The sequence below is a fragment of the Mixta mediterraneensis genome (assembly GCF_014946725.1).
Taxonomy (GTDB): Bacteria; Pseudomonadota; Gammaproteobacteria; order Enterobacterales; family Enterobacteriaceae; genus Pantoea; species Pantoea mediterraneensis.
The window spans coordinates 57,672-114,934 of record NZ_JACFXY010000006.1; the positions used below are offsets into that span (position 1 = coordinate 57,672).

A 57,263-nucleotide genomic window follows, 5' to 3' on the forward strand; every position below is an offset into this window, starting at 1 on the left:
AGATACAGCAGCACGACAGCTCTGCTGTATACCGGGTAATAAAGAGTTCGATTTGGCGTGAAATACGTTTGAAGGGATGGAGTTCAAGGGGAAAAATCCCCTCGCAACGGCTTGCGATAAGGTGACTAAATTTAACTGTCCGTATAAGGTTCGACTCATGCGCGAACTCCAGTGTGATACATCAACACGTCTGATTACGCTTAAGGATTAAATTGCATCATCTTCGTGTGGGTTTGCAACTCTAATTTTACCTGACGCCAAAGAATTTGCGTAATCCGGCATTAAAGTTACATCCGCTTACTCTCAAATATCCAGTTATTTCAACCAGTTAATTTATTAGAATTGACTGAAAAAGATTCAGAGAAGCCGCAACAAGCTATTTGGCTACTGTCTGACAACGGTAAAAAAAAGCGCAACCTTCGTTTGATAGTACCACCGAAGGTTTGGATGAAATTTAATCAGGCTTCGAGTAACGATTGCGCTAAATAATGTTTTTCATCGGCAACGCCGGGCAAAACATAGAAATATCCACCGCCAATAGGACGAATATATTCTTCCAGCGCTTCGCCATTCAGACGTTTCTGCACCGTAATAAAACCTTTTTCTAAATCATGCTGATAGCAAACGAATAGCAAGCCCATTTCTAACTGGCCGGAAGCAGAAATGCCCGCTGAATAGCTGTAACCGCGACGCAGCATCAAACTGCTGGCCGTTTCGGCAGTGCGTGGGTTCGCCAGACGAATATGTGCATCCAGCGCGATAATTTCGCCGTCCGGATCGCGCCTGTAATCCGGCACATCGCGTTCGTGTTTCATGCCCAGCGGCGCCCCGCTCAACTTCTCACGTCCAAAAATCATTTGCTGCTCACCCAGCGGCGTGCGATCCCACATTTCAACGTGAAAACGGATAATGCGCACCGCCTGATAGCTGCCATTATGCGCCCATGCCGGTTCATCCTGATCGCCGGTGACCCACAGCACCTGCTTCATTAATGCCTCATTATGGGTATCAGGGTTGGCGGTGCCATCTTTGAAACCGAGCAGATTAATCGGTGTTTCCTGGCCGAGGCTGCGCGCGGCATGTTCGGAAATAAAACCTTCACGCCGCCAGCGTACGCCTAATAAATCGGGCATATGCTTGATAATATCGCGCAACGCATGGATCACCGTGCCTTGTGTATTGGCGCAAATCTGTAACAGCAGGTCGCCGTGACAAAAACTGGCATCAAGCGAATCATTAGGAAAACGTTGCATCGGTTGCAGCTTTTTCGGCTTGTGGGGCGCTAAACCGTAACGCTCATCAAACAGCGAGGCGCCAACCGACACGGTAATGGTGAGATTATCGGGGGCAATTTCTGCGCCGAGAATGCCTGAATCCATCGGTGGGAGCTGTGGATTGGTTACCCGTGGCGCGGATCCGCCCCTGGTCAGAAAGGCAATGCGCTGAGTCAGCAGTCTGAACAGGCGCTCAACATCGGCTTTATCGCTGGCTAACAGGTCAAACGCCACCAGCATCATTGACGCCTGCTGCGGAGTGATAATGCCCGCCTGATGTGTGCCGTAAAAAGGCTGCCTCTGCTGACGCGCATCGGGTGTAACCGTGCCGGGTGAAAAGTTGTCAGCCGCAGCCTGAAATGGACAGCCGCCACTCAGGGCAGCCGCGCCGCCCAGTAGTCCTAACCCTTTAAGTAAACGACGACGCGCGGGTTGCGCGTCATCCTGCTGCTGGCTCATGTTTAATTAAGACCTAACGTTCCGCGTAATAAAGAGAGATCTTCTGCCAACGCGGTAACAGGACCTTTCAGCGCATTACGGTCAGCTGTGGTTAATTTTTCATAGGATTCAAAACCGTCTTTGGTGCGGTATTTGCTAAGAATCGTATCAACTTTTTTGAAGTTAGCCTCCACTTTGGTCAGTAGCTGTGGATTGGCTTGTTGCACCCTGGGGCGCAGTAGCTCAACAATTTTCTGCGCACCATCAACATTGGCCTGGAAATCCCACAAATCGGTACGGCTGTAACGATCTTCTTCACCAGAAATTTTACCTGAAGCCACTTCTTCAATCAGCCCTGCCGCACCGCCAACCACTTTTGCCGGTGGGAAAGCCAGTTCGCTGATGCGGGTTTGCAACTCCAGAACGTCTTTATTAAGTTGATCTGCATAGCCTTCCATACCTTTGGTGCTGTTGTCAGCAAACAGCGCTTTTTCGAGGCGGTGGAAGCCAGTGAATTTAGGATCGTCCGCTTTCTTTTCATAGTCATCTTCACGGGCATCAATACTACCATCAAGGTCAGAGAACAACTCTGCAATCGGTTCGATGCGTTCATAATGTTGACGCGTCGGCGCAAACAGCGCTCTGGCTTTGTCGATGTCGCCTGCTTTCACCGCAGCGGTAAAGGCCTGCGTACCACTGACCAGTTGTGCGACTTCATGAGTGACGTACGCTTTGTATTCGCCAATGGGGCCGACTAACTGCATCAGCTCACCCTTACCGTTCTTCGCGTCCGCCGCTCCGCTCGCTTCAACAATTAACTTGCCTTTAGGATTGCTCAACAGGCCGCAGGTCATATCATATTCACCCGCTTCCAGGTTAGCGTTGAGTTTCTGGCTGAAGCCCGGCGCAATATTCTCGCGTTCTTCTACTACCATCACGCCTTTAAGGATTTCCCACTCCAGCGCTTTCTGACTGTTGTTCTTAATCAGGAACTGAGTTTTACCGGTTTTTACCGTCAGCGACATGGGCTCACACTGTTTGTCATTCACGCTCACGGTGACCTGGGGTATCGCAGCCGCCGCAGCGGAACCGGAGATGGTCAGCAGCGATGCCAGCAGCGCCTTACGGCGAAAACGCATTATCATGATTCTGTCCCTTTAATGGTCATGGTGAGCGCGACGTGCGCGCCCTGTAAATGGCTTAGCGCACGGCGGCTGAAGATGTCGGACGCGTGGGCGTAAAAAAAAGCAATAAAAACGGTATCAGATAAAGGAAATAGACCGCGACTTCGCTTACGCCTGGCGCTTCCTGATAACCCAACATGCCTTCCAGTAGGGTGCCGAACAGGGAGTGCGTCGATAAGACATTGCTCAAATCAAAGGCCACGTTCTGAAAGTAATTCCATATGCCGGCCTCATGGAAAGCACGAATGGCACCCGCCGCCAGGCCAGCAGCGACAAACAAAATAAACACGCTGGTCCAGCGAAAGAAATACGCCAGGTTGAGGCGAATGCCGCCCCAGTACAACAACATGCCAGACACCACCGCGGTTACGAGACCAGGCACCGCGCCAGCCGGGGGTGCGTAACCGACGTCCTGCGTAAAAGCGGCCAGCAGAAAGAACACCGATTCAAGACCTTCGCGTGCCACGGCAAGAAACACCATCATGACCAGCGCAAAGCCGCCTCCGCCAGATTTTGTCAGCGCCTGATCGACCGCCTGCTCCAGCTCGCCTTTGATATTGCGCGCCACTTTGCGCATCCAAAAAACCATGGTCGTCAGGATCACAACGGCAACCAGCGCGACGATGCCTTCAAATAGCTCTTGCTGCTTCTGCGGGAATTCACCGGTGGTTTCATTAATGAAAATACCCAGCGCCAGACACAGCGCGCCGGCAATCACCACGCCTGCCCACATGGCCGGAAACCATTGCGTACGCTGCGTGCGTTTCAGGTAGCTGGCGATCAGGCTAACAATCAAGGCCGCTTCTAAACCTTCACGCAGCATGATGAGAAAAGGAACAAACATCAGCAACCTCTTGAATGTTAACCAGCGTCAATAACAGGTAAATTTTCGTAAATATAAACGATACCGATTATCATTATCGCCGAACAAAAAACAAGTTGCCGGAAGAGATTATTTCATCTTTGTGGTGAGAGGCCTGGTAACAGGGCACAAAAAAGCCCGCCTTGCGATAAGGCGGGCTGAATAAATTCTGTTCAGGCTTATTTCGTCTGAAATTCCGCTTCAGCAGCCTCAAAGCGCTGGATGGCTTCGCCTGAAGGCGCACGGCCCATCAGGCTGAATACCACGATTGCGATGCTGGCAAACAGGAAGCCAGGGATGATTTCATACAGATCCAGCCAACCATACTGTTTCCATACCAGCACGGTGACAGCGCCAGTGACCATACCCGCCAGCGCACCATTGCGGTTCATCCGTTTCCAGCACACACCAAACAGCACGACCGGACCAAAGGCCGCCCCGAACCCTGCCCAGGCGTAGCTTACCAGGCCAAGCACGCGGTTGTCCGGGTTCGCCGCCAGTGCGATAGCGATCAATGCAATCAGCAGCACCATCAAGCGTCCCACCCATACCAACTCTTTCTGACTGGCATTTTTGCGTAGGAAACCTTTATAAAGATCTTCGGTCAGGGCGCTGGAGCATACCAACAGCTGGCAGCTCAGCGTTGACATCACCGCCGCTAAAATCGCTGACAGCAAAATACCGGCAATCCAGGGGTTAAACAGAATACGCGCCAGTTCAATGAAAATACGTTCGCCATTCTCTCTTACACCTCCCGCTTGCGCAGGATTGTTCTGGAAATAAGCGATGCCGAAGAAACCAACCGCAACCGCGCCCCCCAGGCACAGGATCATCCATGCCATACCGATGCGACGCGCGGTACGGATTGAGCGATGTGAATCTGCTGCCATGAAGCGCGCCAGAATATGTGGCTGCCCAAAATAGCCTAAACCCCAACCCAGCAGTGAAATAACGGCAACAAAATTCAGCCCTTTCAGCATATCGAGATTCTCTGTGCTTCTGGCCTGAATCACCGCCAGTGAGTCAGAGAAGCCACCAACAGAGATAATCACGATTAACGGCGTCAGAATCAGAGCAAAGAACATCAGGCTGGCCTGCACGGTGTCGGTCCAGCTCACCGCAAGGAAACCGCCCACCAGCGTATAGAGGATCGTCGCGGCCGCACCGGCCCACAGTGCGGTTTCATAATTCATACCGAAGGTACTTTCAAACAGTCGCGCGCCGGCAACAATGCCCGATGCGCAATAAATCGTGAAGAACACCAGGATAACAATCGCAGAGATGACGCGCAGAATTTTGCTGTGATCTTCAAAACGACTGGAGAAAAAGTCCGGTAGGGTCAGCGCATTGTTGTGGTGTTCCGTTTGCACGCGCAGGCGACCTGCAACAATCTTCCAGTTTAGCCATGCCCCAATGGTCAGTCCAATAGCGATCCAGCTTTCAGAGATACCCGAAATGAAAATAGCGCCCGGTAAGCCCATTAACAGCCAGCCGCTCATGTCCGAGGCACCGGCTGACAACGCCGTGACTACGCTGCCAAGACTACGACCACCAAGGATATAATCATCAAAATTTTTGGTTGAACGGTAAGCAATAAAGCCTATCAGCACCATGCCAAGAATATAAATTACAAAGGTCACCAACAGGGGTGTACTTAGACTCATCTGTCTCTCCAGTTATTTTAATTTCCCCAGAGAAGCCGTTTTAACTGTTGTTGCCGGAACGGGGCAGCAAAGCAGCGTCTTCTCGTCAGGGGGATAGCCATTTCCCCGAAGCGCGGTATCCTGCCGGAAAGGTGTAGCGCGCACAATGGATTTAACACAGCCGTTACTATGATTTCACTAACCGTTTGCGAGAAAGTCCTCAGAGGTTGCACCCGCTCACATATTTTGAGTTGCACCCAACATTATTCTCTGCGCCCTGGGCAGTAGCGGGCCTGTAACATTGGCGAGATCTTTGCAGCAAAATGCATGCCGTAACGCAAAATTTAACGTTCGGGCACATCAGAATCCTGTTAACTGCCTCACAGATAACACGGTTGCACAAAGTTGCAACATAAGTGATAGTGCAGGCGATGCTATACCAGACCACTTTTAAGGAGCGCTGAAGTCATGGGTACAACCACCATGGGTGTAAAACTGGATGATGCCACTCGCGAGCGCATTAAGCTGGCGGCACAACGTATTGATCGCACGCCACACTGGCTAATCAAGCAGGCCATTTTTAATTATCTCGGCCAGCTTGAAGCGGGCAATTCGCCGACAGAAATTCCGCTGTCGACTCTGTCAGCCCCAGAAAGTGAAGACGCTGCGCCAGACGAGGCGCATCAGCCATTCCTTGACTTTGCAGAGCAGATTTTGCCGCAGTCGGTGACGCGTTCCAGCGTGACCGCTGCCTGGCGACGTCCAGAGACTGACGCGGTGCCGATGCTATTAGAACAAGCCCGTCTTCCTGCCGCGCTGGCTGAAAAAACGTACCAGCTGGCCAGTCAGCTTGCAGAAAAGCTTCGGCACCAAAAAGGTGCAACCGGACGTGCCGGAATGGTGCAGAGTCTGTTGCAGGAGTTCTCCTTATCGTCGCAGGAAGGTGTCGCATTAATGTGCCTGGCAGAAGCGTTACTGCGTATTCCTGACAAGCCAACCCGCGATGCGTTAATTCGCGACAAAATCAGCAATGGCAACTGGCAGTCGCATCTGGGTCGCAGCCCTTCCCTTTTCGTCAACGCAGCCACCTGGGGTTTACTGTTTACCGGCCGTCTGGTGTCTACCCATAACGAAGCCAATCTGTCGCGTTCACTCAACCGCATCATCGGTAAGAGCGGCGAACCGCTGATCCGTAAAGGTGTCGATATGGCCATGCGCTTAATGGGCGAACAGTTTGTTACCGGCGAAACTATCGCCGAAGCCCTGGCTAATGCACGCAAAATGGAAGAGAAAGGGTTCCGCTACTCCTACGATATGCTGGGTGAAGCTGCGCTAACGGCCAGTGATGCTAAAGCTTATCTGGTTTCCTATCAGCAGGCGATTCATGCCATTGGTAAAGCGTCGAACGGTCGCGGCATTTATGAAGGACCGGGTATCTCAATCAAGCTTTCTGCACTGCATCCTCGCTACAGCCGTGCGCAATATGAACGCGTAATGGAAGAGCTGTACCCCATTCTTAAATCTCTGACGTTACTGGCGCGTTCTTATGACGTCGGTATCAATATTGATGCAGAGGAAGCCGATCGTCTGGAAATCTCCCTCGATCTGCTGGAAAAACTGTGTTTCGAGCCGGAGCTGGAAGGCTGGAACGGTATCGGCTTTGTCATTCAGGCTTATATGAAGCGTTGCCCGTTCGTTATCGACGAACTGATCGATCTGGCGCAACGCAGCCGCCGTCGTCTGATGATTCGCCTGGTGAAAGGCGCTTACTGGGACAGCGAAATCAAGCGCGCCCAGATGGAAGGCCTGGAAGGCTACCCGGTTTACACGCGTAAGGTCTATACCGACATCTCGTACCTGGCGTGCGCCCGCAAACTTTTGTCGGTGCCGAACCTGCTCTATCCACAATTTGCGACGCATAATGCACATACGCTGGCGGCCATTTATCAGCTGGCAGGGAATAACTATTACCCCGGCCAGTATGAATTCCAGTGCCTGCATGGCATGGGCGAACCGCTGTACGAGCAGGTCGTAGGCAAAGTGGCGGAGGGGAAACTCAACCGCCCCTGCCGCATTTATGCGCCGGTGGGAACCCATGAAACGTTACTGGCGTATCTGGTGCGTCGTCTGCTGGAAAACGGGGCGAATACCTCTTTTGTTAATCGCATTGCGGATACATCGCTGCCGATTGATGAACTGGTTGCCGATCCGGTAAGCGCTGTCGAAAAAATGGGGGCGCGTGAAGGCGCAATGGGTCTGCCGCATCCGAAAATTCCGTTACCGCGCGATCTGTACGGGGCGAAGCGTGTGAACTCCGCAGGTCTGGACATGGCCAACGAACATCGTCTGGCTTCTTTATCCAGCGCCCTGCTGAGCAGCGCAGCGCATCCTTGTCTGGCGCAACCGATGATTGATGGCGAACTGATGGCCGGTGACAGCCGCGCTGTGGTGAATCCCGCTGTACCAGGCGATATTGTCGGTCAGGTACGTGAGGCCAGCGAGCAGGAAGTTTCGCTGGCGCTGGCGGCTTCCGTTAACGCTGGCCCGATCTGGTTTGCTACTCCCCCCGGGGAGCGCGCCGCAATTCTGGAACGCGCCGCACAAATCATGGAAAGCCAGATGCAGCAGCTCATTGGCATTCTGGTCCGTGAAGCGGGCAAAACTTACAACAACGCCATCGCAGAAGTGCGCGAAGTGATAGATTTCCTTTACTACTATGCCGGCATGGTGCGGGATGATTTCGATAATGAAAGCCATCGCCCGTTAGGCCCGGTGGTATGCATCAGCCCATGGAACTTCCCGCTGGCGATTTTTACCGGTCAAATTGCCGCCGCTCTGGCAGCAGGCAACAGCGTACTGGCAAAACCAGCGGAGCAGACTCCGTTGATTGCCGCCCAGGCGGTGCAAATCCTGTTGGATGCAGGCGTACCTGCTGGCGTATTGCAGCTGCTGCCTGGGCAGGGTGAAACCGTTGGCGCACAGCTGACCGGCGACGAGCGCGTGCGCGGTGTGATGTTTACCGGGTCAACGGCTGTCGCCACGCTGTTGCAGCGTAATCTTGCGGGACGCCTCGATCCGCAAGGCCGACCGACTCCGCTTATTGCAGAAACCGGCGGTATCAATGCCATGATTGTTGATTCTTCTGCGCTGACAGAGCAGGTCGTCATTGACATCATGGCCTCGGCATTTGACAGCGCCGGTCAGCGTTGTTCTGCCCTGCGTTTGCTGTGTATCCAGGCGGATGTGGCCGATCACACCATCAAAATGTTGCGTGGCGCGATGGCTGAGTGTCGTATGGGTAATCCTGAACGCTTCTCAACCGATATTGGTCCGGTGATTGATGCCGAAGCCAAAGCCAATATTGAGCGTCATATTCAGGAGATGCGCAATAAAGGCTTCAGTGTTTACCAGGCGGTGCAGGACAATCCGCAGGACAGCAAAGAGTGGGCAACCGGCACCTTTATTAAGCCAGCGCTGATTGAGCTGGATCAGGTGAGCGATCTGGACCAGGAAGTATTTGGTCCGGTTCTGCACGTGGTGCGCTTCACCCGTAACACCCTGCCGCAGCTCATTGAGCAGATTAACGCTTCCGGTTATGGCTTGACGCTGGGTGTTCATACTCGCATTGATGAAACCATCGCTCAGGTTACGGCCAATGCTAAAGTCGGTAACTTGTATGTAAACCGAAATATGGTCGGTGCTGTAGTGGGTGTGCAGCCGTTTGGTGGCGAAGGCTTGTCAGGAACCGGTCCGAAAGCCGGTGGCCCGCTTTATCTCTATCGCCTGCTGTCTCACCGCCCGGATGGCGCGCTGCGCCTGACTTTTGATCGTCAGGATGCTGAACGTCCGGCAGACAATACGCTGCGCCAGACACTGCTGGCTCCTCATCAGGCATTAACCGACTGGGCGAAAGACAAACCGGCCCTGGCGGCGCTTTGTTCGCAGTATGCCGATCAGGCACAGGCCGGAACCGTGCGGTTGTTGCCTGGCCCAACAGGTGAGCGCAATACTTTCTCGCTGTTACCACGCGAGCAGGTACTGTGTCTGGCAGATAATGCTGAGGATGCCTTAATCCAGCTTGCTGGCGTGACCAGTGTGGGTAGTAAGGCGCTGTGGCAGGATGACGAGCTGCACCGCGCCTTGCTGGCAAGCCTGCCGCCGAGAGTGAAAGCACGCGTTAGTCTGGCAAAAGATCCTCTGGCAGAAGAGTTTGATGCGGTGATTCACCACGGCGATGCCGACCAGCTACGCACCCTATGCGAGCAGATCGCAGCACGTAACGGCGCGATTGTTTCAGTGCAGGGCTTTACCCGCGGCGAAACCAACCTGCTGCTGGAACGTTTACTGATTGAGCGCTCGTTGAGTGTGAATACTGCGGCGGCTGGAGGGAATGCGAGTCTGATGACCATTGGATAAAGGCGAGGACAGGCTGCGAGCCGTCGGACGTTTTGCAGGCAACACAAGGAAGGTGAGTTAAGGGGGCTACGGCCCCCTTAATCTGTCTGTCGGCGAAAACGCCTTCATGCGTGACGGACAGAACTTTCGCGAAATGAGCAGTCATCACCTGGTGAATCTTCCTGCCAGCGACAAAGTACTCTCCTAATCCAGCGTTGAGCCGGCATCTGACTCCGCTATACCGTCGGACTACGACGCCGCTTTATCCCTATTAACGTTGGGAACACAAACAGCGATTTCCCCAATCCGCGATTGGTTAACGACCATACAGCCACTGAGCACAGGGAACAGAGACCCACGATGAACAATGGATAGAAACATGCCCAGATAACCGAGAACCACGCCTGTTCGAACAGATGATGTCTTTGTGCAAACAGAATTGCAGACATGCCGAAAAACTCAATAAAAATTCGATGGATAACATAAATTTGTAATGTGTTGCGCCCAATCCAGTTCATGTACGACATGTTGAAATGCTGATTAAGAACCTATCCCAAAAGGATTTTATTCCAGACAATGATGCTGCAAGCAAAATGCAGCATCGCCTCGTAGTTTTCGACTTTCTTCTCCCATCGCGTCAGTATGCGGCGAAAGCGATTCATCCAGCTATGCGTTCTTTCCACAACCCAACGATGAGCCCTGAACTCGCTGTTTTTAATTGCCTCAGACTCCTCTTTCCCCGACTGGATATGAGGTTCATAACGACGAGCTTTCAAACAAATTTCCACCCATTCAGCCTCATAGCCTTTGTCCATACACAGATGCAGCCTGCGACCCGGCCTGCCGGTCTGTAGCGCGTCCAGCGTATCTTCAACCAGTTTTATGTCGTGGGTATTTGCCCCTGCGACAGCCAGCGAGAGCGGAAGCCCGTTCCCGTCGGTCATCAGGCTCCGCTTTACTCCCTGCTTCCCCCTGTCAGTCGGGTTGCGACCTGTTTTTTTGAGCCTGCAAGGGGCGATTTTGTCATGCAGCCATCCATCGACAACCATGACCAGTCAATGGCATCCCGCTTCTCGCAGGCAAGCAGCCCGTTTTGCCAGAAGCGTTCAAATACTCCAGCATCCCGCCATTCCTGAAAGCGGCGGTGGGCTGAGCTGGATGAGCAAATATCCGTGGCATTCAGGGCATTCCATTGGCAACCGGTTCTGAGCACAAAGAAAATGGCGTTCATTGCGGCACGATTATCAACACGTCTACGATGCGTGCCCAGCGGATGGTGGGTTTTATGTTCCGGGAGAAGTGGAGCCATTTTCTCCCAGAGTTCATCGCTGATCTGCCACTTGTTGCCCGCCATACTTCGCCCTCAAAAATTGCCATTATTTACGATCTGACAATTCCTTTTGGGATAGGTTCTTAATCGCGGTCCGGGGCCTAGGCTATTTATTTATTCCCGTTTGCCTCATAAGGCTATTAAACCAGAAAAATATCAACACAGCCTTAACGTTAATCAGGGCCAGCTATTCGTTTTTTAAAATTAAAATAGCGGAAATTATTTTCCACCTAGCACATCATTTATATATGCGTTAAACCTTTTGACGCATCTGACAAAACTTTTCTCTTCATCAATATTATTCTGGTTTTTAAGTGGTTAGGTTTGTCTTATTTTAATGCTTGCTGAATAAAGGGAGTGAAGATTTAATTGATCTGCTTAGTGTTTAAATTTAGGTGGAAAGGGTGGCGTGAGGCTTGTTCGTAAAGAAAAATATCATGATGTAAATAACTGTTTATTCCAGGGCCACCTAAATACTTTTAAGATTTTTGCTACATTCACGCCATTATCAATGGCGAATAATCGTTGAATAAACAGAAAAGCCAAAATCATTTTCTCCCGTCCCTCTTAATTCTGACCTACACAGCAGGAGTAAAAGAATGAACAACACCAAGAACCTATCCCAAAAGGAATTGTCAGATCGTAAATATTGGCAATTTTTGAGGGCGAAGTATGGCGGGCAACAAGTGGCAGATCAGCGATGAACTCTGGGAGAAAATGGCTCCACTTCTCCCGGAACATAAAACCCACCATCCGCTGGGCACGCATCGTAGACGTGTTGATAATCGTGCCGCAATGAACGCCATTTTCTTTGTGCTCAGAACCGGTTGCCAATGGAATGCCCTGAATGCCACGGATATTTGCTCATCCAGCTCAGCCCACCGCCGCTTTCAGGAATGGCGGGATGCTGGAGTATTTGAACGCTTCTGGCAAAACGGGCTGCTTGCCTGCGAGAAGCGGGATGCCATTGACTGGTCATGGTTGTCGATGGATGGCTGCATGACAAAATCGCCCCTTGCAGGCTCAAAAAAACAGGTCGCAACCCGACTGACAGGGGGAAGCAGGGAGTAAAGCGGAGCCTGATGACCGACGGGAACGGGCTTCCGCTCTCGCTGGCTGTCGCAGGGGCAAATACCCACGACATAAAACTGGTTGAAGATACGCTGGACGCGCTACAGACCGGCAGGCCGGGTCGCAGGCTGCATCTGTGTATGGACAAAGGCTATGAGGCTGAATGGGTGGAAATTTGTTTGAAAGCTCGTCGTTATGAACCTCATATCCAGTCGGGGAAAGAGGAGTCTGAGGCAATTAAAAACAGCGAGTTCAGGGCTCATCGTTGGGTTGTGGAAAGAACGCATAGCTGGATGAATCGCTTTCGCCGCATACTGACGCGATGGGAGAAGAAAGTCGAAAACTACGAGGCGATGCTGCATTTTGCTTGCAGCATCATTGTCTGGAATAAAATCCTTTTGGGATAGGTTCCAAGTCAGATGAAATATTGTGGGTGAATACCCTTAAAGGCACCTGTATATTGCTGGTGGTCCTGTATCATACCGTCCTGCCGGGGTTTGAAGGGACGTTGAAATATCTCTCTGCTGGGTGGATCCCTGCCGAAATATGGGTGCAGTTTAATACCGTTCTTTCACCTTTAAGAATGCCAGCCTTTTTCTTTGTATCGGGACTATTAGCAACTAACGGCATTATAAACCGGCCATGGAAGCAAATCTTTACCAGCCGCATTACAAATCTGTTTTATCTCTATATTTTATGGGGGTTTATTCAGTGGTGGTCGATCGTGGGCATTTCCACCGAAATTACTGGGCAGCGTATTTCACAAAACTTAAATGCTGCTTATGCTGGATCTTTATTTGAATTTTTAAAATTAACTTTTATGGCGATGAGTACGTCCTGGTACTTGTACGGGCTGGCGATTTACTTCTTATGCGCGAAGATTTTTCGACAATATAAAATGGCGCTGATTATCGCAGCCGTAATACTTAATTACCTTGCTGTCGAGAAGATTATTCCGTATTGGGGGCCACAAAGCGTTGCACAATATTTCCTGTTCTTTCTGCTGGGCACGTTTTGCAGTACGGCGATGTTGCGACTCAGCGAATGGCGTCGTGAGAATATTATTCCCTGGGCAATACTGGCTGCACTGGCCGGTATTCATGTCATTTTTGGCCTCGATAAAAGCTTATTTATGTGCATTATTGCGGTGCTGTTTAGCGTTGCCGCCTGCCGCTGGCTTAGAACCTATCCCAAAAGGAATTGTCAGATCGTAAATAATGGCAATTTTTGAGGGCGAAGTATGGCGGGCAACAAGTGGCAGATCAGCGATGAACTCTGGGAGAAAATGGCTCCACTTCTCCCGGAACATAAAACCCACCATCCGCTGGGGACGCATCGTAGACGTGTTGATAATCGTGCCGCAATGAACGCCATTTTCTTTGTGCTCAGAACCGGTTGCCAATGGAATGCCCTGAATGCCACGGATATTTGCTCATCCAGCTCAGCCCACCGCCGCTTTCAGGAATGGCGGGATGCTGGAGTATTTGAACGCTTCTGGCAAAACGGGCTGCTTGCCTGCGAGAAGCGGGATGCCATTGACTGGTCATGGTTGTCGATGGATGGCTGCATGACAAAATCGCCCCTTGCAGGCTCAAAAAAACAGGTCGCAACCCGACTGACAGGGGGAAGCAGGGAGTAAAGCGGAGCCTGATGACCGACGGGAACGGGCTTCCGCTCTCGCTGGCTGTCGCAGGGGCAAATACCCACGACATAAAACTGGTTGAAGATACGCTGGACGCGCTACAGACCGGCAGGCCGGGTCGCAGGCTGCATCTGTGTATGGACAAAGGCTATGAGGCTGAATGGGTGGAAATTTGTTTGAAAGCTCGTCGTTATGAACCTCATATCCAGTCGGGGAAAGAGGAGTCTGAGGCAATTAAAAACAGCGAGTTCAGGGCTCATCGTTGGGTTGTGGAAAGAACGCATAGCTGGATGAATCGCTTTCGCCGCATACTGACGCGATGGGAGAAGAAAGTCGAAAACTACGAGGCGATGCTGCATTTTGCTTGCAGCATCATTGTCTGGAATAAAATCCTTTTGGGATAGGTTCTAAGTATGGTTTACATCGCTAACGGCACCAGCCTATAAAACGTCACGCTACAGTTCGACATAACGCGCTTTATGCGTCTGATGTAGCTGTAACGCGCTTACGGTGGCAGTAAATATGAAGGGATTTGGCAAAGCTAATTCGCCTTCCTGCTGGAAGGCGTAACGTTTATTGAGCGAGGAATTTTTCCAGAAACTGTTGGGTACGTGCCTGCTGTGGCTGGCTAAATAATTCTTTAGCTGCGCCCTGTTCAACAATCCGGCCTTGATCCATAAAGATAGCGCGATCGGCCACATCACGGGCAAAGCTCATCTCATGTGTGACAATCACCATGGTTCGCTTCTCTTCTGCCAGGGCGCGAATAGTATTCAAAACTTCGCCGACCAGCTCAGGATCGAGCGCCGACGTCGGTTCATCAAACAGAATAACTTCCGGCCGCATCGCCAGGGCACACGCAATCGCGACACGCTGCTGTTGTCCCCCTGAAAGGCGGCGTGGGAAACTCTCTTCCCTGCCCTGTAATCCGACTTTCTCTAACAACGAACGTGCTCGTGCTATCGCTTCGGCTTTCGGTTCACCTTTGACGATCACCGGCCCTTCAATGATGTTTTCCAGCACCGAACGGTGCGGAAACAGATTGAAATTCTGGAACACAAAACCAACCTGCTGACGTAGTCGCCGCACCTCCTCTTTCTGCCTGGTCTGTGCCAGCGTAGCTTCAATAGTAATATCACCGACGGTGATACGCCCACTATCCGGCACTTCCAGCAAATTAATGCTGCGCAGCAGAGTGGTCTTGCCGGAACCACTTGGTCCGATAATCGCGACCACTTCTCCCGGCGCAACGTCAAGATCGATGCCATGTAACACCGTTTGGCCGTTGAAGCTTTTGACCAGTTTACTGACCTCAATGGCACTCATTTCGACTCCCGATCCTGACGGTTAACGTGATTTTCCAGACGGTTTTGCAGCGCTGATAACAGCGTCGCCATTACCCAATATATCAACGATGCCGCCAGATACATGGTGAACACTTCAAGGGTACGCGAGGTAATTAACTGCGCCTGACGGAACAGCTCCGGCACCTGGATAGTGGCTGCCAGCGAGGTATCTTTCACCAGACTGATGAAACTATTCCCTAATGGCGGCAATGCGGTGCGTGCGGCCTGCGGCAGAATAACGCGACGCAGCGTTTGCCAGCGCGTCATACCAATACTGGCTGCCGCTTCCCATTGACCACGTTCGATAGCCGCAATCGCTCCACGCAGCGATTCTGAAGCGTAGGCTGCCGTATTTAGCGACAAACCAATCATTGCCGACGGGATCGGATCCAGCTCAATGCCAAACTGGGGCAGACCGTAGTAAATCATAAACAGTTGTGCGATCAGCGGTGTACCCCGAAAAATCGACACATAGAAGCGCGCCAGCCAGTTGACCGGCCAGAAGTGAGACAGGCGCATCAACGCTAAAATGAAACCCAGCACCAGACCAAAGAACATCCCGCCGATACTGAGCTGTAGCGTGAACAGCGCGCCCTTTAATAAAAATGGTGCTGAATCCAGCACCAGTTGGAAGCTTTCCAGCATTATTTAGTCACATCCGCACCGAACCATTTTTCGGATAGCTTGCTCAGCGATCCGTCTTTCTGAATTTCAGCAATCGCCTGATTAATCGCGTTCAGCAAATCCTCATTGCCTTTACGCAAGGCAACGCCGGCTTCAAGACGGGAAAACGCGTTCCCCGCTACGGCCATGGTATTCCCGGTTTTTTTCACCAGATCCAGTGCGGCCAGGCGATCCACTAAGATTGCATCCAGGCGCCCTGAACGCAGATCCTGATATTTTGTGGGATCATCATCATAAGTGCGGATGTCTACGCCTTTTACGTTATTACGCAGCCATTGCTCGTAATTTGATCCCAAACCGACACCCACTTTCTTACCGGCCAAATCTTCTGGCCGGGTGATGGTGCCCGCTTTAGTTTTCATGGTCAGCGCCTGAACGCCGGAAATGGTGTAAGGCGTGGAGAAATCGTATTTCTTCTTCCGCTCATCAGAGATGGTCACCTGATTGATCACGACGTCGATACGTCTGGAATCAAGAGAAGCCAGCATACCGTCCCATTTGGTTGGTTTCAGGCTGGCTTTTACGCCAAGGTGCTGCGCCAGCTGCTGTGCGAACTCCACTTCAAAGCCTGTCAGTTTTCCCCTTTCGTCCTGGAAACTGAACGGCGGATAAGTCCCTTCCAGGCCGACCAGCAGCGTGCCGCGATCTTTTATTTTATTCAGCAAGTTTTCTGCAGCAAAGGTTTTGACGTTAAAACCGGCGATCAACGCCATTGCCATAACGCCCATCGCCAGCTGGCGACCTATACGAGAGAAAGTCATATTCACCCCAATTTTTACTCTGTTTTGCGACAGCAACAGACTGTCAGCCCCAATGTGATAACTGATAGATTATAAACTGATTTTTGGCACCGCATCAGAATGAAGGGTGATAAGCAAATAACGCCGGGGCGCCACCCGTATGTATAAACAACAGCGGACCTTCACGACGGAAACGGTTTTGACTGACACCATCCAGTAACCCCGCCATCGCTTTTCCGGTATATACCGGATCGAGCAGGATGCCTTCCAGACGTGCCAGCAGCTTCACCGCTTCCATCCCTTCTTCATTCGGCTCACCGTAGTGCGGCGCGAAATAATCATCCCAAAGGGTAACCGGCGCGTTGACAGCTATTTCCAGCTTTGCCGCCAGCGACTGACGGATATGTTCTACCAGCGGTAGCTGCGCTGCTACTTTGCGGGAAACCGTGACGCCGACCAGTTCGGTTTCTGGCAGCAGATGCTCCAGCCCCAGGGCCAGCCCGGCATGGGTGCCAGCACTGCCTGAAGCGACGACCACTGCGGCGAAATCCACTACGCCTTCGCTTTGATGAACAATTTCCTGCGCACACTCCACATAGCCTAGCGCCCCGAGTGCATTAGAGCCGCCCACGGGGATTACATAAGGACGGAAGCCTTGCAGTTCCAGCCGGGTGGCCTGTTCAGCGAGTTGTTCATTGGGATTGTGCAGCGCATCCACCATGATGATTTCAGCGTCCATCAGATCGAGCAATAAGCGATTACCGTTACTGAGGTAATTCTCTGCAGTCGTGCCAATGGGATTTTCCAGCAGCGCAACGCATTTCAGGCCCAGTTTGGCTGCCACGGCGGCGGTCTGCCGAACATGATTAGACTGGATTGCGCCAGCGGTAAGCAGTACGTCTGCGCCTTCACGCAAGGCGTCGGCGGCAAGAAACTCAAGTTTACGCAGCTTATTGCCGCCCATGGCAACTGGCGTGACATCGTCACGTTTTATGAATATATCGCGACCAAGATAGTCAGAAAGACGCGGCAGATGTTCAAGCGGTGTCGGCGCGCCCAGCAACTCCAGACGCGGAAATTGATTGATCAGATGTAAAGACAAAACTGCCTCCAGGGCATGTGCTAAATATCTTTACAGTGTTGCAGAAGATGAAGAAAGGATCATCCGTAAATCTGCGAAGCGCTGCTCGTGGGCAGTTTTACGTTGCCCACGAGATAGCCGTTTTTATGCGATTCCACCTCAGTTCTGTTGCCAGCCCAAAAATTGATCGTACTTACGCAATGCAATGCGGTAATTATTATTACCCGCATCGGGCAAATCACTTTCCAGACATTCATGCCAGCTATTGCCTTGCAATCGGTCCGCAGGAAAATTTTTGGCCTTTAGCATATCGTTCAGTCGACGCAGCCGCACCACGTATTCACGGATCGTGCTGGGACTCATTTCGGTCTGCTCAAACAGGTACTGCTTAAACGCCATAATGTCGAAATAATTAGGATGGGTATTGCAAAAAATGTCGCTGCAAAAACGACATAGCGCGGTCAGTTCGGACTGAAGCTTCAGCCACAATTGTTCATCAATCATTTGGTCCATGCGAGCGATGGCCTCTTTATTGATGATCTGGCCGCGAAAAACAAGCGCCATACGATCTAACACCTTGCCACAATGTGAACAATTACTCTGGCTGTGTTTATAGTCTTTAAGATAGCGACTTAACGGTCTGGCTTTGGATTTGGCTCCCATTGCTGAGTCCCCGGTGTCTTATATTTTTGGATCGCCAGGAACTGAGACTGCTAGCGCGCTCCCGTAAGCCGGGCACGCAGGCGTTTGATCGCCTGACTATGCAGTTGACTGACGCGGGATTCCCCCACTTCAAGCACCGCACCAATCTCTTTCAGGTTCAGTTCTTCCTGGTAGTACAGTGTCAGCACCATCTTTTCACGATCGGGTAACGCTTCGATCGCTTCAATGACGCGCTCACGTAGACTCCCTTCCAGCAACTGATGAAGCGGATTAGCCTCTTCATGGCCTTCCGTCACCAGCTCCGCACTCTCGCCGTGTTCTTCCCGATACTCGTCGTAGGAGAAGAGCTGGCTGTTGTTAGTATCCAGCAGGATCTGCCGGTACTCCTCCAGCGAAACGTTCAACTGTTGAGCCACTTCCTGCTCGGTAGCAGCACGCCCCAACGTCTGTTCTACCTGATGCATGGCCCCGGCTACCTCGCGTGCATGACGGCGAACGCTACGTGGCGCCCAGTCCCGGCTGCGAAGCTCATCCAGCATTGCGCCACGAATACGCTGCACGGCATAAGTCGTAAAGGCTGTGCCCTGAAGCGCATCGTAGCGTTCCACAGCATTTAACAGCCCAATACCACCTGCCTGCAGCAGATCGTCAAGTTCAACGCTGGCGGGCAGACGCACCTGCAAACGCAGCGCTTCGTGTCGCACCAGAGGAACGTAGCGCTGCCAGAGCGAATGCTTATCCATCACGCCATCAGCGGTATAGAAATCGTTCACGTTGACTACCCTGCGTTAATGAAGTTATCGGCATGATTATCCAATTCTGTAGGACTTTCGATTGGGGGAATAGGCGGGGTAAATCGAGGTTATTTCAATTTTGTTATTTCCAGGAGCGGCGGCCGCTCCTGGATGGGTTGATTAGCGCAGCGCTAGCAGCCTCTGCCACGTACCGGGCGGCACCGCGTCCCACAGCGCACAAACTTGCCCTGCCAGCGCCTGATAAAACGGGATAAGACTTTCCTGAGCCTCTACGCCGGGATGGAAATAAATTCGCCCTGATTCACCATCAATATTAATCAATCGATTGATAAACAAACGTTGTAGATCGCTACGTAAAAAAAGCCCGTTATCAACGCTGTTATCGGCCAAAAAACCTTCTTCATTTTCACGGGTATCGATATAGCAGGCTTCCACCCACGGCCAGTTATAACGATCGGCGAGGCGCGTACCCGTTATTACACAAGCGCCATAACGGGCTTTTACCGCTGCGGTGAAGTCTGCCTGGCTGGCGCGTTGCAGCACTTTCGCTTTGACGCGCCGTCCCACTTCGGTTCCAGGTATGACTGCGGCGGGGACTTTATCCTGCGGCGTGCTGAGCACCACGATAAACTGAATGCGACGCGACTGTGGAAAACACGGGTTAGAGTGCGCATCGAATAGCTGCCAGTAGGTTTCCTCTTCATCCTGTCGCATTAAAACCAGCTTATAGCCGCGGCTGGTTAACAGATTTTGTGCAACGCCCGAGTGTGGATCGATCATCGCGTAAACCCGGCTTTCCCCCATCACCCGCCACAGATTCTCTTTTTTCTCTTTTTCGCCCCGGCGGAAATAGAGGAAAGACAATTGCTGCCTGAGATAATGCTCAAAACGACGCAGGTAGTTTTTACGATCGTTATCGTTAGAGATAAACAGCAGATCTTCCAGCGGGCTGTTGCTTTCCTCATGGGCAAATACCGCACGGATTTTCAGCGTGCGATAGCTGGTGCTTGGGCTGAGCAAGGCGCGTGCCGTTAACTCTTTCTCTTCAGGGTATTGCTGGGCATAACGCAGGGCGATCTCCTCAAAGGACAGCAGCTCACCCGGTAACAAGTCATAATTGAAGCGCATAGACACTCCAGAAGTCGGCAAAAAGAATCAAACTGGTCTCGTTCTGAAGCAAGTTATCGGCAGAGGGGGCGGGATCTGTAACAGAGAGGTTACGTTTTAGGCGGGTCTGCCTGATGCACGGTTAGGCTCATCCCGGCAGGATTGAATGTTGTCCTGGATTGAAGCCAGGTCAGAATCAGAATTGCCCCCCTTCTGAGACTGAACAGGCCGTTCACGGATATGCTGTAGATGATACGAAAAACACATGCCTTAATTTACCGGCTTTAGCGCCGTCAGGTTTGTTAGTGTCTGCCCGTAAATAATTTTTGGGATTTTTCAGCTCCCGGCAAAATTTTTTGCTTCTGCCCGTCACGCGACGGTGTTTACCGCCCGCTCCTCAACTTCTTCAGAGAAGGTTAATGCTTTTTCTAGCGTCTGAAATACCCTTCTCTCTGGGTCCTATTCGCGTTATTACCGGTGAGCAAATAAATTTAAACTTTATCCAATAAAGGCCGATAACTCTGGTGTTCAAACTCCGTGTCGACCATATAAAAGGAAATAACATGGCAAGTATCTCTACTCTGGGTATCGGTTCAGGCCTCGACTTAAGCACCATTTTGGATAGCCTGACCACTGCTGAGAAGGCGTCCCTAACGCCTATCTCTACTCAACAGTCGGCCTATACGGCTAAATTAAGTGCTTACGGTACGCTGAAAAGCGCGTTAACCACTTTTCAGACGGCAAACACCGCGCTGAATAATGCTGACCTGTTTACCGCAACCACGGCAACCAGCAGTTCGACAGCTTTTAGTGCAACCACGTCAGGCAGCACCGTGGCGGGAAAATACACCGTCAGCATTGAAAAACTGGCACAGGCACAAACGCTGACCTCTGCGGTTCAGACCAGCAAAGACACCGCGTTGGGCAGCTCGGATACCAGCCGCACCCTAACCATTAAGCTGGAAGATGGCACCAGTAAAGACATCAGCCTGACCAGCGATCAAACCTCGCTGACCGGCATGCGCGACGCAATTAACAGCGCCGGCGCAGGCGTCAGCGCCAGTATTATCAAGGTAGCCGATGGTCAATATCGTCTGTCGCTCACCGCCAGCCAAACCGGTACGGAAAATGCGGTTTCCTCCATTACCGTAACCGGCGACAGCGCGCTGCAGGACATCGTTGGCTTCGATAAAAGCAACACGGCTACGGATGCTGACAGTAAAAATCCGATGGAGATCAGCGTTGAGGCCCAGGATGCAAAACTGACCGTAAACAACGTTGAGATAACCAGCAGCAGCAATACCATTAGCGATGCGCTGGAAGGCATTACCTTAAATCTGAAAGACGTCACCAGCGGCAACCAGACGCTGACCATCGCCAGCGATACGTCAAAAGCGAAAAACGCCATTACTACATGGGTAGACGCCTATAACACCCTGCTGGATCAGTTCAATACCCTGACTAAATACACTGCCGTTGATGTGGGCGCCGACGCTCAGGATACCAGCAACGGCGCACTGCTTGGCGACAGTACCCTGCGCACCATTCAGACCCAGTTGAAGAGCATGCTGACCAACGCACAAAGCTCATCGACTTATAAAACCCTGGCGCAAATTGGTATCACCACCGACCCCTCTACGGGCTCGCTGGAAGTCGATTCCGACAAGCTGGATACCACGCTCAGCGCTGATGCTGATGGCGTGAAAGAGATGATCGTCGGCGACGGCAAAACGACGGGAATCACCACCACTATCGCGACCAACCTGACCGGCTGGCTGTCATCGACCGGTATTATCCAGGCTGCAACGGACGGCGTGAGTAAAACGCTGAACAACCTGACCGATCAGTACAACGCTACAAGTACGCGCATCGATAACCTGGTGGCGCGTTATAAAGCACAATTCTCCCAGCTCGACGTATTAATGAGCTCGCTCAACAGCACCAGTAGTTACCTGACGCAGCAGTTCGAAACGTCAAGCAGCTCAAGCAGCTCGTAATTAAGGAGTGACCATGTACAGTGCAACAGGCACACAAGCCTATGCAAAAATTGGCGTCGAAAGCGCCGTATTGAGTGCCAGTCAAAAGCAGCTGGTGACCATGCTGTTCGACGGCGCAATCAGCGCAATGATTCGCGCGCGTCTGTTTATGCAGGACGGCAATACCGAAGGCAAAGGCAATGCGATTTCCAAAGCGATTAACATCATTGAAGGGGGATTGAAACAGGGCCTTGATGAGAATAGCGGTGATGAACTGGCCGATAACCTTGTCGGCCTGTATAGCTATATGACTCGTCGCCTGTTGAAAGCCAACCTGCACAACGATGTTGCCGCGATTGAAGAAGTCGAAGGCCTGCTGCGCAACATTGCGGATGCCTGGAAAGAAGTTGCACAACCTCAAACTCTGATTCAGGACGCCGTTTAATGACTAATGCACCGCATCTGATTACCACTTATCAACAGTTACTCAGCCTGAGCCAGGGGATGTTGCGTCTCGCTACCAATGGCGAATGGGAAGCCTTGATTGCCACAGAAATGGATTACGTCAGCGCGGTGCAAAAGCTAGTGCAATCGACAGAAGAAGCCGCGCCTTCTGCCCAGGCACAGGAGCAGTTGCGTCCGGTGCTACGTCATATTCTGGATAACGAAAGTGAGGTGAAACGTCTGTTGCAGATGCGCATGGAAGAGCTGGCTTCACTGGTTGGCCAGTCACCACGCCAGAAATCGGTGCTTCCCGCCTATGGCAAGCAAGGAGGCATTGTCATGGTGCCACACGAGATCCAACCTTAACCTGCCGTAATCGTGTCGCACAGATATATTTTTCTGCGCGACACGCCTTTTCTCCCGCTTACTCCATACTTGGTTTTTATCATCCCTCCTGGAGTGCAGCAGATGCAAAACTCGACGTTGTTGCAATTTTTCCATTGGTATTATCCGGATGGCGGAAAACTGTGGCCGGAAGTCGCCGAAAAAGCGGCCTGGCTGAATGAAATCGGCATTACGATGGTGTGGTTGCCACCCAGCTATAAAGGCGAATCCGGCGGTTATTCGGTAGGTTACGACAGTTATGACCTGTTCGATCTGGGTGAGTTTGATCAAAAGGGCAGTGTAGCCACCAAATACGGTGATAAGCAGCAATTGTTGGCCGCGGTTGATACGCTGCGCAACCATAACATCGGGGTGTTAATGGACGTAGTGCTCAATCACAAAATGGGCGCTGATGAAAAAGAAAAAATCCGGGTCAATCGCGTTAATCCCAATAACCGTGACGAAATTGATAATGAAGCGATAGCGTGTGAAGCCTGGACGCGCTTCAGTTTTCCGCTACGCGCTGGCAAGTATTCGACCTTCGTCTGGGATTACAAATGTTTTAGCGGCGTCGATCACATTGAGAACCCGGACGAAAACGGCGTGTTCAAAATCATCAACGATTACACCGCCGAAGGCTGGAACGATCAGGTTGATGATGAGCTGGGCAATTTCGATTATCTGATGGGCGCCAATATCGACTTTCGCAACAAGGCGGTCAGCGAAGAGTTAAAGTATTGGGCGCGCTGGATGATGGAACAGCTACCGTGCACCGGTTTCCGTCTTGATGCAGTGAAGCATATTCCGGCGTGGTTTTATAAGGCGTGGATTGAGCATATTCAGGAAGTCGCTGAACAGCCGATGTTTATCGTCGCCGAATACTGGGCGCATGAAGCCGATAAATTGCAGCAATACGTGCAGCAGGTTGAAGGCAAAACCATGCTGTTTGATGCGCCTTTGCACATGAATTTTCATCAAGCCTCACAGCAAGGCAGTGAATACGTGTCAATACCGATCGAATTCTGACCCACCCTGCCAAAGTAAAACTGACCCACCCCCTTTGAATCATTCGAGCGTTGTTGCTTTCGTTTTCTTCTGGAGTTGACCGCTTTTCAGCTTATCTTTCAGTCGATAGCTTTGGCCGCTGATTTGGGCGATATGCGCATGGTGAAGCAGCCGATCCAGCATCGCTGCCGTCAGTGTCTCGTCATCACCAAACGTTCCGGACCACTGCGTAAACGGCAGGTTGCTGGTCAGGATCACGCTGCCTGACTCATACCGTTTAGCGACTACCTGGAAGAACAGGTTCGCCTCCATTTTACCGAACGGCAGATATCCCACTTCGTCGATGATCAACAGCTTAGGTTTACCTACGACGCGGTTCAGGTAGCCCTTCAGGTCACCCTGACGATGTGACGCCATCAGTTGCAGCATCATGTCGGCGGCGGTAATGAACCGAATGCTTAAACCCGCCATCGCGGCCTTATAGCCAATGGCGGTCGCCAGGTGCGTTTTGCCGACGCCAGAAGGCCCGAGCAGGACAACGTTCTCCTGACGTTCGATAAATGTCAGACCCGCCAACTCCTGGATCTGACTTCGTGGAACGCCACTGGCATAGGTGTAATCGAACTGCTCCAGTGTTTTTATCACCGGCAGGCCTGATAACCGCAAAATGGTCTGGCGACGCCGTTCGTTCTGGCCATCATGCTGGAGCTGCAAAACGGCTTCCAGGAAGTCGGCATGCGTGCCGCTGTTGTCGATGGTCGCCTGTGCCACACCCGGCCACTCTGCCGGCAGGCGGTCGAGCTTGAGTTGCTCGCAGAGCGCGGCAATACGATCATGTTGAAGGTTCATGCTGGCACCTCGAGCAAGGCCTGGTACGTTGCCAGAGGATGTTGCAGGCTCTCGGTCGGCACCGGACGCTGGCTGAGCGCTGGGACAGGTGCAGGCAATGCCAACGTGACCTTCGGTAACGGCAATAGCGCAGCACGCTCGCGCGGCATGCGCTGCTCAGGCGGTACGCCTGTGGTGCCATGCACTCGTGTGTTCGCGACGGTGACCAGCCACTCGCCGATGCGTGTGTTGGCAGCAGGTACATCCAGTACCAGCCCGGCCTGCCGGAAGGTCGCGGTAAGAGGCACGATAAAGCTGTTCTTGAGGTAATGGTTAAACCGCTCAACCTTACCCTTGGTCTTGGCGCGATAGGGTCGGCAGACCTTGGGAGTAAAGGCATACTTCTCGGCGACGTGCATCAACTGCGGGTTCCAGCGATGCTTACCGGGGCCGTAGACATCGCGCTCAATGATGATGGCCTTGGCGTTGTCGAACAGCAGCTGATGCGGCGTCCCGCCGAAGAACCTGAGCGCAGACTCAATGCCGTCACACCAGGCAGCGGAGTCCTGGTTGCTGTAAAACTTGACGAAAGTCGCGCGGCTCCAGCCCAGCGTGGCGACAAAGGCCAGCAATGGGTTATGACCGAGTCTGATGATGGTGAAATCAACTTGCATCTGAAAGCCAGGCTCGGTCTCGAAGCGTGTTACCTCTTCAGTGACGGGCTGCTTAATGGGGTGCAGGAAAGCGGTCAGCATGCTGTAACCACCCTCGTAACCACGCTGACGGATCTCGCGCAGCAGCACACTGGCGGGGATCCAGAGGGGCCTGGCAGCGGCCACGCGCTCAAGGATATAGGTCTTGAACGGGTCAAGCTTGCAGGGTCTGGGTGCGCGAGGCTTGTAGCGCATATCCGCTACGGGCAGCGGGCTACGAATATATCTGCGAACGGTCTCACGAGAGCATGAAAGCTGGCGCGCGATGGCGCGTATCGACATGCCCTGACGGTGTAAAACACTAATCTCCACTCTGGTCTCCAATGTCATCATTGGCAGTGCCTTAAAACTGCCATTTTTACCCTAGGTGGGTCAGATTTACATCGGCAGGTGGGCCAGTTTTACATCGGTAGCGACAAATACGATCTCAGCCAGATCTTTGCTGATTCGCTGGTGGCTGTCGATCCATGGCATGCCGTGACCATCGTCGCGAATCACGATACCCAGCCGCTGCAATCGCTGGAAGCACCAGTTGAGCCATGGTTTAAACCGCTGGCCTACGCGCTGATTCTGCTGCGTGAGCAAGGCGTACCGACCGTGTTTTATCCCGACCTGTTTGGTGCCAGCTACGAAGATGAAGGCAGCGACGGTGAACTGCATCACATCGATATGCCGATTATCCCGGAACTGGAAGGCCTGATCCGCGCGCGCCAGCTTTATGGTTGGGGCGTCCAGACGGACTATTTTGATCATCCAAACTGCGTGGCGTTCAGCCGCAGCGGCACCGAGGATCATCCCGGTTGCGTAGTGATTATGTCGAATGGTGATGACGGTGAGAAAACCGTGGCAATGGGCGCAGGCTATGCAGGCAAGTCGTGGCGGGACTATTTAGGGCATCGCGAAGAGACGATTAGCGCCGATAAGGAAGGTAACGCGGTATTTCTCTGTTCAGGGGGGCGCGTCAGCGTTTGGGTGCTGACGGAGAGCCTGGTATAAATTTGCCGCAACAGACGTAGCGCTCGCAGGCTTTTACCGCCTGCGTTAGCGCATTAAAGCAAAAGTTAACGCGCGTTGAAGCTCACTCAATGCGCGTTATCTCATTAGCTAACGGCACTGAAGCTAATCACTGCTCGTTATTCTGCGTAATGGTGGTGCGCAGCAATTCCGGCTCGATATTTTGAATTACGGCCGCATCGGGCTGTTTCGCCACTTCATCCAGTGCTCGCTGGCAGTCTACCGTGGGGCGAGCCACTTTACGCAGCGTCAGGCCGTCGTACTTCAGCTCCCCGTTTTCCGCTACCAGCGGCATTACGCGCAACTGGCGGTTTACGTTAACGTAATCACCGTTCAGCAAAGTTAACCGACCCGGTTTGGCAATGATGCGTTGCCACTGGCGACAGTCCAGCGTGCTGCCGTCAGCCTTGACGATCAAACTGGCAATCGCCTGATCGCTGACTAAATCGCTCTGCGGCCCCACTGTTTGCCAGTTACCCTGTAAACTGGCCGGTGCCGGCGTTTTCACCGCGCTTTCGTAACTATTGATTTGGGCACAGCCGCTCAACGCCAGTGCTGCAATCAGCATCCACTTTTTCATCTTCAATCCCTAAGCTCGCTTCAATGGCGGCTACGTTATAATTTTTCCAGTGAGTTACGCAAGCCATCTGCATAATGGACGAAGGCTTCGTGCTCAGATTTTGTCTTTTTTCAGCTTACGCTAACTTCTCCTGGCGAGCGCCTGACAAGACAGACGCAACAGGCTACACTTGCGCGCTGCAACAGACTCACAGGAACTGAATGATGAAAACGCCAGACGCGTATTATGCACAGGCGCGCGACATGTTTTTCGCCGCTCACGCCGATTTCCAGGCCGCCCTTGATGAATTAACCGAGAACGATGCGCGTGCCGCAAATTTGTCGCTGCGCCAGCTGCGCGCATGGCACGCCGAACGCATTTACGCCGCTTTTTTACGTCAAAAAAATCTTGATGGAATAATATTTTCCATCCAGCTGGCAGAACCGGATAAAGCGGTGGCAGCAGACGCAATCGAAGCTTACCTTGAATCGCATGCCGAATCGTTAGGTATGACCTGGGAAGAGTTTTGTATTAAAAACGAGCTGTAACTGTTCCGTCTGCAGGAAAGATGTATTTTGTACACACCTCCAACCACACGGATTACGCCGGATAGGATTGTACAACTGCGCGTAACTTGTATAAGTTCACTTAACGACTTCGGTCGCGATTGTCCTTGAACGAAGAGTGCCTTTGCACTGCCTCTGTAGGTGTTGTTTGGATTTCCACCTCCAGAGGCGAATTTTTTACTCCCCTTCCGCTTCCGCTTTGCCATTCACCTCAACGTACTTTGCCACTGCCAGCAGGCGATTAATGTGCGTCAGCAATAAATCTACATCAGTTTGCAAAAAGTCGCCTGAAGAGCGCGAGGCTGTCACAATGGCGTCCTGCACCGTTTCAGTAATCGTCAGCGAATTGTCTTGTTTTGCCTGTATCAGCAATGCGGCAATCAATAAGGTTTGCGCTTCGGTCTGTGCCATCAATTCTTTGGCATCGGTGTCCATCTTTGCCATTTTAAGCAGAATATCTATAACCAGCTGTCGCATCGCGCTTCTCCTGATGAATATGATCCCAGTGTGTCGTTTTTTCCCGTCCACCTTACTCCAGACAGGCATAAATTACTCAACGACATAAAAATTTTGTGAATTGTAAGTTCTGGCCTTGCTACTGTTTTTATTTACAGTATTATGTGCAAGCGATTTTGCCCTGTACGGATTGCCATTATGTTTGTGGAATTGATTTACGATAAGCGTAACGTTGCGGGTTTACCCGGCGCTCGCGAAATGATTTTGCAAGAGCTGGAAAAACGCGTGCATCGGGTCTTTCCCGATCTTGAGGTTAAGGTCAAGCCGATGGAGCGTAACGCCATTGATACCGATTTAAGTAAGAACGATAAAGCGACTGTTGCACGCATTGTTGAAGAGATGTTTGACGAAGCAGAGATGTGGCTGGTGGCCGAATAACGCCTTCCAGCCACCGCAGTTGCCAGCAGGAGATATTAGCTCTCCTGCTCGCTGTGATTGATTTCAATCTCGATATCCTGAATCGCTTTATCGAAATCGTCTAACAGTTTGCCTTGCTTATTGAGCAGCGCATCAAAGCGTTCTGCATTCACCTTATCTTTATATTCACCGGCGTCAAAGGCTAACCAATGGCTGGAGAGTGTTTCGGTATTGGTTTGCGCATAGTGACGCATCTCTTTTAACTGAGAAGCCACATCACGCAGATAATCCGTCTTGCTTTTGGTTTCAGTTGAATCACTCATGCTATGTTTCCTTTTGGTTATTTTTCCAATGAAAATATCGCCTGAAGATTTAAAGGTAGCTGAAAATAACGAATTTTCCTTAAGAATAATCGGAAGCGACTATTTCCCGCCAGATCCAACGTTAGCGCTCTCGTCTTCTTTAACCACTTGCTTCACTTTGTCCGCCGTTTTGCTGGCAGTACGGTCCGGCAGGAGATCCAGCTTGTGCTGCAAATTGCTAACCTGCACACTTAGCTGCTCAACCTGAGCGTCCCGGCGTTCCGCTACTTCGCGATAATCCTGTCTGATCTGATTCACCCGCTGATTTGCCGCGTGGCTGACGTACAGGAACATGATGGTCATAATCACGCATATCATCGACAGCCCAAGTAGCAACCCACCGAGCAGCAGTTTGCGCCGGTCAGCGCCAGGACGAAAATCACTATTTATCTGAACCATCGTTGCCATCCTCCAGACTCGTAATTAGCCGATCAACTTCATTACGAAACTTATCGTTATGGTCGGCTTCAGTCATTGCCAGCAAAATGCCGAGCGCGTTTTTGATAATGCGTAAATCGGTTTCCAGCATAGAAATACGTTGAAGATTTTTGTCGTGCCGTTCACGCAGTTCATCATTCTCTGCGCGCAAAATATGATTACTTTCCTTCAACAACACCACTTGTTCCTTGTAGCTGGTGATGATTTCACCGCCCGCCCGATTACTGGTTACTATGGATGCGAGCCCTGCCAGCAACGGCTTCCAAAAAAGCGCCGCCGCGCCGCCACTCAGAACTAACGCCCCTACGCTGGTAATCAAACTACTTTCCATGCTCCACCTCTCTGCGGGTAAGGTGTCTGAGCCATGCGTCCGGGTCGCACCGACACACCGCCCCTTATTTAATATTGCTTAAATTTATTACTTAAGTATACTTAAGTCATCCTTAAGCAAAAAGTCAAGACGATGAAAAGCGAAACGACAGGTAAGCGCATTTTATTGCGACGCAAAAGCTGCGAACTGACACAGAAACAGCTTGCCGGGCAGGTAAACGTTTCACACGTGGCGATTTCGCAGTGGGAAAAAGATGAGACATTACCGCGAGGAGAAAATTTATTGCGGCTGGCAGAGGCACTGGGTTGTGCACCGGCTTATTTAATTGATGGCGAGGGGCCGGTATTTAATCGCTCGCCGGCAACCGCAGAGTTTCATGCTATTCCGCTTATTGCGCTGGCACATATACGCCAGTGGTTAACGGACAAGTCCATCCATCCGGAGAACGTTATTTTCAGCGAGACCCGGATGGCGAATGACGTATACGCAATTCGCATGGAAGAGAACGCGATGACACCTGCTTATCTGCCTGGCGATGTGGTGATTATTGATCCACAGACTGAGCCTTGTCCCGGCGACACGGTGCTGGTCTTACAGCAGGATACCGCTCTGTTGCGTACTTATCGCTCGCGTGGAAAAAGCGGTGGCTCACCGCAGTTTGAGCTGGCTCCGGTGAATCATGATTACCCGCTCTTATCCTCACAGCTGGACCAATTACAGCTGCTCGGAACAGTGATTGAAATGCGCCGCTATCGCCATCGCTAAGCAAAAAACCCGCTGTAGAGCGGGTTAAGTACGTCAACGACTACGGCAAAAGAACAACAAATTTTAAAGGACGTCAGTTAACTGATCGACCACAACTTTACCCTGCAAATCGGTTTGTGTGATGCGATAGCTGACCCGATACGAGCGGCGATTACTCAGTTTATCAAATAACGCCACCACGCCTTTTTCTTCGCCCTGCTTATTTATGATGGTCCATTCTGTAACATCTTCCTGCCCACGATTGTGGGAGCGTAACACGCCCTTCTCAACCAACTTATCTTCAGCATCAAGTTTTAAGTAATCACGTAACATATTGTCGCCTCCCAGTAACGCGACTAACTATATTCTTTTTATTAATCTGTTCAATCGAATTTGTTAATCGAAGTTGCCTAATTTATCTACAACAGATTAACGACAGATTTGTTCATTCCTGACCAGCAAAGACGGGTATAGGATGTGATGGTTACACACACAACCATTGCGCACTGCAAAACGAGTGAGAAATAAATCATTTTTTGGCCCGCCCTGAGCAGACTTTTTTCTGCGTTTTTACCGTTGGCTGGCAGCAGCGTTATGCTTAGCGGTGAATGCTCGTCTAAGCTTTACGCACTGGATAAAGGAGCCTGTAATGCATAAACATCATACAAATGAAGAACGTAAACACGAAGGGGACGTCAGGAAAAGTGCGCCGGAAGCGGTGCCACAGGCTGGCGATATGTATGAAGAAGACGATCATCCGGCAACAGATGCGCCAAAAGATCACGGTGAAATCCCGCGTAAGAATGATGACAGCGAGGATGATAAAAAAGATCCGTATAAAGCCAGTTAACCCAAAACACCCCTGCGATGAAATGCATCTTAATCTGTTGGTAACCAACTTCTAGCATGCCGTTCATCCAGGGGCTTTTTAGTCACAGCGACTGCTGGTAATTATCCGGGAAAGGCACACCCGATTCCTCCAGTCGTGACAGTTTTTGCAAAATATCATTGCGCACTGTTTCATCGCCGTCTTGCCAGTAAGGTTTTACGACCTCCAGCACTCGCCGGGCCGTTTCCGCATCGTAATCTTCCGGTTCATTTCCCTGCAACGACTGATGAATTTTTTCGTTCATCTCTCTCAGATCGACCATCTCATTCTCCTCTCGTGAAAAATTGAGTATAGCAGCGCACTGAGCGAGCCAGATTAAGGGAAAACTACAGCTGCATATTTATTATTCAATGGTCGAAATTTAAGAGCGAGCAGAGAGATAGTCTGGATCCCGCAAAATATCCGCTGTCACCTTTTCTCTGTTGCTTCACCTTCTGGCGTTATCAGGCTTGTGCGATACATCTTTGTAGTGATGTGATGGACGCCCCTCCATGATGCAACCAGTGCCATACTTTACTGACTGCAATTAATTCTGGAGTGATATCAGATCACTACACTCCATGCTGTGGCAAATATGAAACGTGGCGGTCTCTTCTGCCCGCCCCTTCAGGAAAGGGATCGAGAGCTGCCACTCCGTCAGCGGACTCCTCACGAGCGACGACTTCGAGTTCGTACTCAGTGTGCAATTGTTTATTCATCATTCACTCCCGTTCTGTCGTTTTCACGAGTCTTCAGGCCGTGCTGAGGAGACGAGTGCTTCCGGTCAGCCAGGCGCATTCAGCCGCGGCGGGATCATACGGTCAGATAGAATAGGTCTACGTAATCATAGGGAAAAAACTACGTTTTTGACTCGTTGCCAGCCTGTCGTGGCATCGGAAAGGCCCGCACGATTAAAATACCGCGCGGGCGGTCGGGGTTTACCGTTATATTTCTGCAAGTGCACGTGCATCAGGCAGCTTCAACAACGCATCAGTAAAGCGTTTACCCGCTTTCATTGGGCTAACGGTATGCGAGCTGGATGGCCCGTTATCTGGTTTAAACATATCGAAAATAGTGATTTTCAGGCATCCCTGGCTTAAAGAGGAGTGCCAGCCGAAACGTGACAGCTCAGAAACTCCATCAGCTAAACAGCGAGTAAAAAATTGCTGAGATTGCAATCAGCCCTATCCACACCACAAAAAGATTGCTCAGCTTACCGCTGTATTGGCGCATTGAAGGCACTCTGGCAATAGCATACATCGGCATCAGAAACAGGATTATGGCGATCACCGGCCCGCCAAGGGTTTCAATCATGCCAAGAATGCTGGGGTTCAGCGTCGCCACCAGCCAGGTCGTCAACAGCATAAACAGCGCAGTTAATCGATTAAGCTTTTTCACTTCCATTTGCCGTCCACGACTGCGCAGCGACTTGATTACTATGCCGTTAAAGCCTTCGCGTGCGCCCAGATAATGGCCCAGAAAAGATTTAGTAATTGCGATGATGGCGATAATCGGAGCCATCCAGGCAATAACAGGGGCATTAAAGTGATTAGCCAGATAAGAGAGAATCGAGATGTTCTGTGCCTTGGCCTGTGCCAGATCGGCCGGAGAGAGACTCAATACGCAGCTGAAAACAAATAGCATCACCGTTACGATCATCATGACATGCGCACAAGCCAGAATGCGTGAGCATTTCCTTTCAGCCTGCTCACCATATTCATGACGTTTCGCCACGGCGAAAGAAGAGATAATGGGAGAGTGATTAAAGGAAAATACCATGACCGGAATCGCTAACCATAAGGTTTTTCCTAGCCCTTCGCCAGTTCCGGCGGCGCTCCATGACAGCGTTTCCAGCGCCGAAGCATTCCAGTGCGGAATGAGGTACAGCGCCAGCACCATCAGCGTTGCAACAAAAGGAAAGACTAAAAAACTCATGGCCTTAACGATCATCTGCTCGCCGAATTTGATAATAATCATCATAGCGAGAATCAGAATGAGCGACAGTATGATGCGCGGTGGCGCAGTTATATGCAGTTGATGCGTGAGGAAACTTTCAACGGTATTGGTGATCGCCACGCTATACACCAACAGAATCGGATAGATGGCAAAAAAATAGAGCAGCGTGATTAATTTACCTGCACCCGTTCCAAAATGTTCTTCCACCACTTCAGTAATGTCTTCGCCGGGATTCTTACCGGACAGCACGAAACGCGTGAGCCCGCGGTGAGCAAAGTACGTCATGGGAAAAGCCAGGATAGCCATGATTATCAATGGAATCAATCCACCCGCCCCGGCATTAATGGGTAAAAATAGCACCCCTGCGCCAATGGCGGTGCCATACAGGCCCAGCATCCAAAGTGTGTCTGTTTTACGCCATTTATCCTGTTTATCCACACCCTCTATCACGCCAGTCTGCGTCGTTTCCATACCTTTCTCCTGAAATAACTTATGCCTTATCCAGTAACAAATAGCGTGAATTGTTAAAAAACAGTTTAAAAAAACAGACAAATGCCTGTTCATGCCATATTCATCGCCTTTTTTGAGGTGTGGAGGATATACTGATGGCAGCAGAAAGGTAGTGATCAAGTTCTCACATAAGCACGCTGACAAGACGATAATCAGGTAATCGTCTTGTGGCTTGTTTAAGATCATGATTTCAGGGCGATAAGCGGAAACATCAATATAAGCGGCGATAACAATAATGAGCGGAAGGTGTTGACCAACCGCTTAATTGTCAGGGTAAGCCTATTTTGCTACGTCCAGAGCTGGACATCCGGGCAGGGCCGGATAGTGAGTGCACCCGGAAGTGACTGCCGTTTCGTGATGCGGTGTACCTTCAGGCGCCCAGGTGTAAGGCACCATATAAGCACGGTAAACGGTGTTAGCAACATAATGGTCACGCGGCATCGCTTTGCCGTAGAAAGGGCTGACATATTCCCAGACAATATCGACCTGTGGCGTCACCTGAAACAGTCGGCCACTCTGCCCTTCATCTATCAGGGTATTGCCGTTTGGCAGCCGCTGCGCATTGCTGATATAGGCGCTGTAAAACGTTGAGATGGCCTGTTGTGATTTCTCGCCGGTATATTCCCAGACGATCTGTTTACTGACTGGATTCACTTCTATTACCCGCGAAGCAGAGAAAAACCCCTGACGCGTCGGCGGGTAACCGGCATTGCCCTGATTATCAAAAATCAATATGTTATCTGCGCCTGGCAGGCCAGCAGGGATCATATGCACATCATGCTCACCAATCATCTGATCAAGCGGACGAGGTAGCGGCTTACCCAGCTGCGAAGTGGGATAATCAGGCCCAATGCGCCAAATCACTTTACCGCTGCGACGGTCAACAATTACCGCAACGTTACCATTGCGCGAATTCAGCAGAATGTTATCTGGCGCAAATCGTTTATCACCGGCATCGAACCAGTGATTAGGACCGAGCGGTGCGGCCGTGTTCATATGGAGAAAGTCAGGATCGTGACTCTCGCGGATCATCTGCAGTTGTTTATCTGAAAAGCCGAATTCATGAAGATGATCGGCCACCGACCAGGACCAAATCTTTTTCCCCTGCGGGGTTATTTCTTCAATAGTGTTATCAATGACATCGTAGTCATAGCCGGGCAGGCGTTTCAATGCGGCCCCCAGCAATAAAGTATTGCCATAGTCCAGGCGCTGCAGTTCATGATGCTGATGTACCGGGGTAGCCTGGCTGCCATATTGCCACACCACATCGCCCTGCCAGTTCACCTCCGCCACGCTGGCATTCACCATGCCGTTACCGGGGCTGGCAACCTTATCCAGCTTATTTTGCCGCTCAAGCTGCACCAAAATACGCCCACGTTGTCCGTTAAGCTGTTCGCGCTTGATCGGCCAGGGCGGGAAGCTCTCATATTTCCAGCGATGCACTTCTTTACCGGTCATATCGATCAGATGAGTTTGGTTGTCGTTACCGGGAAACAGGATAAAACCGTTCCAGGCGCGAGCGGGATCGTAAAAGGTTGTGCCAACAGGAATGGCAGTGGGAATGGCAAGCGTGCTATGACAAAACGTCAGCAACAGCAGGCCGGATAAACGATGCGTCAACTTCATCTTCACTATCCTGTGCAGAATAAACAGTTATCAGCATAGAAGCGAAACCGCAACGTTTACAATGTTTATCTGCGTGTAAAACGTTCTACCTACGCCTCACATCTGTGCAATGTTAAACAACGCTCCTTTGCCTTAACTGCTTATCACATTTTGCTGAGGCAGTGTTCTTCCCCGCCCCCTGCCACGCACAGAAGTAAAAATGCGGCGTGCCGCCTATTAAGGTGGCACGCCGGAATTTATCAGAAGAGGCCCAGCGGCTGAATACTGTAACTCACCAGCAAATTTTTGGTTTGCTGATAATGATCAAGCATCATTTTATGGGTTTCACGACCAATACCTGATTTTTTGTAACCACCGAAAGCTGCATGAGCGGGGTAAAGGTGATAACAATTGGTCCAGACGCGACCAGCCTTAATGGCCCGCCCGACGCGATAGGCACGATTAATATCGCGCGTCCATACGCCTGCGCCCAGGCCATAAATTGAATCATTGGCAATGCTGACGGCTTCTGCTTCATCTTTAAAGGTAGTGATGCCGATTACGGGCCCGAAAATTTCTTCCTGAAATACCCGCATGCTGTTGTTGCCTTTCAACAGCGTTGGCTGGATGTAATAACCACTGGAAAGCGATCCTTCGAGTTGCTCTACGCCACCGCCCGCCAGCACTTCTGCCCCCTCTTTTTGTGCGATCTCCAGATAGGACAGAATTTTATCGAACTGCTGCTGCGATGCCTGTGCGCCAATCATGGTGTCAGTATCCATTGGATCGCCACGTTTGATAGTCTTAATGCGCTTCATTACCGCTGCCATAAAGGGCTCGAAAATCGATTCCTGCACCAGCGCGCGTGACGGACACGTACAGACTTCACCCTGATTCAGGAAGCCAAGCACTACCCCTTCGGCCGCTTTCTCGATAAAACTTTCTTCCGCCTGCATGATGTCTTCAAAGAAGATATTAGGCGACTTTCCTCCCAGCTCGACGGTGGACGGAATCAGGCTTTTCGCTGCCAGTTCCAGAATATGGCCGCCGGTCGCGGTTGAACCGGTAAAAGCCACTTTTGCAATGCCAGGATGAGAAGCCAGCGCTTCGCCCGCCTCTTTACCGTAGCCGTGCACGATATTCACCACGCCTGGCGGTAACAAATCTTTGATCAGATCAATAAAAAGTGTGATAGAAAGCGGCGTCTGCTCGGCAGGCTTCAATACCACGCAATTGCCTGCGCCCAGCGCGGGTGCCAGTTTCCACGCGGCCATCAGCAGTGGAAAGTTCCACGGGATGATCTGCGCGACAACGCCCAGCGGTTCATGAAAATGGTAGGCAGCGGTGAATTCATCAATCTCAGCGGCGCTGCCTTCCTGCGCCCGCACACAACCCGCAAAATAGCGGAAATGATCGACCGCCAACGGCATATCGGCAGCCAGGGTTTCACGTACCGGTTTACCGTTATCCCAGGTTTCATTCACCGCAATATATTCAAGATTTTCTTCCAGCCGATCGGCGATTTTTAGCAGCACCAGCGCGCGCTGTTGTGGCGACGTTTTTCCCCACGCCTCAGCAGCCGCAGCAGCAGCGGCAACGGCGTTATCGACATCCGTGCGATCAGATCGTGGAAACTCACCGACAGTGGAGCCATTCACAGGCGAAGTATTCGTAAAATAATTGCCACTTACTGGCGCAACGAATTCACCGTTGATGAAATTCCCATAGTTTTTTCGCAGTTGAATAAGCGACCCTTGTTCTCCGGGAGCGGCGTAACGCATGGTGGTTCTCCTTTTAGAATGCGGGATGCAACAACAAATAAATGCATTCTTAACATAATTGCTCATCCTCAGCCTGCCAGATCGCCTGAAAGCAATCTGTGACCGCGACGAAGGAAATGTCGTGCAATGTTGCGCCACAGATAAATCCGACTTTTTCCCGTGGCGCCCAGACTGTAGAAACTTGTCGGCGAGAAACGGTCAATATAGGGAGTCATTAAACAGGAGATCCGCATGCTGGCTTCGGCTTTAACTTCAATGCGCGAAAAAGCAGATTTCGTTCATCAGTTCATTCGTAACCCGCGCAACATGGGCAGCGTTACGCCCTCTTCTGGCGCGCTGTGTCGCGCCATGACGGACTCGGTAAGGTGGGATAACCAACGGCGTATCGCTGAATTGGGTGCAGGAGATGGCGTATTAACCCGTCAGCTATTAGCGCGCATGGCACCGGAAGCAACGCTGGATGTGTTTGAAATTAGCCTTTCGCTGGCGGAAAAGCTGTCTGCGATGGACGATGCGCGCATGACGGTACGCACCTGCTCCGCAGAGTATCTGAATGGCAAATATGACGCTATATTCTCTCGTCTGCCGCTGCTGTCGCTACCGCCCGTCCTACGTGATGCGATTTTACGTGCGGTATTTAATGCGCTCAGCCCGGTCGGCGTATTCGTGCAATTTCAGTACACGTCGCTAACCCAGCCGGATCTGTCACGTTATTTCACCTGGGAGCGCCAGCGGGTGCTAAAGAATGTGCCGCCCGCATGGGTTTATCGCTGCACGCGTCACTACGCGCCTTGAGCCTGATCGTCTATCCGTTGCGTCTGTAAGTAGAAGGTACGCAGCAGTTCACGCGCCCAGTCCTCGCCTTCCAGCCTGGCATCGCTGTTTCCGGCACCGTCGGGCAAACAGGCACGCATGATCCGCTGGGTAAATTCCGGGTGAAACTGCACGGAGAGCGCATAAGGTGAATAACGCAAAATCTGACAGCCATCTTTTTCTGACTGAGCCAAAACCTGCGCCTGCGGTGGCGGTGCTGTGACCGTCTGGCGATGCGACAGCCAGACATTAAAGGTGGCTGGTAACGCCGCCAGTAACGAATCACGTTGCGTTTGTGCATTGCACACCAGCGGTAATAAGCCTCGTTCCCAGCCATTCGGGTTATCTTCTACTTTCCCCCCCAACGCATAAGCCATTAGCTGATGGCCGTAACAGACGCCCAGTAGCGGCAGCTTCGCGTCAATAGCAGCGCGTACCCAGGCGGCGCTACGCTCGCTCCAGTCTGCATGATCGGTCACCATCGCCCAGGAACCGCTAAGGATGGCGCCGGAAATTTGGCTGAACGCTGGCAGCGCTTCGCCAAGATGCGGACGCATAATCAGGTACTCATCGGGCTGCAAACCTAACGCGTCAATAAACCAAACCGGCTGTTCGCCGATTTTCGCAACAACATGATGAGGAGGAACGTCGAGTTGAATCAAGGCAAGGGGCAAAGCGGGCGATTTAATCATAATGGATCGAATCCTCAGCGTAACCAGCGTTTTGAAAAGCCAGTCTGCCAGCAACTGCCGTAAAAGTCCTGTGCTTTTCCAGTCTGCCTGAAAATAGAAAATTTCTTTCATCGGGTGCCAGAAGGTCCTCCATTCGTGCCATCATTACGGTTTAACGGGAACGAATGAAAGGGTGACATTGTGGCGGTGCGGCATTTTTTTCTGATCCTGATAGTCGTATGTATCTGGGCCTTCAATAATGTGGCGGTGAAATGGGGCTTACTGGAGCTACCGCCGCTGTTTCTGACATGGATGCGTTTTGTGGTGGTGGCGATTATTCTGGTGCCGTTTTGCCGCATCACCCGTCAGCAGTTGCCGTGGCTGTTGCTGCTGGCGTTTACCTTCGGTTTTATGCATTTTTCCCTGCTGTTTGTCGGTATGCGTTATACCGATGCCGGTACAGGAGCTATTGTGGTGCAGCTTGGTACTCCCATCGCTATGCTGCTGGCGATGGTTGTGCTGAAAGAGAAGCTAAAACTGCTGCAGCTGTTTGGCATCATAGTTTCGCTGAGCGGCGTGATTGTGCTGTCGGGAAGCCCGACCATTCCGACGTGGTGGGTCCTTTGCCTGTTACTCTGTAGCGCCACGGGCTGGGCAATCAGCAACCTTATCGTCAAAAAATCACCGCCGATTAAACCTTTAACCATGACCGGCTGGATCGCCTTTCTCGCGGTGCCCATTGTGGGCGCCGCTACGCTGGTGATGGAGTCTCATCAGCTGACGGCCTTAAGTCATGCGGGCTGGCGCGGCTGGTTTGCCATCCTGTACAGCGCTGTTGCCTCCTCAATAATTGCCTATACGCTGTGGTACATGTTGCTGAAAAAGTACAACGTCAATTTGATCATGCCCTATTCGTTGCTGACACCAGTTTTGTCAGTATTAATGGGGATTGTGGTGCTGGGCGACAGCCTGAACAGCTTCAAAATCATCGGCGCCGCGCTGGTCATTTTAGGCACTGCAATTGCGGTAATTAACCTGCGTAATCTACGTATGCATGCCCGTTTCCCGCGCCTGCGTCGACGCTGACGTTGCATGCTATGCTTGAGAAAACCTCTTTCTCAGGAGCATAAACATGGACCATCAGCTCGCCGCGTCTTTTTGGCAGCAGATGTGGCAAGGATTAGGCAGCAAAAGCGCGCCGCAGCCGTTGCCCACTTTTATTGATACCGCCACTTTCTCTTCTGCTTTTGCCGTCAGCGAACTGGCGGCCACCAGCATCGGTCTCGCCACTCAGGCCGCCGCCCGTCTGATCCATTCACCGCATCTCGTCGAAATCAATGTCCGGCTGGCTTCACGCTGGTTTCAGCACAGCTTTATGACGCTCAATCGCCCCGCTCCGATACTGTGGGATGCGTTTGCCGGTGATTACGCCAGCGCTGATGGCTGGATCCGGCTGCATACTAACGCCGCGTCTCATCGCCAGGCGATGAAAAACGTGCTGGGCCAGCATACCCGCCGTGAAGCGCTGGCAAAGCAGGTGGCACAATGGCGCGCCACAGAACTGGAACAGGCGATAATTGATGCAGGCGGTTGTGCGGCAGAGATGCGCAGCACCGACGTCTGGCAACAACATCCGCAAGGCCGGGCGGTAAATCAGGAGCCGCTGATTGACTGGCAAGTTACCGCTTCAGGACCAGTTCCAGCCTGGATGCTGCCTGCCGCTCGTCCGCTACTGGGCGTTAACGTTTTAGATTTAACACGTGTTATTGCCGGGCCGGTCGCGACGCGTTTCCTTGCCAGCCTCGGTGCAAATGTGTTGCGCATCGATCCTCCCGGCTGGCAAGAACCTGTGCTGGACGAAGAAATCACCTGCGGTAAGCGTCGCACCGTGCTGGACCTGAAAACGAACGCTGGCCGCGAGCAGTTCAGACAACTGCTGCGTAAGGCCGATGTTTTAGTGCATGGCTATCGCGCCGACGCGCTGGAAAAGCTCGGTTTTGATGCCGAAACACGCCAGTTACTGGCGCCGGGTTTAGTGGACGTCGGCCTCAATGCGTGGGGCTGGCAAGGACCGTGGCGTAATCATCGCGGCTTTGACAGTCTGGTACAAATGGGGTGCGGCATTGCCGAACATGGCAAGCGATGGAAAAACAGCGATCAGCCAACGCCGTTGCCGGTTCAGGCGCTGGATCACGCCACAGGATATTTAATGGCAGCGGCGGTTTTGGAAGGATTACGCCAGCGCAAAGAAGCAGGCAATGGCTGTCAGGCGCGCCTGTCGCTGGCGCGCACTGCGTTGCTGCTGCAACAGCATGGTTATCCGGCCGGTAGCCAGCAAACTGGCATTACGCCGGACACAAAAGATAACCTGGCCATGTTTGAGCTCACGCCGTGGGGGTTCGGCGTAAGATTGCGTTCTGCGGCTTATCTTCCTGGCACCGCGCTGGTATGCGCGACGCCAGGATGCCTGCCGGGCACCCATCCGCCCGGCTGGTAACTTATTCGTCGTCTTCGTCGTCTTCGTCGTCTTCGGCGTTTTCAGCTAACTCCTCATACATCACCTGGATCGCTTCACGACTCAACGCCGCCAGGGTGCGATAAAACGCGCTGGTAGCATGCGCTTCCACTTTGCCAAGGAACGCGCCGCACCACGGCAGTAGATAGCTTTCAAACAGCGCCAGCTGTGCCGCGCTTTCGTCCTCTGCGGACTGATCTTCCAGCCATGAAGCCGCCAGCATTAACACACCAAAATGATCGGCAGGCGCGTCACTCAATGGCATACCGCGCGACGTTAAAAACGTGCGCACTTCGCCTTCCGTTTTCCCTTCTGGCCATTGCGAGGCATAGGGTGGCACCTTGCAATCGCTACCGACAAATAGCGCGTTGTAATCTGCCGCCAGTGCCTGCGGGTCGCTGCTCTGTTGCAAACGCTTTAGCAGATCATCCTGTTCCAGCGGCCATTGCGCCGGCAACTTGCCTTCACGCAGCAAAGTAAACAGCGGCACCAGCAGCGGATCTTGCGGCTGACGATTAAACAATGAGCCGATAACGCGGCACAGAATGGAAAACTCATTCATGAGTCAGGATCCTTGAGGCAATAAAAGTTAAAAATCAGCCAGTTCAGCGATGTGTTTACCGGTGCGCTGCTCAAGAAAATCAAGCAGGCGACGCGGCGTGACATTTAACACGCGATTTTCGGGAAAATCCACTTCGCGTGTAATACGCAAACAGTGTTCAAAATGGCCCAGCGTAAAGGCGGTGTGAGAATCAGAACCAAACGCCAGGCGGCCCCCCGCATCCCGTACCGCTTCCGCAATGGCACGGCAGTTTGGTTCACTGCCCGGACGTGAATGGGTGAACGAGGAGTTATTGACCTCCAGTGCGACATTGTAATGCGCGGCGGCTTCGGCAATCGCTGGAATATCAACAGGGAACTTCGGATTGCCCGGATGGCTGATAATGTGCACCAGGCCGGCAGCCATCGTGGCAATCATCGCATCAGTGTGATGCTTTTTATCGCTCGGCGCATAGACCGGCTCGTGAAAACCCGCCACGATCAGGTCCAGCGCGTCCAGCATCGGCCCGGAACAATCAATCTCACCCTGCTGGTTTTTGATGTTCGCTTCAATCCCGCGCAAAATCGCTACTCCATCAATCACGCGTGGCCAGATACGCATATTGACGAAGTGCCAGTAATGTGGCGCATCGGCCATATCCGGGCCGTGATCGGTAATCGCAAACAACTTCAGGCCGTTCTGTTTCGCCTGAGCGAAATAATCATGCAGCGTGCTGTATGCGTGAGTGCTGGCGACGGTGTGCAAATGCAGATCTACCGGATACATCTTCTACTCCTGCTGAATGCCCGTATTGGGCATTAATAATTAATAGCCGCGTTGACGATCAACGCAACCTTGCGGGGTCTTGCCCGCTTCGTACTGCGTGATGGCGCGGGCAATATAATCCATCGCCTCCTCTGGCACTGTGATAGCGGCATTATGGCGCGTAATTGTGACGCGCGGGTGTGACCATAGCGGATGGTTTTTCGGCAAGGGCTCTTGCTGAAAAACGTCCAGCGCAGCGGCTTTTAGCTGGCCGCTGTTAAGCGCAGCCAGTAAATCGGCCTCAACCACCTGGGCACCACGCGCCAGGTTCAGAAAGAATGCCCCTTGCGGTAGGCGTTGCAGAACATCCCGATTAATCAGGTTGAGGGTTTCCGGCGTATTCGGCAGCAGATTGATTAATACCTGCGTACCGCGCAGGAAATCATTGAGGGATTCACGTCCGGCAAAACTGGTTATGCCCTCAAGCTGCTTCGGTGACCGGCTCCAGACGCGCAGCGGGAAACCCCAAATCTTCAGGCTGTCTGCCACTCGCTGGCCTAATACGCCCGCGCCAAGAATGCCGATAGTAAACGTTTCACGCTGATAAGAGGGCAACTGTTGCCAGCATGACTGCGGTTGTTGCAGGCGATAATCATCAAAGCGGCGGAACCAGTCCAGTACGCTATGCGTGGCATATTCCTGCATCTGACGAGCCATACCGGTATCTTCCAGTCGAAACAGCGGCACGGTATCCGGCAGCATATCGGGATGATGTTTGAGCTGAGCCAGGATCTCGTCAACGCCTCCACCCAACGCAAAAACCCCTCGCAAACCTTGCCGCCCACGTAGCATCTCCACCGGCGGCGAACGCACCAGTGCATAATCTGCTGGCGCGTTGTCGCCCGGTTGCCAGCCGCGCACGCGGACGTGTGGAAGGCGCTGCTGTAAACCATGAATCCAGCGAGTCGCATCTTGCGATGGGTGATACCAGATGATCTCCATACTGCTCTCCTTTTTCTTTTCAGCGTCAGGGAAAAAGGTGGCAAGGGCAAGAAAAAATCCACGCAGCATTCAGAATTGCCAGCCTGCGCATTCAACATTTTTATTTATATGTCTTCACATTTCCGGCTCGCTTTAGGGCCAATCTGCCAGATAACGTCTAAAGTTGTTCGTGTGGTCAATGCGTTACGTGTGACCCGCTTTCGGACAAGGAGAACAACCGATGATAAAAACTGAGGTAAACGCCGCTGAAGGGCGTCAGAGCTATGCGCCATTACTGCTTATAGTGGGCCTGGCCACTTTTACAGCGCATGCAGACGACAGTTCACACATGCTGAGCAATCAGCCGCAACCACCTGACGTACGCTTAGGGCCGCTCTTCAATGCTGTGCAGCAGGAGAAGTTTTACTCCGATCAAAAGACTTTTGCTGATGCACTACCAAAATACGATCCTTCCTCAATTCTCGCCGACTGGCAGATGCAAAAGAATCAACGCAATTTTGATTTAAAACACTTCGTTGCGAATAACTTCACCCTACCCACTGAAAGCGATAAGTATGTACCGCCAGCCGGACAAAGCCTGCGTGAACACATTGATGGCTTATGGCCGGTATTGACGCGCACCGCCAAAAGCGCCGGGCAATATGACTCGTTGTTACAGCTGCCTAAACCTTATGTGGTGCCTGGCGGTCGTTTCCGCGAGGTCTATTACTGGGACAGCTATTTTACCATGCTGGGACTGGGAGAAAGCGGACACTGGGATCGGGTACAGGATATGGTGGATAACTTTGCCTCGCTGCTGGATCGCTATGGTCACATTCCCAACGGCAACCGCAGCTACTATTTAAGCCGTTCGCAACCGCCCTTCTTTAGCCTGATGGTTGACCTGCTGGCAACGCATAACGGTAATAAAACCTACACGCGTTATCTGCCACAGCTACAAAAAGAGTACGACTACTGGATGGCGGACAGCGACACGGTAGCCCCTGGCGAAGCCAGCAAGCGCGTCATTAAACTCGCCGATGGTTCTCTGCTCAATCGCTACTGGGATGCCCGCGACGCGCCGCGTACCGAATCCTGGCTTGATGATGTTAATACCGCCAAAAAAGCACCGCAACGTGACAAAGCCGGGCTGTTTCGGGATTTGCGCGCAGGCGCCGCCTCCGGCTGGGACTTTAGTTCGCGTTGGTTTACCGATGCCCATAATCTGGCATCGATACGTACCACCCAGCTAGCACCTGTCGATCTCAACAGCCTGATGTTCCATCTGGAGAAAGTGCTGTCGAACAGCTATCAACTTAATAAGCAAAACGGTTTGGCGAAGCAGTTTGCCGATCGCGCTGAGAAACGTCAGGCCACCATCAATCGCTATTTATGGAATAGCGCGCAAGGCTGGTATGCCGATTACGACTGGAAGAAAAAACAAATTCATCCGCAGTTAACGGCGGCAACGCTTTTTCCACTGTATATGCAGGTCGCCAGCGATAAACAGGCCGACAGTACAGCCAGCGCCGTTGAAAAACAGCTGTTGAAACCGGGAGGGCTGCTCACCACCACGGTGAATAACGGTCAGCAATGGGATGCGCCAAACGGTTGGGCGCCGCTGCAATGGGTGGCGGTAGAAGGGCTGGAGCATTATCACAAACCTCAGCTGGCTCAACAGATTGGTTTGCGCTTTTTGCAAAACGTGCAGACCACGTATGATCAGCAGCATAAATTAGTTGAGAAATATGTAGTTGAAGGTAAAAACCTTGGCGGTGGAGGGGGCGGTGAATATCCGCTACAGGATGGTTTTGGCTGGACTAACGGCGTCACGCTGATGCTGCTTGATAAATACTGTCCAAAAGACAAAACCTGTAACAGCGCCCACGATATTCCGCAGGCTTCGGCATCAGTGCAGTGAGCCTTGTCTGATACTGCCGGGTCACCGCTGCAGTATCAGACGTTTTTCCTGGCTTCCTTTCAGCGGCAGACAGAATTGCCGCAAATTTAACAAATGAGAAGCATTGTCACTCTAGCTATGTGAATAATTATCACGCCATGTTCTTACTGGCGATTGCCTTACCGGATTTGACCAGAAAGGATGATCAATGAAACTGCCTTCACTTCTGAAACGCAGCGCATTGTTCTGCGCGCTGGCGCTTGCTGCCCCGACACTGACGTTTGCAGCTGACACCGCACAACCCCAGGGAACCGCTGATTCGTCCACGCAGGGCTATCTTGTTAATACCCGCCAGGACGCAACCAAAATCGATCGCCCGCTGTGGACAACACCACAATCTGTTTCTGTGGTTACGCGTCAGCAGATTCAGGACGGGTCACAGCCACAAAAAAGGGGACGAAGCCATTCGTCCCCTTCTCTTTCTGTTAATGCTTAACGTCAGCTACGAGCTTTACGATAAATAAACAGCACCACGATGGCACCAATTACCGCAACAACGAAGCTACCGAAGTTAAAACCGTCCACCCGGCCGAAGCCAAACAGGGTACTGATCCAGCCGCCGACAACAGCACCGATAATACCCAGCACGATGGTAAGGATGAAACCTCCGCCATCTCTACCCGGCATGATCCATTTAGCGAGAATACCGGCGATTAAACCAAAGATGATCCATGAAAGAATGCCCATTAACTACTCCTTGCGTTTTTTCTGATTACTTTGTGATCGCCTGAGTAATCAAGCGGTTTACCGTGATAAGTATAGACACACTTTTAAATTCTGCATGTCAGGTCACAGTCAAAAAAATAAATGATCTGACTAAAGATTTTTCAGCCCGCGTCGATAACGGTCAGGTGGTAAAAGGGGACAGAAGTGATGATTAACAATCATTTGGAGCCGGGAAGTGAAAGAAGCCGATAAAGAACAATATCTCAAACGTGGAACCCTGGCCGTCCTGAGCGTCATGAAGGATCTGCTGCGCTTACAAACGCCGTTAATGGTGAGCTTTTCGCGTGGGCAATTTATCAGCCGTATGCTGGCTGCCGATGAAAGCCGCATTATGTTCGATTTAGGCAGTAATCATCTGCATAACGATCACGCGCTGCACTGTAGCGAGGTAAGTATTTCGGCTGAAATTCAGGGCGCTAAAGTCGAATTTGAGCTTCCCTCACTGGAAATGGCGCAGCACGAAGGTTTGCCAGCGTTCAGCACCGCGCTGCCGCCGGTGATCTGGCAAATTCAGCGTCGTGAGTTTTTTCGCGTCAGCGCTCCACTTGAGCCTCAGTTCTGGTGTCATACCGAATGGCCGGATGGCAAAAAAGCGCGTTTGCGTCTGCAAAACCTGTCGCTCGGTGGGATAGGCGTGCTGGTTGATGGAGCCCTGCCTGACGGCTTAAAAAGCGGCGATGCTTTTAAAACCTTCCGCGTCGAACTGGGCGAATACGGTCATTTTGAAGCAGGTGCAAAGCTGATGTATATTGGTGAACACACGATAGTCACCAGCAAGAATGAAACCCGCATCACGCCACGTTTAAGTTTCCGTTTTACCACCATCGAACCGCTTCAGGAACGCCAGTTACAGCAGGTCATTTTTGCGCTGGAACGCCTGGCGCACGACAAATCTAATCGTTTTCAATAAATTCCTGCCTGGATACATCGCAATTTTCACCGTATCCAGGCTATGCTACTTGTTCCTGATTTTCTAAAACCGGATCCCAGCAAGGAGATTCTCCCCAATGGAAAACTGGCTTTCATCACGTCATTTTCAAACAATATTTCTCGACCAAAATTTCTGGATCAACAGCGCTATCGTGATCGTTGCCACCCTGGTAATGTACTGGATACTACGCTCGCTGATCCGCTTCATATCCAATCGCATCGCCCATTACAGCGAGCATCGCCATACGCGCGCCAGTAGCATCGCGGTGGAGATTTTACGCAGCACTAGTCAAACCCTGCTGCTGATCTTCTCTCTGTTGATTGCGCTTAAACTCGTCAATTTGCCGCCAGGCTGGAGCAACACCATTTCGCACGGCTGGTTCCTGGCTTTTATTGTTCAGCTGGCATTGTGGATTGATTGTGGCATTCGCCTGTGGCTGCAAAGCCTGTTGCGCGATCCGCTGCATGTACGCAATCCCGTGACTACCGTCATCCTCGGCATCCTGTTGCGCATACTGGTATGGGTGATGATGGTGCTCGCCATTCTGTCGAATATGGGGATCAATATTACCGCGCTGGTCGCCAGCTTAGGCGTCGGCGGCATCGCTATTGCACTGGCGATACAAACGGTATTAAGCGATGTGTTTGCATCGTTAGCGATTGGGTTAGATCGCCCGTTTGAACACGGCGATTTTATCGTATTCGGAGATATTGCCGGTTCAATTGAGCACATTGGCCTGAAAACGACGCGTTTACGTAGCCTGAGCGGTGAACAGGTGGTGTGTTCTAACACCATTTTGTTACAGCAGACCATTCACAATTACAAACGCATGCAGCAACGCCGCATCGTGTTTAAGTTCAGTATCAGCTACGCCACGCCATCGGAGCAGGTGCGTGAAATCAGTGGGCTGGTGAAAACGATTATTCAGGGCATTGAAATGACGCGTTTTGATCGTGCGCACTTTCTGGCTTTTGATGATTCGAAACTGACATTTGAAGTGGTCTATTATGTGCTCGATGCTGACTACAACAAATACATGGATATTCAGCAGGAGATTAATTTGCAGCTGATGGCGGGATTAGAAGAACGCCATATTCGTTTCGCCTTCCCGATTCGCCAGGTAGAGTTCAGCGGTGGCAGCTTACCGCAGGTAGATCTGAAAGCGGTAGCAAATGAGTAGCTCGTTATCGGGCGAGAAGTAAAATGTTTTCCAGCTTCTTCTCTTGGCAGGAGAAGCTGGAATAAGGACCTGACGCGCCCGCCAGAACATCATAAAACTGGCGGAGCCAACTCAATGGTGCTGATAACAACTCACCCCTAAATAAAGACTAAATGCCTCCTGCAATACAGCAGCGGTAGCCGAATGGTTCATTGCCACATGATGTTCAAAACCGTTACGGCAAATCCACGCCAGTAAGGATTCCAGCTGCGGCACCTGAATCACGGCACGACATCCCACCGTATCAAGCGGATCATCCACTGACTTTCCTTGCCCGACATAAGCTTTGATTTCTCCACTGAAATCATCCGTTGAAAGACGGAAATACGTCAGGTCGCCGCTTTTCATTCGTCCATGCACCGCGCCACAGGTATTCTCTTTTCCCACCGTGGTGCCGATGATGTCGGCAGTCCCCATTGTGGGTGATTCCAGGCTGGCGCTGGCAAAGTTTCCACAGTGAAACAGCACGCATTTGTCACGATCGTCGCCAAAGTTGTTATTCCAGTCGGCTAAAGAGGCTGGCTGGAGCGAACAGCTGGCCAGCGCGTACATTGACAGCGCCCCCATTACGTCAACTTCACAGGCGCTGGGCATGAGTTGGCCGGACATCACACTCATTATCGAACAGACATTAATGCCAAGGTTTTCCTGTAACGAGGTCCAGCACTGAATAGCGGTAGTATCAATATCGTTTTCATTTACCCACTCGCTAATCACCACGAATAATTTCGCCATGGTTTGCAGCTTCTCGCCCGGAATGCCACGTGCGTCGGCGTTCGCTTCAAGGATTTCACGCTTCTCTGCTACCCGAATATCATCATCGCGCAGCCGCTTGATACGGCTAAATATTTCCGACAGATCGAGGGTTTCCACCGCGATGCCCATTTTTTCTAATAGCTTTTCGCTGTAGCGCACCGTATTAAAACCTGCCGGACGCGCACCAATGGCACCGACACGCACCCGACGCATCGCGTTCACCACCCGGCACAGCTGGGTAAAACGCTGTAAATCCTGCATAAACACCTCGCTGCTCAGGGCACAGACGTGTTGCCGGGTTAAGCTAAAAGGAATGCCGTATTGACGTAAATTATTGCACAGCGAAATTTTGCCACAAAAACTGTCACGACGCGTCGCCAGCCCCATTTTATCAAGGTTATCTTCTTCAGCCTGTATCAACACTGGCACGTTGAGCCCCGAAAGGCGGATAGCCTCTGCAATGGCTTTTTCATCACCGAAGTTAGGCAACAGCACCACAATGCCATGGATCGTGTCGCGCTGCTGGCGGAAAAGCTCAGCGCAGACTTTTGCCTCCTGTCGCGTCTCGACGCCGCCGAGATGGGTTTGCGTTTCGTTAAGCATCACGGTATTGATATTAAGTTTTTCAAACAGCATCACCGCCTGCTGGCGCGCTTCGCCTACCAGATAGCTGGGGAAAAAACCCCGATTGCCGATGATAACGCCGAAGGTTAACTGCTGAGGAAGTGTTGACATTGCTCTGCTCCGAAAAAAGTTATTGTGGCTGATAACGGCAACGGGCCACCGCATCAAGCCAGCCTTTATAGTTTTCCTGCATGTTTTCTATGTGTTGTTCACGTGGCATTATCACGCTGCCACCTTGCAGCGCCTGCATTTCACTACCCTGTTGCCACCAGCCCAGCACTTTCCCTGCCAGCAACGCGACCCCAGCGCCGAGACTTCGGCAGTAGGCACGCGCTGCAGTGGTCGTTGCAATACATCAGCCTGCAACTGCATCAGCCAGGCGTTTTCAGTCGCGCTGCCATCAACGCACAGCGCCGGGAGCTGCACGCCGCTGGCCTGCTCCATTACGAAGAACACATCGGCGATCTGAAAAGCGATAGATTCCAGCGCCACGCGGGCTAAGACAGCGGGCGTCGCGGCATCGGTCAGTCCGCACACCATGCCGCGCGCCTTTAAATCCCACCATGGTGCGCCAAGGCCGGAGAGTGCCGGAACGAAATAGATACCCTGATTATTCGCGGCGCTTGCGGCCAGCGTGGTTAATTCGCGGGGATCGTGAATTCCCAGTATTTTCCCCAGCCAGGCCGCACCTGAACCGGTGTGGGTAATATTGCCTTCGAAGGCAAAGCGCAGCTGCCCGTCATGCCATGCCACGGTGGTGCTAAGACCGTTTTCGGTCATCAGCGGTGTCGCCATTGACATCATCAGGGATGAACCGGTGCCGTAGGTGGCTTTTACTACTTCCGCATCACCACGACGCTGCGCCTGTAGCGCTGCATGGGAGTCTCCAATGCGTGCCAGGATTGGCGTACCTGGCGCCAGGCCGGGAATATCTTTTACCACCACCACGCCTTGTTCACTGGCGGATGAGGTGATCGCTGGAAGCGCTGCGCGCGGCAGTTGAAACAGCGCCAGCAGCTCATCGTCCCAGTCATTGTGATGCAGGCTGTAAAGCTGCGTCCGTGCTGCATTGGCATGATCGGTAATAAAGCTTCCCCCTGCGGTGAGTTGCCAGGTCAGCCAGCTATCAACGGTGCCAATACATAACTCTCCCGCTGCGGCACGAGCAGCGCCGTCAGGAATAGCGGCCAGCATGCCGGTCAGCTTGGCGGCGGGAAACATCGGATCAACCGCCAGCCCGGTTAAGCCGGTAATGCGAGGCGCTTTGCCAGCCTGATGGAGATCGCGACAAAAAGATTCGGAGCGGCGATCCTGCCAGCTCAACAGCGGTGTCAGTGGCTTGCCGTCACGACGTTGCCAAATCAATACCGATTCACGCTGGTTACTGATTGCGACTGCCGCAACCGCTCTTCCCGCGCACTGAGTCAGACATTGCGTGATAGCCTGTTTGACTGCCAGCCAGATCGCCAGGGGATCTTGCTCTGCCAGACCCGGCTGCGGATGGTCCAGCGTCAAATTCTGACTACCGCGCGCCACCACTTCTCCCTGGCGATTCACCGCGATTGCCTTCGCATTCGTGGTGCCTTCATCGATCGCCAGAATCACAGGATCTTCCATGCTTACGCTCCCGCGCAGATGCGCAATGCATTTTTTACGAGGCTGGCCGCATCAATGCCGTGGTGTGCGCGTGTTGAAGCACGATCGCCAGCAATGGCGTATTCACCATCTGGAATACCCAGGCGCAACAGCGGAATGCCACAGCCGCCTTCAGCTAACACTTCTGCGAACAGGCTGCCAACGCCGCCATTGACGTTGTGTTCTTCAACCGTGATTACCGCTGGATAGTGACCTAGCAGGTTACGCAGCTGTTGGGTATCGCAAGGCCGAATCGATGGAATGGCGATCACACCGGCTGAAATGCCAGACTCTGCCAGTTGCAGCGCGGCGTGAACTGCCTCGTGAACCGTGGACCCCATCGCCACCAGCGCAATGTCTTTACCTTCTCGCAGCTGATCGATTTGGCCGGGCTTAAACTGGTAGTTTTCCTCGTGCAGCTGAGGCAGCTCTTTGCCATCAAGACGGATATAAACCGGCCCAACGTGCGCCAGCGCATAATCAATGATTTGGCGGCACTCCAGCGGGCAAGACGGCGCGTAAATTTCAATATTGCCAAAACCGCGCATCACCGCGATGTCATCAATGCTGTGATGGGTGCTGGCGAGCGGGCCATAACTGGCCCCCGCATTCAGGCCAAACAGTTTGACATTGGTGTTGTTGTAGCAGACATCGACTTTTACCTGCTCGTTGGCTCGCGATACCAGGAATGGCGCCGCATTACAGGTGACCGCGACTTTGCCACCCAGCGCCAGGCCGGCAGCAGTGCCGACCAGGGTTTGTTCAGCGATACCCACGTTGATCAGCCGATCGGGAAAGGCGTTAATAAACGGCGCGATTTTTGCGGTCGAGGTCGAATCCGCTACCACCGGAACGAGATCCACGCCATGGTTAACGGCATCGATAAAGGCTGTCACCATCACGCTGGCTAAATGTTGTGCATTACTCATCTTTCAGTTCCTCCATTGCCAGCGCGATCTCTTCTCCTTTCGGAACGCGGTGGTGCCATTCGGGTTTGCTCTGAATAAAGGAGATACCAAAACCTTTTTCGGTATGCGCAACGATGACCTGCGGCTTACCGTTTTGCGGCAGGTTTTCAATCGTTTCAACCACAGCAGCCATGTCATTGCCGCTGCATTCCGTCACCTCAAGCCCAAAGGCACGCCATTTTTCTGCTAGCGGATCGGTATTCATGATGTCGCGCGTCGCGCCTGCCAGTTGCAGTTTGTTTTTGTCATTAATGATGATCAGATTGTCGAGGCCGTAATGGGCCGCCACCAATGCCGCCTCCCAGTTGCTGCCCTCTGCCAGCTCGCCATCACCGGTCACTACAAAAATGCGGCGCTTGCTGTTGTCTTTCTTCGCAGCAATCGCAATGCCCACCGCCACGGGTAAACCGTGACCCAGCGCGCCAGTATTCAGCTCAACGCCAGGCGTTTTCTGCCGCACCGGATGGCCCGGCAAATGCGAATCGGCGTGTTGATAAGTTGGCAGCCAGTCCGCAGGAAAATAGCCCGCTTCGGCTAATACGCAGTAATAGCCGCCAACTGCATGCCCTTTCGACTGGATATAGATGTCGCGCTGATCGTCCTCGGTTCGATCGGGTGCGCAATTCAGGATGCGAAAATAAAGCGCCGTCAGAATTTCCACCTGCGATAAATCAGCGCCAGTATGACCTCCCGCCGGGCTGCCCGCGTTAAGTTGAATAATACGACGGCGGATCGCCCGCGCTTTGCTTTTCAGCTCGTCCACCGAGAGATTAAAAGGATTCATAGACCACCTCTGAATTTTAAATCGTTTATGAATATATATTCATGGATGCTAAAAAAAAGTGCAGACAAGCGTGTCCTGCACCCTTACCGATTCAGTGCTTACTCTCAGCCTCCTCAATCAGCGCTTTCTGCGCGACTACGGCGGCTTTTTGCTGCATACGGCTCTGCGTTTGATCGATGATCACAGCGATAATGATGACGATGCCTTTAATCACCATCTGCCAGAATTCACTCACGCCCATCATAATTAAGCCATCAGCCAGAAAGCCGATAACAAAAGCGCCAATTAGCGTGCCGAGGATGGTGCCGCGACCGCCCGCCAGCGACGTCCCACCCAGTACCACTGCGGCGATAGCGTTCATTTCAAAGGCAGTGCCGTTAGCGGGATGGCTTGCCACCAGTTGCGACGACACGACGATACCGGCAATCGCTGCGCAGAAACCGGAAAGCGTATACACCAGAATTTTTATCTGTCTGGTTTTCACCCCTGATAACTCGGCAGCGCGTTCATTATCGCCAATGGCATAGACCTGACGGCCAAACGGCAACCGACGGGCGATATAGGCGATAACCAGTGCCAGCAGCACCATTATCCAGATGGCGTAAGGCAAGCCGAGGAAATTGCCTGCCCCAATTTTGTCAAAACCGGTATTGCCGAGCTGAGGATTACCTTGCAAACCCGGGAAGGTTTCACCGCCAGAAGTGAGCATTGCCGCACCGCGCAGAATGTACATCGTGCCAAGCGTGCAGATAAACGGCGCGACGTTATAGCGAGTGATAATCCAGCCGTTGCCCGCGCCAATTAAGGCACCGATTAGCAGAACTATCGGCACAATCAGCCAGACGCTGGGAAAGATCGCAATGCCAAACCACGGCAGCACAATCCCTTTCGTGATCAGCCAACCGGCGATCATGCCGCATAACCCAAGCGTTGCGCCGATAGAGAGATCAATGCCCGCCGTAATAATGACAAAGGTGATGCCGAGCGCCAGGAAGGCATTGATAGCAATGTGCTTCACCATAATGACCATGCTGCCAGGCGCAAGAAAGTCCGGCACGGTAATGGAGAAAAAACCGACAATAAGGATTAACGCAATAAAGGTGCGCAGCTTTAGCAACAATAACAGCACGCTTTCGCGTGAATTAAACGCTTTGGTAGGTTGAGTGGTCAGCGCCACGGCTGGACTGGTTTTCATGTTAAAACCCCTGCGCACTTGCTTTAACCAACGCTGATTCTTCCGCTTGATGGCGTGGAATATCAGCCGTAAGTTTGCCGCCAGACATCACCAGAATGCGATCGGCCACCGCCATAATTTCTTTAAGATCCGAGGTCGAAAACAGTACCGCGATACCCTGCTGTGATAATTGCACCATCATGCGAAAGACTTCCGCCTTAGCGCCTACGTCAATGCCACGACTTGGCTCATCCAGCAACAACAGTCGCGGGTTCGTCAGCAATGAGCGGCCAATCACCACTTTCTGTTGGTTACCGCCACTTAATGCGCTAATCGCCACGTCGGGCGAGGACACTTTGATCGACAGGTTGCCTACCGTGCTGGCTACCGCTTGCTGTTCTGCCTGCTGCGCGATTGAAAAGCGATGCGATAAACGCCGCCACAGGCTGGCAATCGTCAGGTTGCTGGCAACCGAAGAGACCGGAAAAATACCGGCGCGCTTGCGATCTTCTGGCACCAGACTCATTCCCATGCGGATGCGTTCGGCGGTAGGCAGCCGTGTGGGCAGTGGTTTGCTGTCAAGCCACAGCTTGCCAAAATAGTTGCGCTGACTGCCTAACAGACATTCAAACAGTTCCGTGCGGCCCGCGCCCATCAGTCCATAAATGCCAACGATTTCGCCAGCGCGTACCTGAAAACTCACATCATCCACCAGGATGTTGCCGTTTGGGCTCACACAGGTAATGTGCTGGGCTTCAAGTATCGGCGCACCAAAGTCACGCTCTTCCGGCAGAAAATTGGTGACCGGCTCGCTACCGAGCATTTCGCGCACGATCCACGGCACATCAATTTCACTGACTTTGGCTTCTGCCTGAAAACACCCATCGCGTAAAATAGTGATGACATCACCAATCGCCATCAACTCCTCCAGCCGATGCGAGATATAGATGACAGAAACCCCCTGACGCGTCAGTTCACGAATGACACGGAACAGAATTTCCACTTCGGTTTTACTTAACGCCGAGGTAGGTTCATCGAGGATCAAAATGTCAGCATCTTCTGCCAGCGCTTTGGCGATTTCGACCAGCTGCTGTTGCCCAACCTTGAGGTTGCCGACACGCTCTTTTGGCGAGATGTTTTGATCCAGCCGCTGCATCAGGGCGGCAGTGCGGCGCTCCTGTTCAGCCTGACTAATTGGACGTATGCCCTTTTGCAGCTCGCGTCCCAAAAACAGGTTTTCCGCCACCGACAGGTTTTCGAACAGATTTAACTCCTGATGCACCATGCCAATCCCATGACGCGCCGCCTCACGGGTACTGCCAAACACCACGCTCTCACCGTTAAGCAAGAGTTGACCGCTGGTTGGTTGCTGAACACCGGCAAGAATCTTCATCAGCGTAGATTTACCGGCGCCATTTTCGCCGATGATGACGTTGACTTTGCCGCGCCAGACGCGGTAATCGACCCGATCCAGCGCCAGCGTGCCGGGAAACAGCATGGACACGTTATTCGCCTGTAGAATGATTTCATCGCTCATCAGGGTTCTCCCCGTTTCAGCTCAATAGCTACGACATCCTCAACGCTGCCCTGCGCCATCGTGACCGCCATAAGTGCCTGCACCGGTTTGTTGACCCAGCTGGCGTTAACTGGTGGCAATTGTTTTACCGCATGACGGTTCAGCGCTTTGGTGAGTTGCGCATACTGGACCTGATTCGTGAACTCTTCAAAGCGAAAACCAGCGGCATCCCGGATAGCATTGCTGCGAAGCACCGGACCAATACTGACCTTCACGGGCTTGCCGTTAAAGGTCAGGGTCAGGGTGCGTTCACGTGCGTTACTGTCATCAAACACGCTGACAACGCCGCTGGCCCGCACGAAAACGCTCTCCCTGGTGCCGGCCTTCACTGTCTGGCTTTTGGTTTCCATATCTGCCCAGCTCAGCGCGTGACCGTTTGCGGTCTCCATCACCCTGGTTGGCCAGCTTTCTTGCGCGATCTGCTGCGGCGTTTGGTTGGTATAGCCCGGTTTAGCGTTGGGATCTTTAGGCAGGATCGGCTTGCCGTTCGCATCCAGATCAACCACCGTGCAGGCACTTAACCATGCCATTGCGCCCAATACAGCCAGCATCCGCTTCATCCGCGTTCCGCCTTATTTGGCCAGGTTAAAGTTTTTCAGTCTGGACGCGTTGCTGTCGTCAATCAGCACACAATCCATCAGCTGCTTTTCCTCTTTCTGCGCTTTGCCGTTTTTCAGGTAGTCATCGGCCTGCACGACTGCCATTTGCGCCTGCTCCCAGCCCGGCTGTAATACGGTGGCTTTGATATTGCCTTTGTTGAGGATGGAATCACGTGTGTAGTCGCTGCCATCAAAGCCGACCACAATCACTTTGGTTTTCCCTGCGGCTTTTAAGGCGGCTTCGGCACCGAGCGTCATGGTGTCGTTGCCGGAGATCACGCCAGCAATATTGGGATTTTTTTGCAGAATGGTTTCCATGCGACTAAAGGCTTCAGTCTGACTCCAGTTAGCGCTTTGCTGCGCGACCATTTTCATATCGCTGTAATCATCAAGGACATCGTGATAACCCTGCGAACGCACGCCCGCATTGGTATCGGATTCTTTGCCGAGCAGCTCAACATAGTCGCCCTTACCGCCTAAAAGTTTGGCGAACTTTTCTGCGCCAAGCTGGGCGCCCTGATAGTTATTGGAAACTATTTGCGCAACCGCCACGCCCGTTTTGTTGATTTCACGATCGATAAGAAAAGTGGGAATGCCGGCATCTTTAGCCTTCTGTACCGGGCCAACCGTGGCATCCGCGCCCGCGTTGTCAAGGATGATGGCCTTTGCTTTACGTGCAATGGCGGTTTCAATGAGCTGATTCTGTTTACTGACGTCGTCATCGTGAGAGGCCACCAGCGTGGCATAGCCTAACGCTTTGGCTTTGGCTAAGGCGCCCTCGGCTTCAGCTTTAAAAAACGGGTTGTCGTGTGAGGGGGTGATGATTGCCAGCAAGCCTTTATCTGCCGCCAGT

At 52.1% G+C, this 57,263-nt stretch carries 51 protein-coding genes and 8 pseudogenes (1 of these 59 only partly in view); 20 read left to right on the forward strand and 39 right to left on the reverse strand.

Annotation, left to right across the window (positions count from 1 at the left end):
* Positions 1-458 precede the first annotated feature (458 nt).
* The 4 genes from efeB to putP form a co-directional block, all read right to left on the reverse strand.
* Positions 459-1,733, reverse strand: a complete 1,275-nt coding sequence (gene efeB / locus H2P46_RS12160; RefSeq protein WP_193405314.1) for an iron uptake transporter deferrochelatase/peroxidase subunit — start codon at positions 1,731-1,733, stop codon at positions 459-461.
* 2 nt (positions 1,734-1,735) lie between these two features.
* Positions 1,736-2,857 (reverse strand): iron uptake system protein EfeO, encoded by a 1,122-nt coding sequence (efeO, locus tag H2P46_RS12165; RefSeq protein ID WP_193405315.1) that lies wholly within the window; start codon positions 2,855-2,857, stop codon positions 1,736-1,738.
* 55 nt (positions 2,858-2,912) lie between these two features.
* Positions 2,913-3,740: an iron uptake transporter permease EfeU gene (gene efeU, locus H2P46_RS12170; RefSeq protein WP_193405316.1), complete on the reverse strand. Its 828-nt coding sequence runs from the start codon at positions 3,738-3,740 to the stop codon at positions 2,913-2,915.
* A 197-nt stretch (positions 3,741-3,937) separates the two neighbouring features.
* Positions 3,938-5,422 (reverse strand): sodium/proline symporter PutP, encoded by a 1,485-nt coding sequence (gene putP, locus H2P46_RS12175; protein ID WP_193405317.1) that lies wholly within the window; start codon positions 5,420-5,422, stop codon positions 3,938-3,940.
* 447 nt (positions 5,423-5,869) lie between these two features.
* Here putP and putA point away from each other — a divergent pair, with 447 nt between their 5' ends.
* On the forward strand, positions 5,870-9,817 hold the full coding sequence (putA, locus tag H2P46_RS12180; RefSeq protein ID WP_193405318.1) for a trifunctional transcriptional regulator/proline dehydrogenase/L-glutamate gamma-semialdehyde dehydrogenase: 3,948 nt from the start codon (positions 5,870-5,872) through the stop codon (positions 9,815-9,817).
* A 215-nt stretch (positions 9,818-10,032) separates the two neighbouring features.
* Here putA and H2P46_RS22980 read toward each other — a convergent pair.
* Positions 10,033-10,341, reverse strand: a pseudogene (locus tag H2P46_RS22980) (acyltransferase family protein); the annotation flags it as partial.
* Between the two features lie 3 nt (positions 10,342-10,344).
* A pseudogene (locus tag H2P46_RS12185) lies at positions 10,345-11,150 on the reverse strand (IS5 family transposase).
* 648 nt (positions 11,151-11,798) lie between these two features.
* On the opposite strand from H2P46_RS12185, the gene H2P46_RS12190 reads away from it, so the two are divergent.
* The 3 genes and pseudogenes from H2P46_RS12190 to H2P46_RS12200 all read left to right on the forward strand — a co-directional run bounded on the left by H2P46_RS12190 (position 11,799) and on the right by H2P46_RS12200 (position 14,243).
* A protein-coding gene (locus H2P46_RS12190; protein ID WP_193403474.1) for an IS5 family transposase occupies positions 11,799-12,604 on the forward strand; the annotation gives its coding sequence in 2 pieces (ribosomal slippage) (positions 11,799-12,149 and positions 12,152-12,604; 804 coding nt in all).
* A pseudogene (locus H2P46_RS12195) lies at positions 12,601-13,386 on the forward strand (acyltransferase family protein); the annotation flags it as partial. The gene H2P46_RS12190 and the pseudogene H2P46_RS12195, both read left to right, overlap by 4 nt.
* 51 nt (positions 13,387-13,437) lie before the next feature.
* Positions 13,438-14,243, forward strand: a protein-coding gene (locus H2P46_RS12200) for an IS5 family transposase (protein ID WP_193403474.1) whose coding sequence is annotated in 2 segments (ribosomal slippage) — positions 13,438-13,788 and positions 13,791-14,243 — 804 coding nt in all. Because the reading frame shifts where the segments join, the coding sequence is not laid out codon by codon here.
* Positions 14,244-14,412: 169 nt separating this feature from the next.
* Here the strand turns inward: H2P46_RS12200 and tcyN are convergent.
* From tcyN to H2P46_RS12235, 7 genes are all read right to left on the reverse strand, one after another.
* Complete coding sequence (gene tcyN, locus H2P46_RS12205; RefSeq protein WP_193405319.1) at positions 14,413-15,165, reverse strand: L-cystine ABC transporter ATP-binding protein TcyN; 753 nt, start codon at positions 15,163-15,165, stop codon at positions 14,413-14,415.
* Positions 15,162-15,830, reverse strand: coding sequence for a cystine ABC transporter permease (tcyL, locus tag H2P46_RS12210; RefSeq protein ID WP_193405320.1), 669 nt, complete (start codon positions 15,828-15,830; stop codon positions 15,162-15,164). Before tcyL ends, tcyN begins: the two co-directional genes overlap by 4 nt.
* Positions 15,830-16,630 carry a cystine ABC transporter substrate-binding protein gene (gene tcyJ, locus H2P46_RS12215; RefSeq protein ID WP_193405321.1) on the reverse strand — a complete coding sequence of 267 codons (801 nt, stop codon included), beginning with the start codon at positions 16,628-16,630 and terminating at the stop codon, positions 15,830-15,832. The genes tcyL and tcyJ overlap by 1 nt, the downstream gene beginning before the upstream one ends.
* Before the next feature lie 94 nt (positions 16,631-16,724).
* Complete coding sequence (locus H2P46_RS12220; protein WP_193405322.1) at positions 16,725-17,711, reverse strand: D-cysteine desulfhydrase; 987 nt, start codon at positions 17,709-17,711, stop codon at positions 16,725-16,727.
* 138 nt (positions 17,712-17,849) lie between these two features.
* Positions 17,850-18,353 carry a flagella biosynthesis regulatory protein FliZ gene (gene fliZ / locus H2P46_RS12225; RefSeq protein ID WP_193405323.1) on the reverse strand — a complete coding sequence of 168 codons (504 nt, stop codon included), beginning with the start codon at positions 18,351-18,353 and terminating at the stop codon, positions 17,850-17,852.
* A gap of 50 nt (positions 18,354-18,403) precedes the next feature.
* Positions 18,404-19,126, reverse strand: coding sequence for an RNA polymerase sigma factor FliA (locus H2P46_RS12230; protein WP_193405324.1), 723 nt, complete (start codon positions 19,124-19,126; stop codon positions 18,404-18,406).
* Between the two features lie 141 nt (positions 19,127-19,267).
* Positions 19,268-20,236, reverse strand: coding sequence for an HNH endonuclease signature motif containing protein (locus tag H2P46_RS12235; RefSeq protein WP_193405325.1), 969 nt, complete (start codon positions 20,234-20,236; stop codon positions 19,268-19,270).
* 542 nt (positions 20,237-20,778) lie between these two features.
* On the opposite strand from H2P46_RS12235, the gene fliD reads away from it, so the two are divergent.
* The 4 genes and pseudogenes from fliD to amyA all read left to right on the forward strand — a co-directional run.
* The gene (fliD, locus tag H2P46_RS12240) at positions 20,779-22,212 is read left to right on the forward strand and encodes a flagellar filament capping protein FliD (RefSeq protein WP_193405326.1); all 1,434 of its coding nucleotides are present in this window, start codon (positions 20,779-20,781) and stop codon (positions 22,210-22,212) included.
* Between the two features lie 13 nt (positions 22,213-22,225).
* Entirely contained in the window at positions 22,226-22,636 is a 411-nt protein-coding gene (gene fliS / locus H2P46_RS12245; protein ID WP_193405327.1) for a flagellar export chaperone FliS, read from the forward strand.
* Entirely contained in the window at positions 22,636-23,001 is a 366-nt protein-coding gene (gene fliT, locus H2P46_RS12250) for a flagella biosynthesis regulatory protein FliT (RefSeq protein ID WP_193405328.1), read from the forward strand. Before fliS ends, fliT begins: the two co-directional genes overlap by 1 nt.
* Positions 23,002-23,103: 102 nt before the next feature.
* Positions 23,104-24,021: pseudogene (gene amyA / locus H2P46_RS12255) on the forward strand (alpha-amylase); the annotation flags it as partial.
* 63 nt (positions 24,022-24,084) lie between these two features.
* On the opposite strand, the gene istB reads toward amyA, so the two are convergent.
* Positions 24,085-24,873 carry an IS21-like element helper ATPase IstB gene (gene istB, locus H2P46_RS12260; protein WP_193405329.1) on the reverse strand — a complete coding sequence of 263 codons (789 nt, stop codon included), beginning with the start codon at positions 24,871-24,873 and terminating at the stop codon, positions 24,085-24,087.
* Positions 24,870-25,898, reverse strand: a complete 1,029-nt coding sequence (gene istA / locus H2P46_RS12265; RefSeq protein WP_193403243.1) for an IS21 family transposase — start codon at positions 25,896-25,898, stop codon at positions 24,870-24,872. The genes istB and istA overlap by 4 nt, the downstream gene beginning before the upstream one ends.
* Before the next feature lie 87 nt (positions 25,899-25,985).
* Between istA and H2P46_RS12270 the strand changes: the two are divergent.
* Positions 25,986-26,561, forward strand: a pseudogene (locus H2P46_RS12270) (alpha-amylase family protein); the annotation flags it as partial.
* Between the two features lie 127 nt (positions 26,562-26,688).
* Here the strand turns inward: H2P46_RS12270 and yedD are convergent.
* A complete protein-coding gene (yedD, locus tag H2P46_RS12275) occupies positions 26,689-27,159 on the reverse strand; it encodes a lipoprotein YedD (RefSeq protein WP_193405330.1) in 471 nt (156 codons plus the stop codon).
* A 203-nt stretch (positions 27,160-27,362) separates the two neighbouring features.
* Between yedD and H2P46_RS12280 the strand changes: the two genes are divergently transcribed.
* The gene (locus tag H2P46_RS12280) at positions 27,363-27,686 is read left to right on the forward strand and encodes a DUF6388 family protein (protein WP_193405522.1); all 324 of its coding nucleotides are present in this window, start codon (positions 27,363-27,365) and stop codon (positions 27,684-27,686) included.
* 195 nt (positions 27,687-27,881) lie between these two features.
* Here the strand turns inward: H2P46_RS12280 and iraP are convergent, their stop codons facing one another.
* On the reverse strand, positions 27,882-28,181 hold the full coding sequence (gene iraP / locus H2P46_RS12285; protein ID WP_193405331.1) for an anti-adapter protein IraP: 300 nt from the start codon (positions 28,179-28,181) through the stop codon (positions 27,882-27,884).
* A 177-nt stretch (positions 28,182-28,358) separates the two neighbouring features.
* On the opposite strand from iraP, the gene H2P46_RS12290 reads away from it, so the two are divergent.
* Positions 28,359-28,598, forward strand: coding sequence for a DinI-like family protein (locus H2P46_RS12290; protein WP_193405332.1), 240 nt, complete (start codon positions 28,359-28,361; stop codon positions 28,596-28,598).
* Positions 28,599-28,633: 35 nt separating this feature from the next.
* Here the strand turns inward: H2P46_RS12290 and H2P46_RS12295 are convergent, their stop codons facing one another.
* From H2P46_RS12295 to H2P46_RS12305, 3 genes are all read right to left on the reverse strand, one after another.
* Positions 28,634-28,900, reverse strand: a complete 267-nt coding sequence (locus H2P46_RS12295) for a hypothetical protein (protein WP_193405333.1) — start codon at positions 28,898-28,900, stop codon at positions 28,634-28,636.
* A gap of 99 nt (positions 28,901-28,999) precedes the next feature.
* Positions 29,000-29,338 (reverse strand): hypothetical protein, encoded by a 339-nt coding sequence (locus H2P46_RS12300; protein ID WP_193405334.1) that lies wholly within the window; start codon positions 29,336-29,338, stop codon positions 29,000-29,002.
* Entirely contained in the window at positions 29,322-29,708 is a 387-nt protein-coding gene (locus tag H2P46_RS12305) for a hypothetical protein (protein ID WP_193405335.1), read from the reverse strand. Before H2P46_RS12305 ends, H2P46_RS12300 begins: the two co-directional genes overlap by 17 nt.
* A 132-nt stretch (positions 29,709-29,840) precedes the next feature.
* Between H2P46_RS12305 and H2P46_RS12310 the strand changes: the two genes are divergently transcribed.
* Positions 29,841-30,473: a helix-turn-helix domain-containing protein gene (locus H2P46_RS12310; protein ID WP_193405336.1), complete on the forward strand. Its 633-nt coding sequence runs from the start codon at positions 29,841-29,843 to the stop codon at positions 30,471-30,473.
* A gap of 63 nt (positions 30,474-30,536) precedes the next feature.
* Here the strand turns inward: H2P46_RS12310 and H2P46_RS12315 are convergent, their stop codons facing one another.
* Entirely contained in the window at positions 30,537-30,785 is a 249-nt protein-coding gene (locus H2P46_RS12315) for a hypothetical protein (protein WP_193405337.1), read from the reverse strand.
* Between the two features lie 316 nt (positions 30,786-31,101).
* On the opposite strand from H2P46_RS12315, the gene H2P46_RS12320 reads away from it, so the two are divergent.
* On the forward strand, positions 31,102-31,302 hold the full coding sequence (locus tag H2P46_RS12320) for a hypothetical protein (RefSeq protein WP_193405338.1): 201 nt from the start codon (positions 31,102-31,104) through the stop codon (positions 31,300-31,302).
* 82 nt (positions 31,303-31,384) lie between these two features.
* Here the strand turns inward: H2P46_RS12320 and H2P46_RS12325 are convergent, their stop codons facing one another.
* The 5 genes and pseudogenes from H2P46_RS12325 to exaC all read right to left on the reverse strand — a co-directional run bounded on the left by H2P46_RS12325 (position 31,385) and on the right by exaC (position 37,172).
* Complete coding sequence (locus H2P46_RS12325; RefSeq protein ID WP_193405339.1) at positions 31,385-31,603, reverse strand: hypothetical protein; 219 nt, start codon at positions 31,601-31,603, stop codon at positions 31,385-31,387.
* 694 nt (positions 31,604-32,297) lie between these two features.
* Positions 32,298-32,384, reverse strand: a pseudogene (locus H2P46_RS12330) (serine dehydratase beta chain); the annotation flags it as partial.
* A 76-nt stretch (positions 32,385-32,460) separates the two neighbouring features.
* Positions 32,461-33,747, reverse strand: coding sequence for an HAAAP family serine/threonine permease (locus H2P46_RS12335; RefSeq protein ID WP_193405341.1), 1,287 nt, complete (start codon positions 33,745-33,747; stop codon positions 32,461-32,463).
* Positions 33,748-34,065: 318 nt separating this feature from the next.
* A complete protein-coding gene (locus tag H2P46_RS12340) occupies positions 34,066-35,412 on the reverse strand; it encodes an aryl-sulfate sulfotransferase (protein WP_193405342.1) in 1,347 nt (448 codons plus the stop codon).
* Positions 35,413-35,651: 239 nt separating this feature from the next.
* Positions 35,652-37,172, reverse strand: coding sequence for an acetaldehyde dehydrogenase ExaC (exaC, locus tag H2P46_RS12345; protein ID WP_193405343.1), 1,521 nt, complete (start codon positions 37,170-37,172; stop codon positions 35,652-35,654).
* A gap of 231 nt (positions 37,173-37,403) precedes the next feature.
* Between exaC and H2P46_RS12350 the strand changes: the two genes are divergently transcribed.
* Complete coding sequence (locus H2P46_RS12350; protein ID WP_193405344.1) at positions 37,404-37,967, forward strand: class I SAM-dependent methyltransferase; 564 nt, start codon at positions 37,404-37,406, stop codon at positions 37,965-37,967.
* On the opposite strand, the gene H2P46_RS12355 is transcribed toward H2P46_RS12350, so the two are convergent.
* A complete protein-coding gene (locus H2P46_RS12355; RefSeq protein ID WP_193405345.1) occupies positions 37,955-38,677 on the reverse strand; it encodes a glutamine amidotransferase in 723 nt (240 codons plus the stop codon). The two genes, H2P46_RS12350 and H2P46_RS12355, sit on opposite strands and share 13 nt — an antisense overlap.
* Before the next feature lie 180 nt (positions 38,678-38,857).
* Here H2P46_RS12355 and H2P46_RS12360 point away from each other — a divergent pair, with 180 nt between their 5' ends.
* The gene (locus tag H2P46_RS12360; protein WP_193405346.1) at positions 38,858-39,742 is read left to right on the forward strand and encodes an EamA family transporter; all 885 of its coding nucleotides are present in this window, start codon (positions 38,858-38,860) and stop codon (positions 39,740-39,742) included.
* Positions 39,743-39,788: 46 nt separating this feature from the next.
* A complete protein-coding gene (locus tag H2P46_RS12365; RefSeq protein ID WP_193405347.1) occupies positions 39,789-41,153 on the forward strand; it encodes a CoA transferase in 1,365 nt (454 codons plus the stop codon).
* Position 41,154: 1 nt separating this feature from the next.
* Here the strand turns inward: H2P46_RS12365 and H2P46_RS12370 are convergent, their stop codons facing one another.
* Genes H2P46_RS12370 through ghrA form a run of 3 tightly spaced genes read right to left on the reverse strand, consistent with a single transcriptional unit; the run spans position 41,155 to position 43,479 of the window.
* Positions 41,155-41,733: a TorD/DmsD family molecular chaperone gene (locus tag H2P46_RS12370; protein WP_193405348.1), complete on the reverse strand. Its 579-nt coding sequence runs from the start codon at positions 41,731-41,733 to the stop codon at positions 41,155-41,157.
* A 27-nt stretch (positions 41,734-41,760) separates the two neighbouring features.
* The gene (locus tag H2P46_RS12375; RefSeq protein ID WP_193405349.1) at positions 41,761-42,498 is read right to left on the reverse strand and encodes a phosphatase; all 738 of its coding nucleotides are present in this window, start codon (positions 42,496-42,498) and stop codon (positions 41,761-41,763) included.
* Between the two features lie 39 nt (positions 42,499-42,537).
* Positions 42,538-43,479: a glyoxylate/hydroxypyruvate reductase GhrA gene (ghrA, locus tag H2P46_RS12380; RefSeq protein WP_193405350.1), complete on the reverse strand. Its 942-nt coding sequence runs from the start codon at positions 43,477-43,479 to the stop codon at positions 42,538-42,540.
* A gap of 220 nt (positions 43,480-43,699) precedes the next feature.
* On the opposite strand from ghrA, the gene treA reads away from it, so the two are divergent.
* Complete coding sequence (gene treA, locus H2P46_RS12385; RefSeq protein WP_193405351.1) at positions 43,700-45,379, forward strand: alpha,alpha-trehalase TreA; 1,680 nt, start codon at positions 43,700-43,702, stop codon at positions 45,377-45,379.
* 187 nt (positions 45,380-45,566) lie between these two features.
* Positions 45,567-45,791: pseudogene (locus H2P46_RS12390) on the forward strand (TonB-dependent siderophore receptor); the annotation flags it as partial.
* 65 nt (positions 45,792-45,856) lie between these two features.
* Here the strand turns inward: H2P46_RS12390 and H2P46_RS12395 are convergent.
* Positions 45,857-46,105, reverse strand: coding sequence for a GlsB/YeaQ/YmgE family stress response membrane protein (locus H2P46_RS12395; RefSeq protein WP_193405353.1), 249 nt, complete (start codon positions 46,103-46,105; stop codon positions 45,857-45,859).
* Between the two features lie 214 nt (positions 46,106-46,319).
* Between H2P46_RS12395 and H2P46_RS12400 the strand changes: the two genes are divergently transcribed.
* Together H2P46_RS12400 and H2P46_RS12405 are read left to right on the forward strand one after the other, a co-directional pair.
* Positions 46,320-47,054 (forward strand): flagellar regulator YcgR PilZN domain-containing protein, encoded by a 735-nt coding sequence (locus tag H2P46_RS12400; protein WP_193405354.1) that lies wholly within the window; start codon positions 46,320-46,322, stop codon positions 47,052-47,054.
* 97 nt (positions 47,055-47,151) lie between these two features.
* On the forward strand, positions 47,152-48,255 hold the full coding sequence (locus H2P46_RS12405; RefSeq protein WP_193405355.1) for a mechanosensitive ion channel family protein: 1,104 nt from the start codon (positions 47,152-47,154) through the stop codon (positions 48,253-48,255).
* A gap of 111 nt (positions 48,256-48,366) precedes the next feature.
* Here H2P46_RS12405 and H2P46_RS12410 read toward each other — a convergent pair whose 3' ends face one another.
* The 8 genes and pseudogenes from H2P46_RS12410 to H2P46_RS12445 all read right to left on the reverse strand — a co-directional run.
* On the reverse strand, positions 48,367-49,785 hold the full coding sequence (locus H2P46_RS12410) for an L-fucose/L-arabinose isomerase family protein (protein WP_193405356.1): 1,419 nt from the start codon (positions 49,783-49,785) through the stop codon (positions 48,367-48,369).
* 19 nt (positions 49,786-49,804) lie between these two features.
* A pseudogene (locus tag H2P46_RS12415) lies at positions 49,805-51,291 on the reverse strand (FGGY family carbohydrate kinase).
* A gap of 2 nt (positions 51,292-51,293) precedes the next feature.
* The gene (locus tag H2P46_RS12420; protein WP_193405357.1) at positions 51,294-52,238 is read right to left on the reverse strand and encodes a transketolase family protein; all 945 of its coding nucleotides are present in this window, start codon (positions 52,236-52,238) and stop codon (positions 51,294-51,296) included.
* Positions 52,231-53,061, reverse strand: a complete 831-nt coding sequence (locus tag H2P46_RS12425; protein ID WP_193405358.1) for a transketolase — start codon at positions 53,059-53,061, stop codon at positions 52,231-52,233. The genes H2P46_RS12420 and H2P46_RS12425 overlap by 8 nt, the downstream gene beginning before the upstream one ends.
* Before the next feature lie 91 nt (positions 53,062-53,152).
* Complete coding sequence (locus H2P46_RS12430) at positions 53,153-54,256, reverse strand: ABC transporter permease (RefSeq protein WP_193405359.1); 1,104 nt, start codon at positions 54,254-54,256, stop codon at positions 53,153-53,155.
* 1 nt (position 54,257) lies between these two features.
* Complete coding sequence (locus H2P46_RS12435; protein WP_193405360.1) at positions 54,258-55,772, reverse strand: sugar ABC transporter ATP-binding protein; 1,515 nt, start codon at positions 55,770-55,772, stop codon at positions 54,258-54,260.
* Positions 55,772-56,371, reverse strand: coding sequence for a DUF2291 family protein (locus tag H2P46_RS12440; protein ID WP_193405361.1), 600 nt, complete (start codon positions 56,369-56,371; stop codon positions 55,772-55,774). Before H2P46_RS12440 ends, H2P46_RS12435 begins: the two co-directional genes overlap by 1 nt.
* Positions 56,372-56,383: 12 nt before the next feature.
* Positions 56,384-57,263, reverse strand: the 3' portion of a protein-coding gene (locus H2P46_RS12445; protein WP_193405362.1) for a D-ribose ABC transporter substrate-binding protein. Its footprint extends 62 nt past the window's final position; 880 of the gene's 942 nt are visible here — the last part of the coding sequence; its start codon lies off the right edge, out of view — the gene reads right to left on this strand; it ends in the stop codon at positions 56,384-56,386.

What these genes read in the sequence shown, in the direction of transcription:
- H2P46_RS12425 (WP_193405358.1), bottom strand. Translation starts at nt 53,061, where the DNA reads ATGAATCCTTTTAATCTCTCGGTGGACGAGCTGAAAAGCAAAGCGCGG.
- H2P46_RS12395 (WP_193405353.1), bottom strand. Translation starts at nt 46,105, where the DNA reads ATGGGCATTCTTTCATGGATCATCTTTGGTTTAATCGCCGGTATTCTC.
- exaC (WP_193405343.1), bottom strand. Translation starts at nt 37,172, where the DNA reads ATGCGTTACGCCGCTCCCGGAGAACAAGGGTCGCTTATTCAACTGCGA.
- H2P46_RS12300 (WP_193405334.1), bottom strand. Translation starts at nt 29,338, where the DNA reads ATGGTTCAGATAAATAGTGATTTTCGTCCTGGCGCTGACCGGCGCAAA.
- H2P46_RS12355 (WP_193405345.1), bottom strand. Translation starts at nt 38,677, where the DNA reads ATGATTAAATCGCCCGCTTTGCCCCTTGCCTTGATTCAACTCGACGTT.
- H2P46_RS12370 (WP_193405348.1), bottom strand. Translation starts at nt 41,733, where the DNA reads ATGAATGAGTTTTCCATTCTGTGCCGCGTTATCGGCTCATTGTTTAAT.
- tcyN (WP_193405319.1), bottom strand. Translation starts at nt 15,165, where the DNA reads ATGAGTGCCATTGAGGTCAGTAAACTGGTCAAAAGCTTCAACGGCCAA.
- iraP (WP_193405331.1), bottom strand. Translation starts at nt 28,181, where the DNA reads ATGCGACAGCTGGTTATAGATATTCTGCTTAAAATGGCAAAGATGGAC.
- H2P46_RS12310 (WP_193405336.1), top strand. Translation starts at nt 29,841, where the DNA reads ATGAAAAGCGAAACGACAGGTAAGCGCATTTTATTGCGACGCAAAAGC.
- H2P46_RS12315 (WP_193405337.1), bottom strand. Translation starts at nt 30,785, where the DNA reads ATGTTACGTGATTACTTAAAACTTGATGCTGAAGATAAGTTGGTTGAG.
- efeO (WP_193405315.1), bottom strand. Translation starts at nt 2,857, where the DNA reads ATGATAATGCGTTTTCGCCGTAAGGCGCTGCTGGCATCGCTGCTGACC.
- H2P46_RS12350 (WP_193405344.1), top strand. Translation starts at nt 37,404, where the DNA reads ATGCTGGCTTCGGCTTTAACTTCAATGCGCGAAAAAGCAGATTTCGTT.
- fliZ (WP_193405323.1), bottom strand. Translation starts at nt 18,353, where the DNA reads ATGGGAGCCAAATCCAAAGCCAGACCGTTAAGTCGCTATCTTAAAGAC.
- fliS (WP_193405327.1), top strand. Translation starts at nt 22,226, where the DNA reads ATGTACAGTGCAACAGGCACACAAGCCTATGCAAAAATTGGCGTCGAA.
- H2P46_RS12365 (WP_193405347.1), top strand. Translation starts at nt 39,789, where the DNA reads ATGGACCATCAGCTCGCCGCGTCTTTTTGGCAGCAGATGTGGCAAGGA.
- H2P46_RS12420 (WP_193405357.1), bottom strand. Translation starts at nt 52,238, where the DNA reads ATGAGTAATGCACAACATTTAGCCAGCGTGATGGTGACAGCCTTTATC.
- H2P46_RS12280 (WP_193405522.1), top strand. Translation starts at nt 27,363, where the DNA reads ATGAAAACGCCAGACGCGTATTATGCACAGGCGCGCGACATGTTTTTC.
- ghrA (WP_193405350.1), bottom strand. Translation starts at nt 43,479, where the DNA reads ATGGAGATCATCTGGTATCACCCATCGCAAGATGCGACTCGCTGGATT.
- tcyL (WP_193405320.1), bottom strand. Translation starts at nt 15,830, where the DNA reads ATGCTGGAAAGCTTCCAACTGGTGCTGGATTCAGCACCATTTTTATTA.
- H2P46_RS12290 (WP_193405332.1), top strand. Translation starts at nt 28,359, where the DNA reads ATGTTTGTGGAATTGATTTACGATAAGCGTAACGTTGCGGGTTTACCC.
- fliD (WP_193405326.1), top strand. Translation starts at nt 20,779, where the DNA reads ATGGCAAGTATCTCTACTCTGGGTATCGGTTCAGGCCTCGACTTAAGC.
- H2P46_RS12320 (WP_193405338.1), top strand. Translation starts at nt 31,102, where the DNA reads ATGCATAAACATCATACAAATGAAGAACGTAAACACGAAGGGGACGTC.
- H2P46_RS12435 (WP_193405360.1), bottom strand. Translation starts at nt 55,772, where the DNA reads ATGAGCGATGAAATCATTCTACAGGCGAATAACGTGTCCATGCTGTTT.
- H2P46_RS12440 (WP_193405361.1), bottom strand. Translation starts at nt 56,371, where the DNA reads ATGAAGCGGATGCTGGCTGTATTGGGCGCAATGGCATGGTTAAGTGCC.
- H2P46_RS12325 (WP_193405339.1), bottom strand. Translation starts at nt 31,603, where the DNA reads ATGGTCGATCTGAGAGAGATGAACGAAAAAATTCATCAGTCGTTGCAG.
- efeU (WP_193405316.1), bottom strand. Translation starts at nt 3,740, where the DNA reads ATGTTTGTTCCTTTTCTCATCATGCTGCGTGAAGGTTTAGAAGCGGCC.
- tcyJ (WP_193405321.1), bottom strand. Translation starts at nt 16,630, where the DNA reads ATGACTTTCTCTCGTATAGGTCGCCAGCTGGCGATGGGCGTTATGGCA.
- putP (WP_193405317.1), bottom strand. Translation starts at nt 5,422, where the DNA reads ATGAGTCTAAGTACACCCCTGTTGGTGACCTTTGTAATTTATATTCTT.
- H2P46_RS12430 (WP_193405359.1), bottom strand. Translation starts at nt 54,256, where the DNA reads ATGAAAACCAGTCCAGCCGTGGCGCTGACCACTCAACCTACCAAAGCG.
- H2P46_RS12340 (WP_193405342.1), bottom strand. Translation starts at nt 35,412, where the DNA reads ATGAAGTTGACGCATCGTTTATCCGGCCTGCTGTTGCTGACGTTTTGT.
- yedD (WP_193405330.1), bottom strand. Translation starts at nt 27,159, where the DNA reads ATGAAAAAGTGGATGCTGATTGCAGCACTGGCGTTGAGCGGCTGTGCC.
- H2P46_RS12410 (WP_193405356.1), bottom strand. Translation starts at nt 49,785, where the DNA reads ATGTCAACACTTCCTCAGCAGTTAACCTTCGGCGTTATCATCGGCAAT.
- H2P46_RS12405 (WP_193405355.1), top strand. Translation starts at nt 47,152, where the DNA reads ATGGAAAACTGGCTTTCATCACGTCATTTTCAAACAATATTTCTCGAC.
- istB (WP_193405329.1), bottom strand. Translation starts at nt 24,873, where the DNA reads ATGAACCTTCAACATGATCGTATTGCCGCGCTCTGCGAGCAACTCAAG.
- istA (WP_193403243.1), bottom strand. Translation starts at nt 25,898, where the DNA reads ATGATGACATTGGAGACCAGAGTGGAGATTAGTGTTTTACACCGTCAG.
- efeB (WP_193405314.1), bottom strand. Translation starts at nt 1,733, where the DNA reads ATGAGCCAGCAGCAGGATGACGCGCAACCCGCGCGTCGTCGTTTACTT.
- fliT (WP_193405328.1), top strand. Translation starts at nt 22,636, where the DNA reads ATGACTAATGCACCGCATCTGATTACCACTTATCAACAGTTACTCAGC.
- treA (WP_193405351.1), top strand. Translation starts at nt 43,700, where the DNA reads ATGATAAAAACTGAGGTAAACGCCGCTGAAGGGCGTCAGAGCTATGCG.
- H2P46_RS12375 (WP_193405349.1), bottom strand. Translation starts at nt 42,498, where the DNA reads ATGTATCCGGTAGATCTGCATTTGCACACCGTCGCCAGCACTCACGCA.
- H2P46_RS12305 (WP_193405335.1), bottom strand. Translation starts at nt 29,708, where the DNA reads ATGGAAAGTAGTTTGATTACCAGCGTAGGGGCGTTAGTTCTGAGTGGC.
- H2P46_RS12235 (WP_193405325.1), bottom strand. Translation starts at nt 20,236, where the DNA reads ATGCGCTTCAATTATGACTTGTTACCGGGTGAGCTGCTGTCCTTTGAG.
- H2P46_RS12335 (WP_193405341.1), bottom strand. Translation starts at nt 33,747, where the DNA reads ATGGAAACGACGCAGACTGGCGTGATAGAGGGTGTGGATAAACAGGAT.
- putA (WP_193405318.1), top strand. Translation starts at nt 5,870, where the DNA reads ATGGGTACAACCACCATGGGTGTAAAACTGGATGATGCCACTCGCGAG.
- H2P46_RS12295 (WP_193405333.1), bottom strand. Translation starts at nt 28,900, where the DNA reads ATGAGTGATTCAACTGAAACCAAAAGCAAGACGGATTATCTGCGTGAT.